The sequence below is a fragment of the Butyricimonas sp. Marseille-P2440 genome (assembly GCF_900091675.1).
Taxonomy (GTDB): Bacteria; Bacteroidota; Bacteroidia; order Bacteroidales; family Marinifilaceae; genus Butyricimonas; species Butyricimonas synergistica.
Map to the genome: position 1 here is coordinate 115,343 of NZ_LT594610.1, position 57,671 is coordinate 173,013.

Genomic DNA, 57,671 nt, shown 5'->3' on the forward strand with positions numbered 1-57,671 from the left:
GGAAGATGTCTGTTGGACATTTCCCGTACCGAGTTGGCACGTGCGTTTTTGGTTGTAAGCCGTCTGGATTCTGTGCGTGAAAACCGGACGTATCAACCGGGGAGTAGGCTGGGGAAAGAGATCGTTGTGTCTTTTAAACAGGAGAGAGCCGGAGAGGTAGGCGTGTTTTTGCCGGATTTCCGGATCGGTGAGAAAGAAACTTCTCCTGAAATGAAGAAACTCGTGGCTCGTAACCAGGTGGAGATGCCCTTTATGATTTGCCCTGTTCAACGGGAGGATCAAAAGAAACTCGTGATTGATATCACGGAACTGATAATGAGAGAAGGGCCGCTTTTTAATGCGCCGGGTAAACGTGTGGTTCGTTTTCATGCGGAAGATGGATTTTTTGCGTGTACTGTGATGAGGGAATTGCCCGTTGTCCGTCGTCAGTGGAAGCGGGCTGATGATGAGTTGACAGAAATGCCGGTGACTACCACGTTTTTCTTGTTGCAGGAGACTCCCCGAGAAGGACGGGTGAGGGATCGAAGAATCGGTTTTTCTTCGGTTTCGTACGATTATTTCAAAGATGAATGTACGGGGATTCGGACTCGCCACGTGATCCGACGGTGGGCGTTGGAACCCAAGGATGTAGAAGCTTATTTGACGGGTAAATTGACGGAACCGCAAGAGCCGATCGTGTTTTATCTTGATCCGAAGATTCCGGAACGGTGGAAACCCTATTTTGTGCGGGCGGTGGAAGATTGGCAGCGGGCTTTCGAGGTTGCCGGTTTCCGGAATGCTATTGTTGCCAGGGATATACCGGAAGAAACGGGGCAGTCTTTGGCGTCGTTGAGAGGATTGATTCTTTACCAAGATTCTTTGCAAAACGAGGAGGTGGACGTGAATGTCGACCCCCGAAGCGGTCAGATCATACAGGCTCGTGTGCATTGGGCTCCCGGAGTGTTGGATTCATTGAAATATGAGTGGATTACGAGAAGCGCTTTGTGGCAGAAGGTATTTGATTTGAAAACCGAGGCAGAAGAGATTGAAGGGCATTTGATTCGTGTAACTTTAGGACAGCGCATCGGGCAGGCTTTGGGATTATTGCCGAATAAATTGGCATCGGCGTGGATACTTGATAAAGAATTGAGGGATAATGATTGGTTGTCGGAAAATGGAATGTCCTCGTCAATCATGGGAGATCATTTTGTGAATACGGTGGCACAGCCGGAGGATCGGGTGGCGACGGAGAATTTGTTCCCCGTTGTGGGTAGTTATGATTGTTGGGCGATCAACTGGGGCTATCGTTATTGGGGAGAAGAGGGGGAAGCTGTTGAAGGATTGCAGGCATTGTTGCGGAGGAATTTAAACAAGCCGGAACACACATGGTATCATTCTTCAGATTCACCCACGGCGATAGAAGCGATGGCTAATCTGGGAACTTTAGGACGTGATCCGGTTGTAGGGGCTTCGTGTGCGCTGGCAAATGTGAAGCAAGTATTTAGAAGGGCTGATTTGATCCGGAATGGACGGGATACGACAGGGTGGGGAATTGGGGTTCGCCGTGCCGGAGGAAAGGATGGGGTTTTATACTCGATCGTGTTACCTGTGCTTCAACAGTTCGGGGGAATTGAGATTTGCCCGGAAGGGGAAAGTTGTATTGCAAAACCTAATCCCGTGGGACGGGAAGAACAGAAAGAGGCTTTGGCGTTTTTGAGTCGGGAGATTTTCACAACTCCGTACTGGCTTGTTCTATCCCCGTTGGTCAAGAAAGCCGGATTGGCTCCCTCGGAGGTGATTGCGGCTTGGCAGAATGCAGTGTTGGAATATTTATTCGAGAAAGGGATGTCCCGGTTCGCATTGAATCAAGTGATGTCCGGAACGACGGCTTTCTACACATTGGATGAATTCCTGGATGATTTATACCGGGCGGTATGGTCAGAGGCGGGAAAGGCGGATGTGTATCGGGAAGCTTTGCAAATGAAGTACTTGGAATGTGTGGAGAAGGCATTGAGAAGGAATCCCGGTCGGGGTGAATCCGTTGCTTTGCAAGTGCATTTGAATAAATTGTATGTAGTGATGGAACAAGCGCTTGGAATGTCCTTGTCGAGGGAGAGAAGGAAGAGTTTGGTTCATTGCAAGAATAAAATAGAGGATGTTATTAAGAATTTGTAGTAAATTAAAAATGAAACGTATGAAATCGATTTTTAGGTTTGTGTTTATTTTGTTATTGTGGATGCCTGTTACGATGGTGGCACAAGAACAAGGAATCCAGTTTGACAAGAGTATGAGCTGGAACGAGGTGGTGGAGAAAGCTACTCGGGAAAACAAGTATATTTACGTGGATGTTATGTCTACCTGGTGTCCGCCTTGTCAGGCAATGGTGAAAAATGTTTTCACGCAGAAGGAAGCGGGTGATTTTTATAACCAGCATTTTATTTGTATCAAATTGCAGACGGATAAGACGGCTAAAGATGATGAGTACGTGAAAGCCTGGTATAAAGAAGTGAACAAGATTTGTACGGAGGCGAAGATTCAGGTACTCCCGACGGCACTTTATTATAACCCGAAAGGAGAGTTGGTGCATATTGTTCCGGGGGGAATTCCGAACGTGAATGAATTTATCGAATGTGGGCGGAAGGCTTTGGATGAGAATCAGCAGATTTTTACTCGCCTGAAAAAGTACGAGGCGGGAGAACGGGACGTGGAGTTTCTGTACGATTTATCGGTTGATTTCCTGATGTTGGGGGATAAGGTCATGGCGAGAAAGGTGGGGAATACTTTCTGGCAGACGATAACTCCCGAAGAACGTTTGTTGGACAAGGGAATCCGTTACGCAAGCGATTTCTTTGGCAGTGTGGATGATGCCATGTTCAGTCTCTTTTATGATTATCCGGAAAAGGTGGATGCCGTGCTTGGAAAAGGAGCGGCAAATCAGAAAGTCATGCGGGCAATCGAGGCGAAGTATATTTTGCCGTTGATGAATGACTCCGTGAATATGCCGGATTGGGACGGGATTTGCCAAGATTTGAGCGTGAAATATCCCCGGAAAGAAGTAGAAATTAAAAAGATGCTTCTGGATCGCAAATTGGTGTATTCCAAGAAGTATCATAATGATGCGCTTTGTGCTTCGGTTTTAAGAGAATTAGTTCCGATGTGCGATGAGGAAGGAAATGATATGTTGGTTCGTAGTTACGCTCACGAGTTAGGATTGAAAGCACGGGATAAAGAGGACCGTAAGGTCGCTTTGGAATGGCTGGAAAAAACGTTGGATGAAAAAGATGCATATCAATTGTTGAATTATGCCGAAGTGCTTTTCTTGAACAAGCAAAAAGGGAAAGGATTGAAATGTGTGAATTCCGCTTTGAAGTTGACTAAAGAAGGAAGTAAAACTTACGAACGGGCGATGGAGATGAAGAAGAAAAATGCCAGAGAAATGAAGTTGTTGAAACAGATTGTCAATGAAATAAATTAAAAGCCGGAGTTATGAATACAATGTATAGAATCGTCATCGTGTTGGTCTTGTTGTTTCCCGTTGGGATAATGGCTCAAGATAATAAAGGAATCCAGTTCGACCAGAGCATGAGCTGGGATGAGGTGGTAAAAAAGGCTACCGGGGAGAATAAGTATATTTTTATGGATGTCATGGCAACTTGGTGCGGACCTTGTCGGAATATGACAGAAGTCGTGTTTCCCAATGAAGAAGTCGGGAAATTTTTTAACGAGCATTTTATCTGTGTGAAATTGCAGATTAATAAAACGGCTCAAGATGATGAGCGTACGAAGGCTTGGTATAAAGAAGTTGATAGGGTGCAAAGGCTTGTTAATATAAGGACAGTACCAGTTTTGCTCTTTTTCAACCCGAAAGGAGAGCTCGTGCATTCGATGCCGGGGGCGACAACTAATACGAAAGTTTTTATTGAGTTGGGGAAGACGGCATTAGATGAGAGGCAACAGTTGTACACTCGTTGGAGGAAGTTTGAAGCTGGGGAACGGGATGTAGATTTCTTGTTTGATTTGTCGGTTGATTTTGCCCGACGACAAGAGAGAGAGTTCGCCATGAAAGTGGCTAACGTGTTCTGGCAGACAATCACCCCGGAAGAACGGGTGTCTGAGAAAGGAATACGATATGCTTCGGATTTCATTTTCAGCACGAATGATGAAACGTTTAAATTTTTTCTGGAGCATCCGGGCGAGGTGAATGCCGTACTCGGTGAAAGGAGTGCAGAACAAAAAGTGTTGAACTTGATTGAACGGGAAATGGTTGTGCCTCACGTGAAAGATACCGTGAATATACCGGATTGGGAAAGAATTTATAGAAATTTGTGCGTGAAGTATCCCCAGTTGAAGGATGAATTTAAATTACTTGTCGCAAATCAGAAGGTACGTTATGCCAAAAGAAATCATAAAGACGAGCTTTATTTGGAGGCTCTTTTGGAACTTGTTCCGCTATATGGAGAGAATGGGAATGCAATGTTAACTAGATCATGTGCGCATAACTTGGGGGTAAATGCTAAAAATCAAGAGCAAAGGGATATCGCCTTGTATTGGTTGAAAAAGATGCAAGATGGAAAGGATGCCGTGGGAATGGCTTATTATGCGGAGATACTTTTCTTGTCCGGGCAAAAGAAAGAAGGAAAGAAATATATAGATTTGTCCATGAAGACGATGGGTGAAGGGGCGTTTGTCTACACGGAGGTGAAAAGAATTAACGAGAAATATGCGAAGTAATTGATGTTAATGGTTCTATAAATAAAAAAATAGTCGCCCGAAAAAGCGACTATTTTTATTATTGAATGGTTGTCTATATTACTTGATAACGCCAAGTTTCTTACCAATCTTGATGAAGGCAGCCAAGGCGCGATCCAGTTGCTCGCGGGTGTGTGCGGCAGACAGTTGGATACGGATACGGGCTTGTCCTTTCGGTACAACCGGGTAGTAGAATCCGGTTACGTAGATGTTTTCTTTCTGTAATTCGGCAGCGAATTGTTGAGAAAGTACTGCATCGTAAAGCATCAAGGCGCAGATGGCAGACTCAGATGGTTTCAGGTCGAATCCGGCTTCCGTCAATTTAGCACGGAAATAGTTGGCATTGTCCATCACGCGGTCTCTCAGTTCGGTGCTCTTTGTCAGCATATCGAACACGGCGATGGAAGCACCGCAGATTGCCGGGGACAAGGAGTTGGAGAACAAGTAAGGTCTTGAACGTTGACGCAACATATCGATCACTTCTTTTTTACCGGTAGTGTAACCTCCCATGGCGCCGCCTAAGGCTTTACCAAGGGTTCCGGTGAAGATGTCGACACGTTCCATGCAGTGGTGGTGTTCTGCTGAACCGCGCCCCGTTTCGCCGATGAACCCGGCAGCGTGGCTGTCGTCAACCATCACCATGGCGTTGTATTTTTCAGCCAAGTCGCAGATCTCGTTCATCTTGGCAATATCCCCGTCCATGGAGAATACGCCGTCGGTAACGATGATGCGATAGCGTTGAGCTTGAGAAATCTTCAATTGTTCTTCGAGGTCAGCCATGTTGGCGTGTTTGTATCTGTAACGTACGGCTTTGCAAAGACGAACACCGTCGATGATGGAAGCGTGGTTCAATTCGTCGGAGATGATGGCATCTTCCTGTCCGAACAACGGTTCGAATACACCACCGTTAGCGTCGAAGCAAGCGGCATAAAGGATGGTATCTTCTGTCCCAAAGAATTGAGAGATTTTAGCTTCCAGTTCTTTGTGAATATCTTGGGTACCGCAGATGAAACGTACAGAAGACATACCGTAACCGTGGCTGTCTAATGCTTTCTTTGCTCCTTCGATAACGGTTGGGTTTGAAGAAAGTCCTAAATAGTTGTTTGCACAAAAGTTCAATACAGTTTCTCCCGTGGCAAGTTTGATTTCTGCATCTTGCGGGGTAACGATGATTCTTTCGCTTTTGTATAAGCCGGCGTCTTTTATTGACTGTAATTCAGCCTTTAAAAAGTCTTGAAATTTTCCGTACATATAGCTAATTTTTTTGTTTGTTTTAATGGGCTCAAAAGTAATGAATTTTTACTTACAACGTATCCGAAAATGATAATATCGTATTTTATTTGAGAAATATGTTTTGAGATATCATTTTTTGATCGGAGTAAAAATCTGTAGCAAAACAGGCTCCACGCGAGAAAAACGTGGAGCCTGTTAAATGGGGTGTAATTTTTAGTTTCTTATCGCGGCAATTTCTTTCACGGCTTCGATGGCTGTATTCACATCTTCTTCCGTGGTGAAAGCCCCGATACTCATGCGGACAGTTCCGTGCATATCGAATGTACCGATTACCTCGTGTACTTTCGGGGCACACTGCAATCCGGTACGAACGGCAATATTGTAATCCACGTCGAGCATGGTGCCCACGTCGGCTGAATCGAATCCGTTGATGTTGAAGCTAAGTACCGGGTTTTTGTTTTCCGGGCTGTTGGCACAATAGGTGGTGACTCCTTCCACGTCTTGCAGAGCCTTGCGCAATTTGTCCCATAATTGTATTTCCCGGTGATGGATATTCATGATGCCTTGTTCTTGAATCCATTTCACCCCGGCGTTCAATCCGGCTACACCCAACAGGTTCAATGTCCCGTACTCCAAACGATAAGGATATTCGTCCAGATGCACGGGATACGCGGAACGGACTCCGGTGCCCCCGGCACGGGTATGTTTGATCTCGATGCCTTCACGCACGTATGAACCCCCGATTCCCGTCGGACCCATGAGGCATTTGTGTCCCGTGAAGCAATACACGTCTATGCCAGAAGCTTGCATATCCAAATCGACGGCTCCGGCTCCCTGACTACCGTCAACCACGAAGATTACGCCTTTTTCTTTACAGACTTTCCCGATTTCAGCCAATGGCTGGATCGTTCCCAATACGTTGGAACAGTGGGTAATAACTATAAATTTGGTGTTCGGGCGGATCGCCTTTTTAATATCGTCGGGATGCACGTAACCGTTCTCGTCAAAGGGCACGTAAGTCACGTCAATAGTACCATTTTGGTGGTGCATATTGAGAGGACGCAACACGGAGTTGTGTTCCAACATCGTGGATACCACGTGAATACCTTTTTCAACCAGACCGTTGATAATCAAGTTTAAAGAGTCTGTGGCGTTGTAGCTGAACGTCAAACGATTGTGATCTGTACCCCCGTTAAAGAGTTTAGTCAACATTTTGCGGGTAGAGTTCACTACTTCCTCGGTTTCAACGGCGGCGTCAAACCCGGAACGTCCCGGGTTTACTCCATGTTTACGATAGAAATCGTTCATGAAATCATAAACTACATCCGGCTTCGGGAAGCTGGTGGCTGAATTGTCTAGGTAGATTAATTTGCTCATAATGCTTGTATTAATTTTTAATTTTCAATTCTGCATTTTCAATTATTAGTGCATCCGCAACCAATTCCGCCACCGTCTTTATGATGATGCCTAATTTGTAAGTATGGTTTATTTGGGTAAGTTGATCCACGCAATTGTGGCATGGAGTAACCACGACCTGTGCCTCGGTAGCCGTGATTTGATCAGCTTTGATTTTACCGATTTTAAGACGGCGTTCGTTGTATTCGCTCATGGCTAAAGTTCCCCCGCCTCCCCCGCAACAGAAATTATCTGTCCCGTGAGGGGTCATTTCGACTACGTTTGCCGCGGCAGCATTAACCACGAAACGGATTTCATTGAGAAGTCCGCCGTTTCGTACTAGATTACAAGGGTCATGGATTGTTACCACTTTATCGTTCAAGTTCTTGTCCAGTTTGATTCTCCCGTTACGGATGTATTCACCGATAAGCTCCACGACGGTCAGCGTGTCAAAGTCATATTTTGTTTTGAGGTAATTGGGACCTTCCCAGCGCATGGCTCGTGAGCCATGGCCGCATTCCCCGAGAATGAGGCGTTTGCAGTTGAGCTTGTGTATCTCGTCATAGAGATTTCGGGCAATCTGTGTAGCCTCCGTGTTATTACCGTTGAAATAACCGTAATTCGTGACATCGTAATATTTGGACGAGAGCGTCCAGTCTTCTCCTGCCGCATAGAATATTTTACCCATGGCAGAGATCGAGAGAGGGAAGAATTTCGGTTCCCGGGGATTTACCGTGTAGAACACGTTCTTGTCGGTTTTGTCCAGAAACAATCCGGCATTCGGGTCTTCCATTTCATCCTGAAGTTCTTCTTCCATCCATTGAATCGTGTCGACGAATTCGTCTGTGGGGATACCCATGTTGTTACCCGTGTTGATGGCTGCATCTACCGTGGCTTGAAGGGTCTTCGGCACCATATCCATAGCCGCGAGCATCTCCCTGCCTTTCTTCACGAGAAAGGGGATGTCTACCCCGATAGAGCAATGTTTCACGCAACGCCCGCACATGGTGCAAGCGCCAAACAGGGAATCCACCATTTCTTCACACGTTTTGTCATCCAGTTCCCGGGCGTGGAATAATTTCGGGAACATGGCGCCTTGCCATGTCTTGTAACGCCTGTATATCGAACTGACCAGATCGACTTTTCTCGCGGGAATGAATTTGGCTTCTTTCATCGTGAGGTAGTACATACAGCTGTCTGCGCATAAGCCACACCGCACGCAAGCGTTCAGATGGGTTTCCAGCTTGCTGTCGCTCGTTTGGCTGATGATGGCAAGGGCTTTGTTTCTTTGTTCTTTCGTGATATTTGTCATACCGTAGCTTTTTTAGGAGGCCATGTTCCACGCCAGCCGTAGAAAAAGCCCAAGTGATACCTCGCAAAGAAAAAATAAAGTACGTGCTTGATCTTGCCGATAGGCATCCATACGAACAGGAGTGCCATCGTGATGTAATATACCGCCCCGAACTGGAACATCCACAGGGAATATGTCGTCACGAAAAGCATGACCGTGCAGAGAAGATTGGAAATATAATCATCCGTGCAGGACAACTCCCGGAGTTCTTTTTTCACGATACGTTTAATAAATAAGGATAGTCCGCAGACACTGGCAACAAACGTGATGGCTGCCAGTATGATGATGACGAGGTTCGTTACACTTTCAATAGGAATCCGGAAGCTGAAGATCGCCGAGAGTGCGATAATCACGTACACAAGGATTGCCAGGAAGTTTCCTATATGAAAAATAATACCTGCCGAATAGGTGGGCAGGTGTAAATAAGCTGATTCTTTTTGCATAGGTGACATAGCTCCAATACAAGAGTAACAGACTGCTTGGGCAATATTTCCCGATTTTTGCGAAAGGTCTTTAGGAGGACCCTTTTTTAAAAGTCGTACAAAATATTTCCCCAGTAGTACTACACAAAAGAGAAGTGCAGCTAACGAGGTCCAAATATACCAAGACATAATCGTGTGTTCTAAACGCAACAGTCCGGTTTCGGTAAACCTGCCACCCGACACGCACCCCGGGCGGGTCCTAACGGAAATAATTCATAAATATCCTTCAATTTCAATCCGGTTTCCTTGCAGATCGTCCGTACCATCGGGGCATTCCCCTTTTCCTCGAAGTTATTACGAATGATTTTTATAACTGCCCAATGATTGTCTGTTAAATTAGCGATTCCGTCCGCCTCGGCAAACAATTTTGCCACGTCTTCGTTCCAGATTGAAGGATCGGTGAGAAAACCGTCACCATCGACTTCAAATGTTTTTCCTTGAATTTCTAGTGTTGTCATAATGTTTTTTGGTTTTAGATTGTCTTGCAATATAATAAATATTTGAAAAACAACAATGATTTTGATGAGAGTTTTCCGCAATATAGGGTTAAATGTGAATTGAAAGATTACAGTATCGGTTGTTTTTCGCCTTTGTTGAATGCTGATAACGAGATTTGTGGTGCGGTAATTATGTTTCGGGATATTACAAGGGAATGGCAACAACAAAAATTTTTGCGGATATCGGTCAAGGTCTTGCAAGCGTACTCCTGGTTTTATGACGTGGAGAATGATTCTTTGATTTTTGGCGAAGGCTTCACGGAAAGCAAGGAGGTAGAAGAAAGTCTGAATACCTTTGAAAAATTCGTAACACATATTCATCCGGATGACCGGGAAAAATTCGTGTCCGTTTTTAAGCAATTATCGAAAGAGGCGATGACGGAATTTGCGTTTGAATGTAGAATTGATTTCTTGGGAACAGGTGTTTTCCGCTGGTGGGAAAGCCGGGGTATTATGGAGATCGTGGAAATGGCAGACGGGAACGTGACGCGGTATTTCTATGGGATGGCAGTAAACATACATCAACATAAGCAGGCGTAGGAGGAATTGGCTCGTGCTTTGCAAAGAGCTGAAGAGTCGGATAAATTGAAATCCGCTTTCGTGGCGAATATTTCGCATGAGATCAGAACCCCATTGAATAGTATAGTTGGTTTCACTAATTTGATGGTCGAAGAAGGATACTCGAACGAGGAGAAAAAAATGTTCAAGGATACCATATCGAATAATAGTCGGGATTTACTGGTTTTGTTGGATGATGTGTTAGATTTGTCGCGTTTGGAGGCAAGTCAGGAAATATTTTACTCGGGAGTGTACGATATGCGTTTTCTGGTACATTCGGTGTTGGATATTGGGCATTTGAATGCCGTGGAAGGAGTTGAATTTATTGAAAGAGGACCACAAAATGAATTACTCGTTATAACGGACGAAGTGAAACTGACGAAGATATTTTTGAATTAATCAGAAATGCCAAAAAGTTTACTACCCGGGGATGCATCATTGTTGGTGCAATTGTATCGGATGATGGAAATTGGATCGAGTGTTTCGTGGAAGATACAGGACTTGGAATGTCTAAAGAATCACGCGGGCGTGTTTTTGACAGGTTCTTTAAAGTAAATGAATTTGTACAGGGAACAGGACTTGGTTTGCCTATATGCAAGGCAATTGTCGAACTGCTGGGCGGAGATATTCGTTTGACTTCGGAATTAAACAAGGGCACGACTGTTTATTTTAGAATACCTTATAGAAAACCGGAATAAGGAGGAATCCCAAATATTTTAGGGTGTATAACCGTGCAAATAAGTCATTATATGCCTTTTATTCTTGTCGCATTTATGCATCGTGGACGCTCGTGAGCGAAGTTGTACCGAAGATGATCCGAAGTTGCAGCAAAGTTGTTCCCTGTTTTCTTCTTTATTTCACCGTGTTTACACCTGCTTTTCCTCAGGAATGAAAAAAGCCAGCATTCTGCTGGCTTCTCTTGCTTGGCTCCTCAGGTAGGACTTGAACCTACGACCTACGGATTAACAGTCCGCCGCTCTAACCAACTGAGCTACTAAGGAATTTTTTCAAAAGCGATGCAAATATAGGGGTTTTGTGCTATTGTGCAAAATAATTTCGATGAAAATTTACCAGAAAATTGAAAATATTTTTGTCCGTTTGGCAGGTGTTTAGAAATCAAAGAAATAGAATTTATAAAAATATGAATACAAATGTATTTTATTTTGATTCTATTAAAAGTGTTAGGTTTTTTATATATTTGTGTGACTTAGAAAGGAACTAATGGTAGATATTGAAACGAGTATACTTCGAGATTTAAATAAAGGGAAAGAGGGTGCGTTAAAAGAAATTTATCGCTTGTTTTTTCATGCTTTATGCGCTTTTGGAAGTCGGTTTGTTAAGGATGATGCTGCCGTTGCCGATATTGTGCAGGAAGTATTTATAAAAGTATGGACTCGGCGGGAAAAGTTCGAGGCGATTTATTCCCTGCGTTCGTTCATGTATCTGTCCGTTCGAAACGCTTGTTTGAATTATAACCGTGACCGTTCCCGGGTGAAGAAGGTTTCCTTGAATGACACGGTATCGGAGACTTTTGTCGAGGAGGAGGAGTGTTTCGTGATTGAGGAAGAGCTTCATCGCCGGATTCGGAATGAGGTGGAGCGATTGCCCGAGGCGATGCGGAAAGTTTTCAACCTTACTTTGTTGGATATGTCGATCACGGAGATAGCCGAGGCTTTGGATGTATCGGAGAACACGGTTCGCAACCAACGCGCCCGTGCCCGTGAAATTCTCCGGGGAAAATTGAAAGACAAGATATTCCTGTTGTTTCTTTTTTATTTTGTCGATGTGAATTCTCCCGATTAATTTGATTTTTTATTGTTTTCCGGTAGATTTATTTATGATCTGATTCATTTTTTCAAAAAAAAATGGGAAGGGAATAGTATGGCACATACTTTTTCGTGTTATAGGGATAAAAAGATCGTAAAAGATGTCGGAAGAGAATTTAAAAATTGCGGATATTATTTTTGCTTATATCGAGGGTTCAATCACGGGAAAGCAACTCGAGGAGTTGAAGGTATGGCTGGCTACCTCCGAGAAACACCGGGTGGTATTTCAACAGTTGACACGAACGGATTCATTTCGGGATAAAGAAGCTGTTTACCGTCGATTTGAGCAATATTATGATTTTGACCAATTGAAAGGACGCCTTCGGGAACAAAGACGAATCGAATGGAGATACGCAGCTGCTGTAGCGGCAGTGGTTATCTTGCCTTTGTTGGTGGCTTTCTTGTTGCTGGAATGGCGGATTGATCCTTCCCTCAGGAAATATCCGAATGAAATGTCTTTATTGCCGGGGAAATCGATGGCAACCCTGACGTTGTCGGACGGGAGTACGAAGCCGTTGAATCAAGAGAACTTTGCTTTGGTGGACGGGAGCAAGCGGATCGTGAACAGTGGGGGAGGTTTAGCTTATAATGTAGAGGATACGATTTTTGTGGCGGAAGAAGTATTCAACACGATTCAGGTTCCCCGCGGAGCGGAGTATAATGTCACCTTGGATGACGGAACAAAAGTGTGGCTGAATTCAGAGAGTTATATCCGTTTCCCGGTTACTTTTTTAGGTGAAGAACGCAGGATACAAGTAGGTGGGGAAGTCTTCATTGATGTGGCCAAAGATTCCAGACGTCCGTTTATCGTGGATGCCGGAAAGCTTGATGTCAAGGCGCTGGGTACAAAATTCAATATCCGGGCATACCGGGAAGAGAATTGTATTATGACTACGCTGGTAGAAGGGCGTGTGCAAGTGGATGATCTTTCTGGGAAAGTTACGGTGTTGAATCCGTCGGAGCAGTTGGTTTACAATAAGGCAAGCGGGAAGAACGACGTGCGGAAGGTGGATGTCGAGTTGTTCGTGTCTTGGAAAGACGGGGTATATTTATTTGAGTCCCAGCGTTTGGAGAATGTCATGAGGCTAATATCCAAGTGGTATGATGTCAAGGTATTTTACCAGAATGAGGGGGTAAAGGATATTATATTCTCCGGAAGATTGAAACGTTACGAGAATGCGGAAACCTTGCTGAACGTGTTTGAGAGTTTGGGTGGGGTGCGGTTTACGGTGCAAGGGAAAATCGTCGTGGTAGAGGCAGAGTAAAGTAAATAAGCGGAAAGAAGGTGCAACTTCTAACCGCTTATGATGAATCCAAACCGGGTGAAACCGGGTGGGTATTGTTTAATCATATAATGGTACAAATGTATGAAAAAAAATCGAGAATGCTATCTCCGTTCGCCGGGGGTACGAAAAATTTTATTAACTATGCGTTTTTTAACTCTTTTCTTTTTTTGTACGGCAATGCATTTATCTGCAGCAGTACATTCGCAACATGTTGTGTTCAGTTTTAACTTGAAGAATGCAACGTTTGAGGATTTAATGAAAGAGATTCGCCAGCACAGCGATTATTATTTTATCTACAAAGACAGCGAAGTGGCGGGTATCAACAAGTTGAACAAACGGTTTAAGGCGGTGGACATCGACGAGATTCTCCGCGAGTGTTTAAAGGGAACAGGGCTGACTTATTCCGTAGAGGACAAATTGATTATTATTCGGAAAGCAAATGAAATGCATTCCCGAGACACGATGGTGGTCAAAGGGGAGGCTCGTTTGATAAAAGGTACGGTGGTAGATGAGAAAAAGAGACCGTTAGCGGGAGTGACGGTAGTGATCAAGGGGACAAGTGTCGGGGTTGCCACTAATGTAGACGGGGTTTTCAGTATAACGTTGCCGGTGGATACGGCTACTTTGATATTTACATTCGTGGGAATGGAAACGGAATACGTGAAAATAGCCGCTTTAAAGAAGGGGGAAACTCGTAAAGATTTGAGAGTTGTGATGAAAGAGGACAAGATTGCACTGCAGGATGTCGTGGTGACGGGCTACGCGAATATTCGGAAATCGAGTTTTACCGGATCGGCGACACAAGTTTCCCGGGAAGAGATATTAAAAGTTTCGAGTCGTAGTTTATTGGATGCTTTGCAGGTGTTTGATCCTTCATTACGTATTATCAAGAATAACGAGTTGGGTTCGGATCCGAACGCATTGCCTGAACTATATATCCGGGGACGTTCGGGACTACCGTCCGTGAAGGAGTTGGATATGATGGAATCTACTGATGTATCGGAATTCGCATTAACTAATAACCCGAATTTGCCCGTGTTTATCCTGGATGGTTTTGAGGTATCTATCGAGAAAATTTTTGACTTTGATGTGCAACGAGTAAAGGATATTACGATACTGAAAGATGCTGCAGCCACGGCTATCTATGGTTCGCGTGCGTCAAACGGTGTGATCGTGGTTGAAACTTTGGCCCCGCAACCCGGGGAATTAAGAATCTCGTACAGCGGAAACCTGGGAATCACAGCCCCGGATTTAAGTAGTTATAATTTGATGCATTCGAAAGAGAAACTGGAAGCGGAAGTGGCTGCCGGGTTATTCGAGCCGTGGAGATTTGAAGGATTGTATTCGGCAGAAGATGAATTGAATTCGTTGATGTGGAATTATCTTCAAAAACGGAATCGCATATTAATTGGCGTGGATAATTATTGGCTTTCCCAGCCCTTGAGAACGGAAATTAATCATCGGCATAGCGTGTATATCGAGGGAGGGGCAGAACATATCCGTTTCGGGATCGAGTTACGCTACGACAATGAGAACGGAGTCATGAAAAAATCTTATCGGGATAGAATGGGTGCCGGAGTAACTTTAGACTATCGATTTAAAGGAGTGCAGATTCGTAATCAGGTTTCATATGATGTCGTGAAAGCTAAAGATTCTCCTTATGGAGATTTTGGAGATTACACTTCCAAACAGCCATATGACTATTGGCGGGATCCGGATACTGGAGAATTGTTGCAAACGACGACACAATGGGGTAATTATGGCGGCTCGTCGGACAATCCGCTATACGAGGCGGTAATCGGTAATTACAGTAAGAATGGGTATTCGGAGTTAACGAATAATTTGGCCTTGAATTGGTATATCAATGATTACCTGTTGATTAAAGGACAATTTGCAGTTAGTTATAAAGATTCGCACACGGATAAATTCACGGACCCGGAATCCGGTACGTACGGTCGGATCGATTTGTTCAAGAAAGGTGATCTGGCGAAGGAACGAAAAGAGGAAATGAATTGGAATATGAATGTGTTCGGGGCGTACAATCGCACGCTGGGACTGCATAATTTTAATTTTTCTGCGGGATTTAACGTTAAAGCGACGAAAGATGATTACACGAAGTCAAAATATCGCGGATTCCCGGATGCGAAAAGAGATTCACCCGCTTATGCTTATGAAATCGTGGAGAAACCGACATTCACGGATAATAAAACGCGTTTGGTCGGGATGTTCTTGATGCTGAATTATAGTTTTAAGGATATCTATTTGTTCGATGCTTCTTACCGGTACGACGGGTCTTCTCAATTCGGTACGGATAAAAAATGGGCTCCTTTCTGGTCGCTCGGTACAGGTATCAACTTGCACAATTACGAGTTTATGAATGGATTCTATTGGATTCCCATGCTTAAGATTAAGGGCAATATCGGAGAGACCGGAAGCGCAAATTTTGAACCTTATATGGCGAGGAATACTTTCGAGATTATGTTGGATGACTGGTATCCCACGGGTATCGGGGTAAAACCGAAGGCGTTGGGTAATCCTAATTTGACTTGGCAAAAGAAGTTTTCGTGGAATATCGGGGCAGAAATAGGAGTAGTAGGGAATAGAGGTGTTATAGAATTTAACGTGTATAATGAAAAGACGAAGTCGTTGATCAACGATGTGTCTATTCCGTCGTCATCAGGATATTCCAAGTATAAGGATAATGTCGGGGAGGTAATGAATCGCGGGTTTGAAATAGCTTTGAAGAGTGTACGCGTGTACAGTGATAAAGATGTTGACGTGATTCTTTTTGGAAATATGTCCCATAATGTCAATAAACTATTGAAAATATCGGAATCATTGAAAGAGTACAATTCTCGTATCGATGAGTTTTATGAAGGGTACAGGGACCAGAGTCTGGTTACCAATCAATTCTTGTTGATTTATGCCGAATCGAATAAAGTGTATGCCACGCCGATTATGAAGTACGAGGAGGGAAATTCTACCAACACGATTTATGGGATGAAATCTTTAGGTATTAATCCGGCGAATGGTAGGGAAGTTTTCCAAAAACGGGATGGAACGATTACCTATACATGGTCTTCGGACGAACAGCAGAAGATCGGGAATGAAGATCCATGGGGAGAGGGTGCGTTCGGTTTGAATTTCCGTTACAAGAACATTTCTTTATACACGACGTTTTTGTATTCTTTCGGAGGAGATAAATATAATAAAACGTTGCTGGATAACGTGGAGAATGCAAACTTGAACAATTATAATGCTGATAAACGAGTGTGGACGGAACGTTGGCAGAATGTAGGTGACGTGACCCCCTTGAAAGCATTGAAGGATAGGTATTATATTACCCGTTCGACTTCCCGGTTCGTGCAGAAAAATAACTACGTGACCTTTAATTCTTTGACTTTGTCATACGATTTCAATCGCGAGTTACTCGATAAGATCGGGTTCACTTCTTTGAGATTGCAATTCAACATGAAGGATGTGGCTACTTTTTCGACGATTAAACGAGAGATGGGCTTGTCCTATCCGTTTGCGCGTACCTTTAATTTTTCACTGAGTGCCGGTTTCTAAAATAATGAAAGGAATATTATGAGAAAGATATGGATTATATTGTTATTGTCAATGGGACTGTTGAGTGCCTGTGATGACTTCTTGGACGTTACCTCCGATAATGTTGTTGTTGAAGACGAGTTGTTCGCGGATTATAAGGGGGTGAGGATGGCTGTGAACGGAGTCTATCGGGAGTTATCCGGTAGCGGATTATATGGGTATAATTTGATGTGGGGATTTGCCAGTGCTTTGGGGCATAATTATCAGACCTCATCAACCAGTTATCTACCTACGGGTTTGTATTATGGCGCCCAGTTTAACTGGGAGAATTCCTCCGTGGAAGAGATTTCCGAGACGATGTGGAAGAAGGCTTTTAACGTGATTTCAACGTGTAATAACATCATTCAACAGGTTGAAGCCAAAGACACGAGTTTTTTTGAGGTCGGGAAGACGGAACGGGATATGATTCTAGGGGAGATGTACGGCGTACGCGCTTTATTGCATTTCGAGATGTTCCGATTCTATTGTCCGGCACCCGTTACGGGATTATCCGGGAAAATGCCTTATGTGGAAATGTACCCGGATTATCAGCCGAAGCATAGGGAGGCAAGTGAAGTCATGTCGCTTATTATTCGGGATATGGAAAAGGCGAAGACGATGCTGGCGGAAGTGGATACTGTTTTTTGCCGTTCCTGGTGTAGTTCTATGACAAGCCGGATTCGGCAAAGCAATTCGTGGTCGTCTGCCCCGCCAAATGAGTTTATGAGTTACCGGGGATGTCGCATGAATTTCTGGGGTGCTACGGCATTATTGGCACGTATGTATATGTATAACGGGGATGAAGATATGGCGTACGAGAATGCCCGGATTATTTATAGTTTCCATACCAGAAATTGGTTTCGGTGGACAAGTGCCTCTTATCAAGGTTCGATTTCAAGTGTGGAATATATTCATACCAAGAGACCGGAAGAGATTCTGTTGTGTTTTTCAAATAACAATAACTATGATCAGTGGGAAGCACGAATCGGAACTAGTAACTATATGTTCAGGATGAAAAATATCGATCATTTATTTGCCGGAGATGAGGATGATTACCGGAAAGTGGGGTGGTATAACCGGTATGGGTTCCAGCGTTACCTGACATGGATCAGACCGGTAGGCTCGAGTTATAATGCGACGAATCTTGCGACGAATCAAGGACCGTTATTGCCGGTGATCAGTTTTCCGGAGATGTATCATATTATGATAGAGTATTTGATCGACAAGAATCGTATTCCGGAAGCGGTGACATTGTTTAACACGTTGCGACGTAATCGCGGGGCTAAAGCCGCACTTCCTGAGACCATCTATCCGGAGGATTTGAAAGAGAAATTGGTCTATGATATTATTCGGGAAACCTTGACTTCCGGTCAGACATTCTTCATGTTCAAACGATTGAATCGGAATATTTACAACGGGAGTTCTAATATCACGATGGAGCCGAAGAATTGGACAATGCCATTGCCACAGAGTGAAACTGATTATCAATTTTAATTAGGACATTATGAAAAAAGTATATTTATTAGCGATTGCTTTATTCCTGATTCTATTGTCATGCCAGCGGGATGATATTATGGTTTATCGGGATGGCAACTACGTACAGTTTGTGAAAAATCTCGTGGATTCTTCTACTTGTTCTTTTCTTGCTTACCCAAATGATAATCAATTGGATTTTCCTGTTTTAGTGGAAGTTATCGGGTTACCTTCACAACAAGATCGTGCATACAAGATCGTTGTGGCAGAGGAATTCACAAATGCGAATGATGATTCGTATATTTTACCGACAAATTTTATTATGAAAGCGGGGACAGTGATTGATACTTGTTGGATCACTTTTATCAAAACACCGGATATTAGTCAACAAGCGAAGAAGCTTACTATACGATTGGCTGAAACCGATGATTTTATGTTGGGGCAATCCAATTGTTTGGGAAATATTATTTATACATCGAACGTGATTGCAAAGCCGGATTGGTGGAATTCAACTGTGACTAGTAGTTATTTGGGAGATTACTCGGATAAGAAATATCGTTTATTTATTCAGGAAACCGGAAAAGCCGATCTTGACCCGAGTGATGCCAATGAACTACGCTATTACACGATTATCTTCAAGAATTATTTGTTGAAGGAGAAAGATAATAAAACTCCGGTACTGGAAGATGATGGGACAGAGATGCAAGTCAAATTAATTGGTGGATAATTAAAAACGTTTGTTATGAAATTGAAAGTAATAATTATTTCATTATGGGCATTTATATGCTTGTTAATGGCCTGCTATGAAGATAAAGGGAATTACGATTTGGTTGATTATAACCAAATAGAAAAGATGGCATTGGTGAGTTCATTGTCCAAATCTTCAATAATCTTGGGAGATACGTTGAAACTTGTTATGGATTTTACGTGGAAATATCCTGATCGGGATACTTCGGATGCAGCTTTTGAATTTGTGTGGAAACAGACTTGGTCGGGAGATACTATTTCCAGGGAAAGAAATTTGATATATGTACCGGACGAATGTGGGACATTCAATTATTATCTTTTTGTTACGGAAAAGGCAACGGGGGTGGTAAGTCGTTATTCTGCTAATGTTACGATAAAATCGCCTTATATGGTCGGTTGGATAATTGGTAGTATGAAAGACGGTAAACCGGCAATTAATTATATCCGGAGAGATTCTTGGAAAGATGATGATAATAAAACACATTATTTCTGGTCGGATTTTCCAGACTTGTATTCGGATTTGCAACCGGGCTCTCCTTTGCCCAATGCCAATTTATTATCCGTTACGGCGTACACGATGGATAATACCGAGGATGAGGTTGTTGTCATACAGGAGGGAGGATATGCTACCGTGTTGAATGGAGATAATTTGGGAAAGGTGCTTGAATTGCGGGATGAATTCCAGGGAGCTGCTTATCCTACCGGGTTTGAACCCATGGCTTTTTGTCGCGGGGGATATTGCGATTTTGCCATAGGATTGAACGGAAATATTTACTGGAGGCGGAATCAGAATTCTTCAGCAATGCATCACGAGGCGTATTTTATGGATATACCGGTGTATTTCCCGGGTGGAGGTTCTAAAATATCAAAGGTTTTTGATGTGAGCACAAATAAATCTAATTGTATTTTGTTGCATGATGAATTGAATAATCGGCTTGTGGGGTGTTATACCAGTTATAGTTCCGGGAATAGTTATTTAGGTGCCAAATTGGATATAATAAACACGAATGATCCGAATACATTCATGGATTTGTTGAATTTGGGAGACAATAAATTGATTTATTGCGGTGACCACACTGATGGCAAGAATTTCGTGACGATAGTCAAAAATGCAAGTACAGGAGAATATATATATCAGTCATTTATATTAAATGGAAATTACGAGACGCGTACTATAATCGATGCTACGCAGGAAGTATTTGCCGGGAACAGTTTAGTTTCTGATAATACCGTGTACTGGAGGCTTCGTTTGTCTGGTTATCTGTATTTTGGAGAAGGTAGTAAATTGTATTTCTACGATGTGAATACGAAAGTTGTGAAAGAATACACGGATTTCGGCAATGGAGCCAGAATTACCCATATTATGCAAGATGCCGATTGTACAAGAGTGGGAGTGGCATTGAATGACGGAAGATTTTATATCTGTGATGCGATTAATCCTGAAATATTAGGAGCTGCACATCCGGGAGAAACGGGAATATTGCATCGGGTACACGGTCTTGGGGATATAAAGAGTGTTAGTTGGAAGTGGGGTGGTTATTATAATCTAGTGTTTGATCGTTATCAATAATTTAGAAATGAGGCTGTCCGAAAAGTATCGTTTGTCATGCTAAGCACTGCGAAGCATCTCTTGTCGCAAGGCTTTGAGCTGGAGATGTTACCGCATTCAGAATGATAAACGAGTTAAAGACGCTTTTCGGGCAACTTTTGTTCTTGACTTGTCATAAAAACAAGTTAAGGGGTGTTGTGTGTTTTAAAATTAATATCACGTGTGAAATTTAAACGAAAGAATTATGAGTAAATCAATTCGGATTTCTTTCTTGCTGGTTGTGTTGTGTGTTCTTGGGGGTGGGAATGATGCGTTAGCAAGAAAAAAGAAAACTGCCGACAAAGGCAAAGAGATAAAGAAGGAAACTCCTTACGAGAAGTTATTTAAAGGGAAATGTGAAACGGTAAAGGGATTGATGACGATTCACAAGACAGACAATAAAGTGTATTTCGAGATTCCTCTCGAATTATTGAACCGGGATATGCTGTTAGGCTCCACGATTTCGGAGACCACGAGCAATTGGTTCGGGAGTGTCGGGGAGAAACCGACCGACCCGTTACACGTGGTATTTACCCGGACGGATTCTATTGTTAGCCTGCGACAGGTAAATATCCCGTACGAAACAGAGGTGGAAAGTCTTCAGCAGCGTATTGCCGAGAGTACCCGCCCTGCCGTGATGCATAATTTCGGTATCCTGGCTTACAATCCCGATAGTACGGCTGTCGTGGTTGACGTGAGCGAATTCTTTTTGGCAGATAATGAACAGATGACACCGTTCTCACCTTATGCCCCGATTTTGGGACAAGGACGCTGGATCGTGAAGGAATTTAAGAAAGATAAGTCCCAGCTAGGAAAAGTCAAGGCTTTTGCGGACAACGTGAGCGTACAATCTTCTTTGAGTTACGAGGTGAACGTGCGTGACGGGAGGTATTATTATATATATAAATTGCCGTTCACGGCAGTGCTGACGCGTAGTTTTGTCCTGTTGCCGGAGAAGCCCATGCGTCCTCGTTTTGCAGATCCCCGTATCGGAATATTTTACAGCAACAGGTCTGCTTTCAGCCACGAGAACAAGGGCGTGGAAACGAGGTATTACGCGAATCGCTGGCGTTTGGAACCTGCCGATGAGGCGGCTTACAGGCAAGGAAAATTGGTTGAGCCGAAACAGCCAATCGTGTTTTACGTGGACAACGCTTTCCCTGAAAGTTGGAGAAAGTATATTAAAGCCGGTGTAGAGGAATGGCAGAAGGCTTTCGAGGCGATTGGGTTCAAGGATGCCATCTTGGCAAGAGATTTTCCTGCGGATGATCCCGAGTTTGATCCCGATAACTTGAAATATTCGTGTGTGCGCTATTCGCCTTCTCCCGTGCAGAATGCCATGGGTCCCTCGTGGACTGATCCCCGGACAGGTGAAATATTAAATGCTTCTGTTTACCTGTACCATAATCTGGTGAAGTTGGTACAGGACTGGCGTTTCTTGCAAACTTCTCCTGCTGACCCCGACGTGCGCAAAGTGATGTTTGACGAGGAAACCTTGGGAAGTTGTATCCGCTACGTGGTAGCTCACGAGGTAGGGCACTGTCTAGCATTGATGCACAATATGTCCGGTTCGGCAGCTATCCCGACGGATTCCTTGCGTTCCCCGTCGTTCACACGAAAATACGGGACGACCTATTCGATCATGGATTATGCCCGAAACAATTACGTGGCACAGCCCGGTGATAAGGAACGGGGCGTAAAGCTGACACCGCCGGATTTGGGCGTGTACGACCTGTACGCTATCAAATGGCTGTATACTCCTTTGTTGGACGCACGAAATGCCAAAGAGGAGGTGCCTACGTTAAATCGATGGATTGCCGAGAAATCGGGTGACCCGGTGTATCGTTACGGGAAACAACAGATATTCTCTCGTTTCGATCCGAGTTCCGTGGAGGAGGATTTGGGCGATGATGCTATCAAGTCGTCTACCTACGGGGTGAAAAATTTGCAGTACGTGCTTGCCAATATGAGTGATTGGGTAGAGAAGGATGACTCGGATTACACTTTCCGCCAGGGGATGTATAATGAAATCGTGTACCAGTACGTGCGTTACGTGAACCACGTGTTGCTGAACATCGGCGGGCTTTATCTCAACGAACGCTATGACGGGGATGCTCTGCCGAGTTACGCCGTCGTGCCGAAAGAGAAACAGCAAAGGGCTCTTCGTTTTTTACTGGGGCAGCTCGGGAATATGGATTGGTTGAATGCTCCCGGAATGCAGGCTCAATGGGGATTGATGAGCAATATATCTACCGAGTTGGAAGATAAAATATTTGGGGCAGTAATGTCCCGCCTGGGATCGGTTGCATTGAGTGCCGTAAAGGACGAGAATGCGGAAACATATACACCTCGGGAGTTTTTGGCTGACGTGCAGGATTTTGTGTTTGCCCCAACCCGGAAAGGAAGGACGTTGACGGTATCCGAGAAGAACTTGCAAATGAAACTATTATCTAACGTGATGTTGTTCTCCGGCGTGGCGAAGAAAGGAATGGCTGGAGATCCGTTCTCCGTGGTGTCCGCTAGCCGGATGATCGAGGTGCCCGAACCCGTGAAAGCTTATAGCCGGGAACGCTATGGCATACTGCCTGCTGAATGGATGGGAGTGTTCTCGAACCGGGAAGCCGTTGCTGTTTGCCGGGAGGCGGTTCCGGTGACAACTTTGCCCGGAAATATCGAACGGCAGGGATTCGGCTACTGGGTGAATGTCAATACTAACATGGTAGTCGAACCTTTGGATCATTTGTATTTCGATATGTTGAGGAAGATACAGTCTTTGATCAAGGGCAAGGTGAACACGGGGTCAGAGGATACTCGCCAACACTATCGCCTGTTACTATACAAATTGGAACAAGCGTTTAAATAATCTGCCATCAGAGAATATTAAAAAAGAATAGTATGAAAAGAATCATATATCTCGTGTGGGTATCCCTTTTCTTGTTCGGTTTTTGCAATCAGTTAATGGCAAGGAAGAAGAAACAGGAACCCCGGAAAGTAGAACAACAAACCCCTTACGACAAGCTCTTCAAGGGCAAGACGATGAAGACCGCCCGGGGGATAATGACTGTGCATAAGTGGAAGGATAAGGTATACGTTGAATTTCCTGTCAACCTGTTAGGAAAGGATATGATGCTTGTTTCTTCTATCGAAGATATTAGCGATAATGGAGAAGGGGTAGTCGGGCAGTTTGCCGGTTATTCTTTACCGCTTCGTTTTACCCGTTTGGATTCGTTTTTGCATGCTCGAATCTCGTTAATCGATAAACCTCTGAACAACAGCACTCGGCGGAATATCGACGAAGCGATTGAACAGGCGAATGCCGGTGGAATTTACGCCATGTTCAAAGTTTTAGCTTTTACACCGGATAGCAGTGCAATCGTCGTAGACATGACCTCTCTATTTATGGAGTATTCCCCGTATACGACTCCCTTTGCTCCTTACGCTGCCAATTCATTCTACGGGTATATAGCCCGTGAGCACAATTTCAAGAAGGAGTGTTCCTTCCTGAAAGACGTGAAAGCCTTTGACAATAACATCGCCGTGCAGTGCGAATTGGGTTTCGTGGAGAACCAATACTTGTTTGGGGCTTTTAAGATTACACCTGGTGACGTGAAAGTGTCGGTAACGGTCAATAAAATTCTTTTGCAATTGCCCGAGAAGCCGATGAAGCCCCGTTTTGCCGATCCCCGTCTAGGGGTTGCTTTTACACGGGTGTCCCATTTCCCGGACGAGAAGAAACCTTTGGAGCAGACCCATTACACGAAACGCTGGCGTCTGGAACCGACAGATGTGGCGGCTTATAACCGGGGAGAATCTGTTGAACCCCGGAAACCGATTGTCTTCTACATGGATTCGTTGATGCCGGGGGCATGGAAAAAGTATGTGAAAGAAGGTGTCGAGGCGTGGAACGAGGCGTTTGAGGCTATCGGTTTCAAGAATGTAGTGCGTGTCGTTGACTTTCCGTCTGATGACCCCGATTTTGACGCCAACAATATAAAGTATTCAACCATTCGCTATGCGCCCCTGTGGTTGGATATGCAGAGTTCCATGCATATAGACCCGAGGACAGGCGAGATACTGAATGCTTCCCTTTATCTCTACGACGGGATGGTGTCTGGTTTGCAAAACGACCGGAAATTAACTACAATGGCTGCAGATCCGGGTGTGAGGCGGGCTTTTTTACCGGAAGAAATGGTAGGCGATCTGATTCGGACTACCGTGATGCGGGAGACGGGGATCAACCTTGGGCTCCTTTATAACGCGGGAGCTTCCGGTGCTTACCCGGTTGATTCTTTACGTTCTCCCGCTTTTACGCGGGAATATGGCTTGAGCCCATCGATCATGGACAACGTGCCTTGCAATTATATTGCCCAGCCAGGAGACCCGGAACGAGGGGTACGCATGACACCCAAGGGGTTGGGAGAGTATGATTATTATGCCATCGGTTGGCTGTATAAGCCGATCTTCCAGGCGAATACCCCGTGGGATGAACTCGTGACGCTGGATAGTTGGATCAAGGCGGGACGGGGTAACCCGAATCTCCGCTACGGGAAAATGCCTTATTATTATTACGATCCCACTTCGTTTGCCGGGGACTTGGGTGACGATCACCTGAAGTCCTTGCAGTATGCCGTCAATAACCTGAAATTATCCCTTCGGTATTTCTTCGAGTGGTATGCCGATGAGGATACGGATACACGGAAGCGTGCACTGATGTATAATGCCTTGGGTTACCAGTTGCGGAAACGGATTAATGATCTTTCTGTTAACCTCGGGGGATTCTACCAGCAGGAGGCTTTCTCTGACGAGAATGTACCCGCTTACGTCGTGGTACCCCGTGCCACTCAGAAAGCGGCGTTGAAATACATGGTGGAATTGGCGAAAGACCTTTCGTGGCTCGATAACAAGGACGTGGAGCGCAAATTGGAAATCCGGAACTCGATGGAAGACCAGATTCGCGGCTTTATCCTGGGTACGTTGACTTTCAGGATAAAGTACGTGGCTCTAGGGGCAGAGAAAGGCGGGGATTATTCCGTGAAGGAATACATGGACGATATTTATAATGCCGTGTGGGAAGGTACGATCAAAAACCGTCCCTTGAAAAAGTACGAGATGGATTTGCAGCGGGATTTCTTGGGAAGCGTGGTCGCCTCGTCAACGATAACCACCACGGCGGGGAATTTTACGCCTCGCAAGGGATTGGTGGAGAGCGAACTCTCGGAATTACCGGGCATCGACCGCCGAGAGGTGGAACGAATGATGCGAAATTCTTACTGGTTCCCGGAGGAAGTGCTGACAGGCGAGAGAAATGGGTTCTCGCCCAATACGCGGGTAATCATGCCGGGTAATTACGTGCCTGTCGACCACTATTTCAATATGCTGTTCCGTGTACGGGATTTGCTGAACACCGCCGTGGCAAAGAGTAGCGGGGATACCCGCCTGCACTACGAGTATCTGCTCTACAAGATCAAGAAGATGCTAGATAACAAATAATGTATTGTATGAATAATTAAATTACGTATGGAAGAACCAATTATTAGAGTGGAAAACTTATCCCATCGTTACAGCATCCAGTGGGCGATACGGGATATAAACTTCGAGATCACCAGGAATGGTATTTACGGCCTGCTCGGCTCTAACGGCGCCGGGAAATCGACCACGATGAATATTATTTGCGGGGTGTTGAAGCAAACGCAAGGAGATGTTTGGATCAAGGGAATCAATTTGCGGGAGAACCCGGTGGAAGCGAAAAAGCACCTTGGGTTTCTCCCCCAAAAGCCACCTTTGCATACCGACTTAACCGTTGAGGAGTACCTTATCCATTGCGCGAATATGCGCTTGATGCCGGGGAAAGAGATTCCCAGGGCAGTTCGGGATGTTATGGTGCGTTGCGGAATATTGCATTTTAGCCATCGCCTGATACGTAATCTTTCCGGGGGATACCAACAGCGGCTGGGTATCGCGCAAGCGATTATCCATAACCCCGATTTTGTCGTGCTGGATGAACCGACGAACGGGCTCGACCCGAACCAGATCGTGGAAATTCGCCACTTGATCAAGGAGATCGCGGAAGAACGTACGGTGATCTTGTCTACACATATCCTGTCTGAGGTACAGGTCACGTGCGACTATATCCGGATGATTGAGGAAGGGCAACTCGTGTTTGCCGGAACGGTGGATGACTTCGATAACTATATAGTGCCTGACACTCTTATCGTTTCCCTTGTCAATGCACCGGCGCCGGAAGAATTGAAAGCGTTGGATGGGGTACTGGGCGTCGAGGAGCTGGGCGGCAAGAATTATCGGGTGCGTTTTGCTGATGCTACCGAGGTTACGGAACGTATCGTGGAAACCAGCGTGGCGCGGGGGTGGAGGTTGACGGGTATCCAGGTAGAGAAGAGTTCGATGGACACTGTTTTTGCCGAGTTATCAAAGAAGTAAATCACTTAATAAACAGACAAGAAAATGAAGACAATATATAAAATAGCCCGCACGGAATTGCAAACCCTGTTCTATTCACCCGTGGCGTGGCTTATCCTGGTGATTTTTACTTTCCAGGCGAGCATGGCGTTTACTGATATGCTCGGGAGTTACGTCCGTAGCCAGTCACTTGGCTACCGCTTGTGGAGCGTGACGGAGGGTACGTTCGGCGGTATGCGGGGATTGTTCACTCAGATGCAACAATATCTCTACCTTTACATACCCCTGTTGACGATGAGTTTAATGAGCCGGGAGTTGAGCAGTGGCTCCATCAAGCTGCTGTACTCCTCGCCGGTGACGAACGTGCAGATTATCCTTGGGAAATATCTTTCTATGATGATTTACGGGCTCGTGCTGGCAGGGATATTGTTTATATACATGATTTTTGCCGCCTGTGCGGTGGAGAATGCCGATTTCCCGGCGATGCTTTCGGGACTCCTGGGGCTTTACTTGTTATTGTGTGCTTACGCCGCTATCGGGTTGTTTATGTCGAGTGTCACTTCTTATCAAGTCGTGGCGGCGATGGGCACTCTGGCAATGCTTGCCGTGTTGAACTACGTGAAAGGGATGTGGCAGGATATCGAGTTCGTCCGGGATATTACCTACTGGTTGGCGATCGGTGGGCGTGCGGACGAATTTATCCGGGGATTGATATGTAGTGAAGATGTCTTGTATTTTTTAATTGTAATCGTGCTTTTTCTGATGCTTTCCATCATCCGCCTGCAAGGACGGCGTCAGAGAACTTCCTGGGCGGTGACGTGGGGAAAATATGCCGGAGTCGTTATGGCGGCGATGCTCATGGGGTACATCACGTCCCGTCCTCATTTTATGTCATTTTACGATGCTACCCACACGAAGATGCGCACGCTGACGCCTAATAGCCAGGATATCGTGGCTCGGATGGACGGAAAGCTGACGATCACCACGTTCGTGAATATTCTGGAGGAAAATTACTGGGCGGGGTTACCGCGGAACGTGAATGACGATCTTCGGCGTTTCAGAATGTACACCCGTTTCAAGCCGGAGATCACGATGAAGTATATTTATTATTACGATAAGGCGAAAAACCCTGAATTGGATCGGGCTTACCCGAATCTGTCCGACCGGGAGCGGATGTTGAAACGTGCCCAAATATGGGATTTGGATTCTAACCTGTTCATGCGACCGGAGGACGTGAAGAAAATCGTTGACCTTGAGCCCGAGGGTAATCGTTTCGTGCGTCTGCTCGAACGGGAAAACGGGGAGAAAACTTTCTTGCGTATATTTGATGATATACAGCGTTTCCCTTTCGAGACGGAGATTTCGGCAGCATTCAAGCGATTGGTGATGGAGTTACCCTTGGTTGGGTTCGTGAAAGGGCACGGCGAACGGGATTGTATTCGGGAGGGCGACCGGGATTACAATCGTTTCGCACAGGATAAGCCTTACCGCTACTCGTTGATAAATCAGGGTTTCGACTTCATGGAGTTGACCCTCGACAAGCCCGTGCCTGAGAACGTGAATATCATGGTGATTGCCGATATGCGCTATGCGTTGACTACACGGGAAAAGGAGAATCTGGATGCTTATATTGCCCGTGGAGGTAATTTAGTCATTGCCGGAGAACCTCGTCGCCAAGAGGTCATGAACCCGATTGTCGAGTCGTTTGGGGTGAAATTCTTACCGGGACGTTTGGTGAAAACGAGCGAGAATTTCGATCCGGATTTCATCATTGCCCGCCCTACAAAGGAGGCGAAGGACATTGCTTATGTTTTCGAAACGCTTTATCGAAGGGAATACGTGGTAACTATGCCTGGAAGTACGGCTTTGGAATACACGGAGGATAAAGGATTCCAGGTAACTCCGCTTTTCGTGAGTGACACTATTGGCAGTTGGAACGAAGTGGAAACGACCGACTTTCTGGATGATACTGTCCGCATGAATCCTGCCGTGGGAGAAGTGGAACGTTCCTATCCCACGGTGTTGGCATTGTCCCGTCAGGTTGGGGATAAAGAACAACGTATCCTTATCCTCGGTGATGCTGATTGTTTGAGCAACGGGGAGATCAGTATAGGTCGGAAAGATGTTCCGGCAGCCAATTACTCTCTCATCTCCGGTTCATTCTTTTGGCTTTCGGAGGAGGAAGTGCCGATCGATGTTCGTCGTCCCACGCCTCCCGATAATGCTGTACGCCTCGGAATGGATGGTATGTACTATTGGAAAATCGTGTTGATGGGTATCCTGCCGGGTATTCTGGCATTCTTCGCTATCTTTATCTGGGTACGCCGGAGAGGAAGATGATAAATAATTGAAAATGCAGAATTGAAAATGAAAAAGAATTTCGATTCTGCATTTTGCACGTTTAAAATTTGTATTATGAAAAAGTATAGTTTATTATTTGTAGTGTTATTGTGCTATGTGGTAACAGAAGTAAACGCTCAATCGAAGGATACTACTTCCCGAAAAAAAGTAATTCAAGAAGTAACTTCTACGAAAGAAACATGGATGTCTAAGATAATCTTTCTGAATGGGGGTAAGATGATGAAAATTAAAGAGTCTATAATTCAAAAAGGAACCCCGCTTACCGTTGAGGTGGCTTGGAACCCGGAATTAGTAGAAAAAATTGTTTTTGATACTTTGGTCTACAAAGTCACGCCTCGAGATATCAAAAACTGGAAATACACGTTCGTGGTTAAACCGGAAAAAACGACGATATATAACATTAAGTACTATTATCGAAACGGTAAAGAAGAATTAGCTTCTCGTAAAATTACGGTGACAGATAAAAATGGAGTCGAAATAAAAGAAGAAGTGAAGAGCAAGCAACAAGGAAAAAATAAGTGACGTTTATCTTTAACCATCAAAATAAGTATTATGAAAATTAAAATATTAATGGTAGTCATGTGCTTTTTTATCATGACTTTTGGGGGAATAAATACTTCTATAGCACAGAGTATTACGCCTCTCTTTTAATTACTATAAATACAATAATATCATGGATTTGAAAAACGTAAAAGTGGTCGCATCATACGAAGCCAGGTTGGTGTGTCGTTCGTTTAACTTTTGGATATTGTTTTTACTTGCCGTGGGAGGAATTTCTTTATGGCAATGGCTGATACAAGGGAAAGTGACCCTATCGAGTTGGAGTTGGTTGATGCACCACCAAACGTTTTCTTTTCCGCTAGTTAATGCTTATCTTTACAATATTGTACAGGCTTTTTTTGTCATCTTCCTGGTGACTAACCTATTTTTTCGGGAACGGCGGGGAGAAACGATCGCGTCGTTACATGCCCGTCCGGTGAGCAACGGGGAGTATCTTCTCGGCAAGACGGTTGGGATCATTTTTGTTCTTCTTTCAGTAGGCTTTTTTTCCCTACTTGTGTGTTGCGGGATGAATATTTGGGGTAGTCAGGCACCTTTTAATCCATTGTATTATTTGTATTATTTCTTGACGTTGACAATACCGTCGCTGGTGTTTTTCACGGGATTTGCCTTATGGATAACGTGGTTGACCCGTTCTCGGGCATTGTCGATGTTACTATTATTAGTGTTTCTCTATTGTTCGGTCGCAATTTTACCGGGTGTATTCCACGGGCTGTTTGATTTTTCCGGGAGTACTTTGTCAAATGTTTTCTCTGTGGCGACCGGACACGTGGAAGGTTGGAATTATTTGCTTCACCGATTGGCTTATTTATTAGCAGGAATCGGCTTGATCTGTTGGACAATTCGTTTGCAGGAGCGATTGCCTAATGAGCGACGAATAGTAATTCGATTTAGTTACAGTGGTATCATCTTGTTGTTTATTGGGATATTATTGGGAGGTATTTACGCTAGTGGCTTCGTGCGGGAAAAATCTGCACGTGCCGAATATCGTGCTGCTTTTGTTCGTCATGACGTAGAAGAGTCCTGTCGGGTGTCGCAGCATAGTATCACGTTCCGTCAAGCCGGTGATCGAATCATATCTGCCAGTGAATTGACGTTACGCAACCCAAACAATAAACCGATATCTCGTTTGGTGTTGTACTTGAATCCGGGATTAGAGGTGGAGTGTTTGGAAGAGCGGGGTAAATCGCTTGCCTTTACTCGTGACGCCCAGGTGGTCGTGGTCGAACGTACCCTGGCAGCGGGGGATAGTGTTCATTTGTTCATGCGTTATTCCGGTGTGCCGGATGGACGGATAGCTTATCTGGACTTAGAGGATGCGGCGTATTATGACACGAAACGTGGTAATAACTTCTTCCACCTGGGGCGTCGCCATGTATTGGTGAGTGACGCCTCTTTGGTACTGGTGCCGGAAGTGATGTGGTATCCAGTGACCGTCCCGCCCGTCAATCCTTCCTTTCCGTTTTTATCGGGTAGTGATTACACGTTTTATCGCCTCCAGGTGGTGGCTCCCGTTCAACCGGTAGTGTTGTCTCAGGGGGAGCGTCGTCGACAAGGCGACACTTTACAGTTTTTGCCGCCTCGCCCCTTGGAAGGCATCTCTCTTTGTGCCGGGAATTACGAGCACAAGACGATAAATTTACAAGATATACTGGTAGATTGGTATTATTTTAAAGGACATGATTTTGTAACACCTATCGTTAAACAATTTGATGAGAAAGAGTTATTAGGGCAAATAGGAAAGGATGTTCTAATGAATTTAGGAAAGATTGCCTCTTTTTCTATTTATGACTCGGGGAAAGTAGATAGTATTTCAGATTTCATGGTACGTCGGGATTGGTACTCGGGGGAAGGGAGTCGCTTGCAGTTGGTGGAGACTCCACTCCCGTTTGTTTCTCATGCTCGGGTTTGGAAAGGGCGGAGCGAATATATTCAACCGGGAATGGTGTTGTTAGGTGAGCGGGGAGTGGGAATGGATATGAGTGCTTATACTTACTTTTTGAAGAAAGATGAGAAACAAGCAGAAGAGTCGATACGTCTGATAATGGGTGCCCGTTTTGTAACGATTCCTTTTTTAAGCCAGACAAGTGCCAAAAATATGAGTAATCCGTTTTGGGAAAGGCTTAATCCCAAGGCTTACACGAGTCGTTCTGCGATAATATACCCGTATTGTTGCCTGCCTCTTTTTTTAGAACCGTCGGTGACAATCACCTCTTCCCGTTACTGGACGATTGACCGGATATTAAAACAATTCATTGCCAAGGGAAAAGATTATAGCACAAAATCTTATTCAAGAATTAAAAGAGAAATAATAACCGATAATAGCGATTTAGCTGCTCACTTTTATTTACAGGATCACACGTTGGAGGAAGCGGCACAAGATCCGAGTGTATCGCCTTACGTTTTGCAGAAAATGGTGGATTTGAAAATGGTGACTTTGTTGGATCAGGTGGCAGTTTATGTTTCACAAGGGAAGTTTTATCATTTTTTGCGCTCTTTTTATACCACGCATTGCGGGGAAGTTCCCCTTGACACGTTGTGCTATGCGATACAATCGAGCTTGGGATTTGATTTCAATCAAGTATTACAAACATGGGGATCGCAAGCCGCAACTAGTTTTCGGGTTCAAGATTTAAAAGTTGAACGGGTCGAACTAGGATATGGTCGCGGGTCGATGGCTCATTTCCAAATTTGGAATGCGGGAAAGTACCCTGGTTTTATTGTTTATTCTTTTTACCCGAGAGAATTCAATTATCTTTTACTTCAGCCAGGTGAATGCAAAGAAGTTCATTTACTAGGGTATTCCAACACATTTACACTGGATCTTGGCATCTCTTGTAATCTCCCATCGGTAATGCGTGTCACGGAAGCCGGAACAACCCGGGACACGATGGAACGGATACAGGATATATCCCCATCGGTATTTGAACCAAAGCTTGGAGAAATCGTGGTCGACAACGAAGACCCCGGCTTCCGATTAATCCTTCCCAAAGCTAAATGGTTTGATTTATTCTTTAAAAAGAAATCATATAGCAGAAATGATGGAGGAATGATCTTGACGGGACCCTGGCGTAAAGAGTTTGCAGGAAAATACTACGGGAATGAGTACAGGAGTGTTTATCAGAAGAGAGCCGAGAACGGATCATCTCAAGCGGAATGGTCGGCTGATATTCCGGAAGATGGAATTTATGAGATTTTCGTGATGTGCCCCGATATAATAGTGTTTTATATTCCCGAGGTACAATACTATACGGTAAGTGGCGAGGGATTGGAAGCCAAGGAAATCGTGCTTCCTTGGGAAAAAGGGGAATGGGCTTCTTTAGGTCAATTTGAATTGAAACAAGGGAAATCATTCGTCGTGTTGAATGATAGATCCCCGAAAGAGGAAGAGAAAGAAATGGATAAACCTCACTTTCCTTCTCAGACAATGACTGTGGCCGATGCCGTAAAGTGGGTGAAGGTCAAGACAGACATATAAGGAGTCACGTGGAATTTAAATGGATAATAAAGGATTATAAGTTCTCACTTTCATATTACTATCTTTTCAAACTCTTTTCAAAAACCTTCCCGAAGGTCTTTGAAAGGACTTTGAAAGGAGTTTAAAAGGACTTTGTTCCCTATCTTCACCGGAATTACACCCTGTCTTCTCTAGAAGTTTATCGGGTATCTCCAATCTCTCGTGTCGTATTTTTTATTTTCATCATCTTTCATTTTTTTATCAATGCGACAAAGATATATTCCCCGTTCCTCATCACCAATGAAATGACACAGACGGCCAAATAACTTTATAGACACCCTGAAATATGACACAAACGCTCTAAGACATAAATTTTTTTCAATGGTTCATCATGTAAAAGATGTTTAGCATATTTTTCATGCCCGCATTGCTTTCTTGAAAAAGTCCTGTATATTTGTCTGGAAGAAGTGGTATGTTCATGTATGAAGAAACGCAGGGAAGAATGGGAAAGATGTTTTGGGAAGATATCGAGGGCTATGTTAAAAATTCTCCTATTTTTTATGCGGATAAAATACAAACTCCTTGTTGATATTTCATTGCGATGGGGATGATGCCGTACCTTATTCCGAGGGGTTGAACTTGTTTTTGGCGATGAGGCGTTTGCATAAACCGGCTTGGCTGCTTAATTACAAGGGAGAGAGGCATTTCTTGTATAACGATGCTGCACGGCGGAATTAGACGATTCGGCTAAAACAGTTTTTTGATTATTATTTGAGGGATTCTTTCCTCCCTCGCTGGATGAAAGAAGGAATACTTTTGGATGAACGGGGAATAGATCAAAAATATGATTTGATAGAATGAAATTTCCCTTGTCGGTTACCATTTGCGGAAACAATATTTGTAAAAATAACCGGACGAACGTGATTAAATACTATATTTACAACCGTTAAATTGTAAATGTGTTTATTATGTTATTGCGCGGATGTTTAATTATTATTTTGTTGGGTGTGCAGTTTGCTTTTGGGCAGCAGAAGCCCGATCCAGATTGGGTAAGTCAGAAGTTTTCAATGTTCATTCACTGGGGTTTGTACTCGGAACTGGGGGGAGTGTGGAAAGGAGAGCCGGTACGGGCGGGGTATAGTGAGCAGATTCAGTCGTTCGGGAGAATCCCGAAAGCGGAGTACGAGGCTGTGGCGAAGCGGTTCAACCCTGAGAAATGGAATGCCGACGAAGTGGTAGCTTTGGCGAAGGCGGCGGGGATGAAGTCTATTGTGTTCACGTCAAAACACCATGACGGTTTTTGTATGTATCATTCCAAATACACGAAGTATAATATCGTGGATGCCACCCCCTTCAAGCGGGACGTGATGAAAGAGTTGTCGGATGCCTGTTTGCGGCAGGGTGTGAAGTTTGCGGTGTATTATTCTTTGATCGACTGGAATTTCCCGGGAAACGGGATTACTCCGCATAATGCGGATGCTATTTCACCGAAGCATCATGAATTTAGCATGAAGCAGGTGGAAGAGATCATGACTAATTACGGTCCGGTATCCGAGATTTGGTTTGATATGGGTTCTTTAACTGCGGAGCAGAGTAAGGAGTTGTATAACCTGGTCACCCGTTTGCAACCGCAATGTATGGTGAGCGGACGTTTGGGGAATGACCGGGGCGACTTTGCCGTGATGGGAGATAATAAAATGCCTGACCACAAAATCGGGGTGCCTTGGCAGACAGCGGCTTCTTTTTTTGACGAGACATGGGGCTATCGTTCCTGGCAGAACCGGGGTGATCTGGATGCAAAAATCAACGAGAAAATAGGTAGTTTGGTTAAGGTTGTAAGCCGGGGCGGAAACTATTTGTTGAATATTGGTCCCCGGGGAGACGGGTCTGTCGTGGAATTCGAACGGGATGCCCTTTTGGCTATGGGAAAATGGTTGAAGAGTTACGGGGAAGCGATTTATTGCACGACGTCGAACCCGTTTGACGGTGCCCCGGAATGGGGTGATATTACCTGTAAAGGAAATAATCTTTATTTGTTTGTTGAAAAGATGCCGGAAAACCGGGTCGTGGAGTTGAAAGGCGTAATCGGAAAGGTGAAAAATGCCGTGTTGTTAGTCAATGAACAAATCTTGAATGTGAAACAAAACGGGCAGACCGTATCGGTGAATATCCCGCAGGCAGTGCAAGCGGATCGAGGTATTGTCGTGATAAAACTTGTGTTTGAGGATGGATTTCGGGCGATACCCGATCAGGTGTTGAGAACTAAGGTGCTGACAACGGCTAATGCTATCCCCGTGTATGCCCACTCGAGTATGGATTACTATTCCAGTTATCGTAGCACGGTCGGTTTTGCATGGCATTTCGAGAAGAAAGGAATGACGGTAACCCCGACTATCGTTTATACTGAAGGAGATCAGGATAAAGTGCTTCGCCTCACGATAGACGGACAAGTTCATGATATAACTTTAACGGGCGGCAATCCCGTATCGCTGAACGTGAATCCGAATTCCTTGAACTGGGGAAACGTGTATATGTTCAATAGCAAGGGAGGGGCTTTTGCGGGTAGTGCCACTGGACTGAGAAAAACTTTTGATCCGATTGGTGACGGTTGGAAACTTCAACCTAATTTAAAGCCGGGTGAGAGCGTGAAAATTCTGGTGGAAGCGAAAGAGTCCGTGGAAATATTACACGAGTTCACGAGCGACCGTGAACAGGATGTTCTTGTGGAAATAGCTGTTGCCGATGGTACACAATTGATACTGAACGGCGAACGAGTATTATTGCGCTCGTTCGTGGGTGGCGTGCCCCGTGACAATCAGGTCGTGAAGTTGCACGTGCGGAAAGGGAAAAACTTGTTGGTCGTGCAATTGTATAACCGCTTCGGGAAGGAAGTGACTTACCTGATGAACCCGAACGTGAAACAAGAAGAGTATAAACTTCGTTTGAATCCAATAAAGCTTTATCCCGGAAACATCCACGATTGCACGCTGGAACAGGCACATCCTGCCAATAAAAACAGCGACATGGGATCGCGGGATATACGGGTAGAGCTCGAATAATTAATACTAGAGCGTATGAAAAAGAGATTGCGGAAAAAATTGCACAAGGGAGAATTTAAAGAACTCGGCTTCTCGTTTGATGCCAAGTTTAAAACGGATACCGATCTGAAAATCGTGGAAGAATGGTTGCAGGAATTGGCAGTGTTGTTGCACGAGCGGGGATTGGAAATGGGCGGTGGATGGAATTCCGACGTTTGTGGGGGATTCATCACCCGTGAGCGGGGAAGCGTGACTCTCGAGGAACGGGACGTTTTGAAGAAATGGTTCGGCGAGCATGATCAACATTTGGATAACGTGAACGTTGGCGAGTTGAAGGATGCTTGGTACGGCTGGTAAAAATAGCCCGATCGGTTTTCTTTTTCTCCTAAAATATTATACTTTTGTCAGCCATTACCCGGGAAGCCTGTTCCCGGGTATGTGCTTGAACGAGAGAGAAGACTAGAAAACTGATAATATGAGAAAAACAATTTATTTACCTTTTATTGCATTGGCATTGATGGCTACAAGTTGCAATACCAAAAAGGAAACCGTCCAAAAGGGGGGGATCCAGATGGCGAACCTTGACACGACGGCAAACCCGAGAGCTGATTTTTATCAATACGCTTGCGGCGGTTGGATGAAAGCGAACCCGCTGACGGACGAGTATTCCCGTTTCGGTTCTTTCGACCAGCTGGCAGAGAACAATCGTTCCCAAATTAAAAGTTTGATCGAGGAATTGGCAAAGAAGCAATCCCAACCGGGCAGTGTAGCCCAAAAAGTGGGGGATTTGTACAATATTGCCATGGATAGTGCGAAGTTGAATGCCGAGGGTGTTGCCCCGATCAAGGCAGAGTTGGAAAAAATAGCCGCTATTTCCGACCGGAAAGTATTGTCGGCGTTCATCGCGGAAATGCACCGGGATGGGTTCGGACCTTTCTTCGGGATGTACGTGGGAGCCGATGATATGAACAGTTCCATGAATATTGCCCAACTTTATCAAGGCGGTTTGAGCTTGGGGCAACGGGATTATTACGTGGAGAACGATGACCGCACGAAAGAAATCCGCGCTAAATTCGAGGAGCACGTGGCAAAGATGTTCCAGTTGGCAGGTTTCACTGCCGAAGAAGCTCAAAAGGCTGCCGCTGACGTGATGAAAGTGGAAACCCGTTTGGCTGAAGGTTCAAAGTCTATGGTTGAACTGCGCGACCCGCACGCGAACTACAATAAAATCACGGTAGCCCAATTGCAGAAAGAAGTTCCGGGCATTGACTGGAATACTTATTTCACTTTGGCAGGCTTGAAAGACTTGCAGGAAGTGAATGCCGGACAAATCGGACAACTCAAGACGGTTGCCGATTTATTGAACAAGGAAGACCTCAACGTGTTGAAATCATACCTGGAATGGAACGTGATTAATACGGCTTCTAGTTACCTGAGTGATGATTTTGTAGCCCAGAATTTCGAGTTCTACGGGAAAGTTCTTTCCGGAAGAAAAGAGATGCAACCCCGCTGGAAACGTGCGGTAAGTTCCGTGAACGGCGTGCTGGGAGAGGCTGTCGGTCAGATGTACACGGAGAAATATTTCCCCGCTGCTGCCAAAGAACGTATGGTGAAATTAGTGTCTAATCTGCAAAAAGCATTAGGCGAACGCATCCAAGGGTTGGAATGGATGAGCGAGGAAACAAAAGCAAAAGCACAGGAGAAATTGGCTGCATTCCACGTGAAGATCGGGTATCCCGACAAGTGGAAAGATTATTCCAGCCTGGAAATTATGAATGATTCTTACTGGAATAATATCGTGCGTTCCAATCATTTCGACTATAACGAGATGATTGCGAAAGCCGGCAAGCCGGTGGATAAGGACGAGTGGTTGATGACTCCTCAAACCGTGAATGCGTATTACAACCCGACCACGAACGAAATCTGCTTCCCAGCCGGGATTTTGCAATACCCGTTCTTCGACATGAACGCCGACGATGCTTGCAATTACGGGGCTATCGGCGTGGTGATCGGGCACGAAATGACTCACGGGTTTGACGATCAAGGTCGCCAATACGACAAGGACGGTAACTTGAAAGACTGGTGGACGGCTGCTGATGCCGAGAATTTCAAACAACGTGCCCAAGTATTGGTCGATTATTTCAACAATATCAAGGTATTACCCGATCTGAACGCGAACGGGGAATTGACCTTAGGCGAGAATATCGCAGACCACGGCGGTTTGCAAGTGGCTTACGTGGCTTTGCAAAAAGCGATGGCTGAAAACCCGCTCGGGAATGACGAGAACGGCTTTACCCCGGCACAACGTTTCTTCTTGTCATACGCTAACGTGTGGGCAGGTAATGTGCGGGACGAGCAAATTCGCTTGCAAACGAAATCCGATCCTCACTCGTTGGGACGCTGGCGTGTAAACGGAGCCCTTCCGCATATCGGAAGCTGGTATGAGGCTTTCGGGGTGCAAGAAGGTGATCCATTGTATTTGCCCGTGGAGCAAAGAGCTTCTATCTGGTAGTAAGGTAGCCTTATTGCTTATCCTTGCTTCCTACTTGCCTTACCCTTGCTCTATGACATAAGGCAAATATTCTCAAAGTATAAACGTAGCATGAACGCAAACCGACGTTCATGCTACGTTTGTGATTGGTCCATGCTTGGTCCATGTGGTAGGGAAGCCATGGACCAAGGATAGCTCGGTGGTTTCGAGGGGACGGAAATCCGATTATGGTCAATTTTAGCGTGCAGGGCTTGTTTTTAACAAACAAATATTATATATTTGTTTGATACTAAAAATTGTGGGTCATGGACATAGTTAAACGAGATCGTTTTATTGCACTTTGGAAAAAATATTTCAATGATGCAGAACTTCCTGTCGCTTTTTATTACTCGAAAGAGAATAATAACGCGACTATCGTGAAAAAAGCCGTGGGACATACTTGCCTTATCGCTCAACTCGGGCGGGTGAGAAGAGGTGAATCGCTTTGTTTCCTGCCGGATTCGGTCGGTTGTGGCGGGGGAAAGTATTATTTGGGTTATAGCGAGGGGATGCGTGAAGGGTTCGAGTATTTCTTGTCGCACGGGGAGAATGAGCCTCGTTGCGAGCGGTATAAACGTACCCCGGAACAGGTGAATGCTTTGTTGAAGACGTTGCCGAATTTGCCGAGAAAGGGTGATTGTCTGGTATTTAAACGTTGGGATCTCCTGACTGAACAAGACGAACCGGAAGCGGTATTCTTTTTTACGACCCCGGACGTGTTGTCCGGTCTTTTCACTCTGGCAGGCTTCGATAGTGCCAAGCAAGAAGCCGTGATCGCTCCTTTCGGGGCAGGATGTACCTCCATTATTTATTATCCCTACCGGGAACAGCTGGAGGGGACTCAACGTGCCGTGATCGGAATGTTCGACCCGTCGGCTAGGATGTGCCTCCCGGATAATCTGTTGTCTTTTGCCGTGCCGATCACGAAGTTCATGGAGATGATCGACCAGATGGAGGAAAGTTTCCTGATAACCGGCACGTGGAAAGTGATACAGAAACGGATCTAATTCAAGATAAGAGCCTAAGCAAGTAGGAGCGCGAGTAACCATTGTATGTTGCGTAGGCGTTTGCGTAGTATGCGATAGGCTTTTAATTTTGTCGATTTTACGGTATTGACCGTGATATTTAGTTTTTGGGCGATTTCTAGGTTGGAATCGCCATCCATGGTCATAATTACAATTTTTTGGGCTTGCGGGGGTAAGGTGCTGATGGCATTGTAGATTAATGAATCGACTTCTTCTTCCAGTATGGCTTCTTGTTCCGTTTCGGGTGACATGAAGGTTAAGATGTTTGCGGCGTTTTTTTGTTTTACGCGCTCGTGTTTTAGATGGTCCAGGCAAGCGTTACGGGTACTGATATATAGAAAACTTTTTATTTCCGCAAGGAGATTGAAGGAGGTGCGTCTTTCCCATACTTGTAAGAAAGCGTCTTGCACGATGTCTTCTGCGATATCGTTATCTTTCACGAAGCGCCACGCGAACGACCTGACGGGAAGATAGAATTGTTTGAATATCTTCTTGAATACCGTTTCGTCACCGGCATGAAGTTTTGATATGGAGTTGTTGTCAAACAAAATGTAATCGTGTCAATAAGGTTATACACCAATTGAAGTCCAAAGGTATTATTTTCCGGACTTAATGCAAATTTTTTAACTTTTTAAATCACACCCGGGAGGGGAGATGTCGTTTTTATGATGTGTTATTGAAATTGAATTTTTAAATTTGAAATTATGAGAAGTATTGTAATTTGTATCGTTTTTATGTCGGTTGTTTTTGTGGGGAGAGCTCAAGAAGGTGTTAAGTTTGAAGATTTGACGTTTGAACAAGCGTTGAAAAAATCCAAAGAGGAGAAGAAATTAGTGTTTATGGATTGTTACACGCAATGGTGTGGTGCGTGTAAAGTGATGTTGAATACCGTCTTTCGGGAAAAGGAGGCCGGAGATTTTTTTAATTCTCGCTTTATTTGCTTGAAGTGTGATATGGAAGTAGGTGAGGGTGTTGAATTGGCAAAAAGGTTTGGTGTTAAGGGTTTTCCGACTTTTCTTTTGATTCGTCCCGATGGTACGGAGCAGCACCGGATTCTAGGGGGAAGTTCTAGTTTGAAAGATTTTATCGCGTGGGTGGAGATGGGGGCAAGAAAAGAAACGTCGCTCGATTATTTGACAAAATTGTATGCCGCGGGAAAGATGAAAAAGAAACAATTGCGTGATTATCATTGGGCGTTGTATCATGCCGGTTTTAGAGAAAAAGACAAGGAGATAATGACAAAGTTGGCAGAAAAACTCTCGAATAAGGATTGGCTACGAGAGGATTTTAGTTTTTTGTTGGGTGAAATAAAGTATGGAGATGATAGATTTAAATATATGATAGAAAACCTTTCTTCCTTGCGTAAGAATTATAAAGAGCAAGAGTCTATTAATTCTTGGTTGTATTCAATTTATGGCGTTAGGCTTAAAGATTGTTTGTACTGGGAAGAATTCAGAACTAAAGAAGGATTGGAAAAGTTGGGGAAAATCTGTCAAGAAGTAGAAATGGTGGGAATGCAGGATGACGAACGATTAAAATCTGCTTATATGTTAGCTAACGATTGTATGAAAAAAGATGCGGAGAAAATAGTGTTAATGTTGGAAGATACAACGTTTTGCGAAAAAAAAGGTTATGTGCGTTTGGTTTTGTCTTTGTTGGACTATATGTCAGATAAAGTGGATGGTGTTCAGGCTCGGAAAGTGGTGGAGTCCGGAGAAAGAATTATGAAACAATTAGATATGCAAGATTTGAAGGAGGTTATCGAGAAGTATAAACGGTAATTTAACTTTTTTTAAATCACACTTGGGAGAGGGAATGTCGTTCTAGATATAAAGTAAAGGTATCATGGAACAAAGTAATATAGAAAGGTTGATTTTCCGCTATCTCCAAGGGAAGATGACGGAAGAGGAGCGGATGGCATTGGAGGAATGGTTGGTGAAGGGGAGGAACGAGGAGATTTTTGCCAGATTGGTCGATAAGCGTAGGATTATGGAGAAGATGGAACGCTTGGGTGAGTATGATTGGCAAAAGAGTTGGGGTGGGTTGGAAAGAAAGTTACACGGTCGTAGAAGATGGTCGTGGGGGCGAATGGCTATTGCCGCTTCTTTTTTCGGGGTGATTGTTCTTGGTATCTGGATGCTCGCGGAGAGCCGGAAGGAGGGAATTCCGGTAGTCGTGGCAGAGAAAATAAAACCCGGCAGACCATATGCAGAGCTCGTGTTGCCGGACGGGAATGTGGTGGATTTGCAGAAAGATAGTATTAGCGTGTTTTTGACTGCGGTCCGAGATACGGTGGAGAAGGAGCGGGTTGCGGTTTATAATGAAGTACGGACACCGAGGGGAAGCGAGTATCAGGTGGTGTTGCCGGATGGGTCTGTCGTGTGGCTGAATTCCGAATCGAAGTTGCGTTTCCCGACGGTATTTTCCGGTGGAGAACGGCGGGTGCGGGTGAGCGGAGAGCTTTATTTTCAAGTGGTAAAGGATTCTACAGCACCTTTCAGGGTAGAGGTGGAAGGTATGTACGAGGTGGAGGTGTTGGGAACGGAGTTTAACGTGCGGTCTTACGAAAATTTGCCTTCTGCTACAACTCTCGTGACTGGGACTGTGGTTATACATGACAAAGGTACTGATGTTAAGTTAACACCGGGCGAACAGGCACGGAGAAGGAATGACGGGCGGGGGATGTCGGTGGAGAAGGTGGACGTGACGTCTTTCGTGGCATGGAAAAACGGGTATTTCCTTTTCGAGGATGAACGCTTGGAGGATATATTGAATGAATTGGCACGTTGGTATAATGTAAATATATTTTTTGAAAACCAGGCTGTGCGGGAGGAGCGTTTTTCCGTGGATATGCGGCGCCACGAGGATTTTGAGGAGGTGCTCCGTTTGATCGAGCGTACCGGAAGTGTGCGGATGACGATAAAGGAAAATAATGTCTTTGTGAAATAAAAGAGTGTCGAACGTCGCTACACGTTCGACACGAAGTAAGTGCTTTGTAAGCACATGGTGTAATTATAATGAATACAAAAGTATGAAAAAAAAGAACGAGAAAGGACTGTTTAAACAAGTCCGGCAAAAAATTTTACTGATTATGAAGTTGACAACAGTTTTTTTGTTGATGTCGTTTTTGTCAGTTTCTGCTATTACTTCTGCCCAGCAGACGACGATAAAGGTGACGGATGCAAGTTTGAAATCCGTGTTTAAGGAGATTAAACAAAAGATGGGGTACACGTTTATTTTTAACGAACAGGTCGTAAATAAAGCAGGGAAGGTTACGATAGACGTGACGTCCGACGATGTGCGGCAGATTTTGGACAAGTGTTTGGAACATACGTTGTTGGGGTATTATATCCAAAAAGATGTCGTGGTTATATTGACTCGTGCCGAGCAGATTATGCGGGAAGCGGAGAAAGAGGCGTTCCGGATAACGGGGAAAGTGACAGACAAGAAGAAAGAGGTGTTGCCGGGGGTAACGGTCTTAATCAAGGGAACGAAGATTGGGACTGCGACGGATGCCAATGGTGTATTTGCGATGGAAGTTCCCAAGATGGATAGCGTGGTGTTGGTGTTCTCTTTTGTCGGAATGAGAGATAAGGAGATCGTGTTGAAAGAGTTGAAGAAGGATATGAAGCCGTTGGTGGTGGTGATGGAGGAGAATGAGGAGGAATTGTCGGAGGTAGTGGTGACCGGTATGTTTAATCGTAGGAAAGAAGGTTTCACGGGGTCGGCGCTTTCAGTAAAAGGTGAAGATTTGAAGAAGATTAGCACGACGAATATAGCCAAGGCGTTGGCGGCGATAGATCCTAGTTTCCGGATTATGGAGGATGTGTTGAACGGTTCGAACCCGAATCGTCTTCCCGATTTGAGAATGCGAGGGCAAGCCACGTTGCCGGGCGGAAGTAATGCGGGGGCTTCGGCAGAGATGGTGACTTTACAAGGGGAGTATGACACGTATCCTAATAAACCGCTGTTGATCATGGATGGGTTTGAGATTGATTTGCAGACGATGGTGGATTTGGATCCGGATCGGGTGGAATCAATTACTTTGTTGAAGGATGCAGCCGCAACGGCTATTTATGGTTCCCGTGCCGCGAACGGGGTGATTGTTATCGAGTCCAAAACACCTAAAGAGGGGCGTTTGTGGGTGACTTACGGGGGGAATGTCCGGATAGAGGCTCCTGATTTGTCGGATTATAATTTGATGAACGCGGAGGAAAAGTTAAAAGCTGAAGTGTTGGCAGGTATGTATGAAGGGAATGGCGGTATAGAGATACTTCAAAATTATCAAGATAAATTGAGAGAAGTAAAACGTGGCGTGAACACGTATTGGTTGGATAAACCTTTGCGGACTTCCGTGCAGCAACGGCATACGGTGACGTTGGAGGGAGGAGATCGGGCGTTGCGTTATCGTTTGTATGTCGGGTATAACCATACGCCGGGTGTCATGAAAGGAAGTAAAAGAGATGTGACGACCGGAGCGTTGGATTTACAGTATCGTTTTAATAAAGTGTTGTTGAAAAATAAGGTCACGGTGGAAAATACCGTGGGAGATGAGTCGCCTTGGGGAAGTTTTAGCGAGTACACGAAACTGAATCCTTATTTGCGTCCTTACGGGGAAAATGGTGAAATCTTGAAACGTTTGGATAATTTCGTGATATTTACTTACACGGGGGGAAGAACGACGGATTATGCCAATCCGATGTATAATGCAACTTTGAACACGAAAAACCGGACAACTAATTTTAGTGTTAGGAATCTGTTTAGCGTGGAGTATAATCCTAATGATGATATCCGGTTAATAGGCGCCTTTTCTCTTTCCAAGGGGAATGGTAAAACCGATGTTTTCAGACCGGCTCAACATACGGCTTTTGACGGAATAACGGATCCGACCCAGCGGGGGGATTTTAGACGCACGCAGCGGGAAAGTTTCTCGTATTCATTGGATTTAACGGCAAGTTATAACAAGTTGTTGAAAGAGGTGCATTACCTGACGGCTAATGCCCGTATGTCAGTTCAGGAAACTAAGAATGAAAATTATGGAGCGTATGTAACAGGTTTCCCGAATGAGAATATGGATGGCATATTGTTCGGTAAGCAATATAACGAGAAAATGTCCGGCTCGGAAAATACTTCCCGGTTGATCGGTTGGACGGGAAGTTTCGGATATTCTTATGCTTATAAATATTCTGTCGATTTTAGCGTGCGGTTGGATGGTTCCTCTCAGTTCGGTAAAGATAATCGATTCGCTCCTTTTTGGGCTACCGGGCTACGTTGGGATGTGAAAAAGGAAAATTTTATGTCCCGGTTTGATTTTATTTCAGAATTCGTGTTAAGGGGATCTTATGGGGTTACGGGAACTCAAGGTTTTGCACCTTATCAATCAAGGGAACTTTATAGTTATAGTAACCTGCTTTACCCGTATTTGGCTTCAGATGGCACGGGGGCAGAGATTGTTGCCATGCCGAACGAGAAATTGAAATGGCAGCAGACCGATACTTGGAATATTGGCGTGGAATTGGGTGCATTGAACGGTCGGATTACTGCCCGTGCCGAGTATTTCCTGAAGTTGACAAAAAATTCATTGACACAAGTTACTTTAGCTCCTTCTTTGGGTTTTGATTCTTATCCCGAGAATTTAGGTACCTTGGAAAATAAAGGAGTGGAATTGAATTTTGCCTTTATTCCTTATCAGGATACGGGAAATTCTGCTTATTGGACGATTACACTTAATGGTTCCCATAACAAGGATAAATTGAAAAAAATTTCAGAGGCATTACGCCACATGAATGAGGAAAATTATAATGAACAGGAGGATAGCCCGCTTCCGCATTATGAGGAAGGAGAATCCATTAACCGGATTTGGGTTGTGAAATCTTTGGGAATTGACCCGATGACGGGAGAGGAGATTCTGGTGAAAAGAAATGGAAAGATGACGGGAACGTATGATGTGGTGGATTTGGTTCCGATAGGCACAACAGAACCGAAATGGCAAGGGAATATTAATTCTTCTTTTGCTTATAAAGGATTTGGGATAGATGTAAGTATGGCTTATAAGTTCGGGGGACAAACATATAACCAGACTTTGGTAGATAAGGTTGAAAATGCTAATTTGATGTATAATGCCGACAAACGGGTTTTGGATTTACGCTGGCAGGATGTCGGTGACCAGGCAAAATTCAAGCGTATAAATACCGGGATTCGCGGTTCCGGGACGAAGGCGACTTCTCGTTTTGTTATGGATGAGAATACATTCCAGATGGCTTCACTCTCTTTGAGTTACCGGATGGATAAGACAAACGCAAAGTTTATCGAACGTTGGGGATTGAGTTCCGTGAAGTTGGCTTTTAACATGGAGGATTTATTTTATTTGTCATCGGTAAAGCGGGAACGTGGAACGGATTATCCTTTTGCCCGCCAGTTTTCGTTTTCTTTAAATGTTGCATTTTAATTAAAATACTGGGATATGAAGAAGAGATTATATATATTGCTACTGGGACTTGTGGTAGGAGTTGCCTCTTGTTCCGATTGGTTGGATGTCCAGCCTAAAACAGCTATTCCGGCGGATAAATTATTCGAGAGCGAAGCGGGATTTAAGGATGTGTTGACAGGTTTTTACTTGAAAATGGGAAAAACGGAATTGTACGCCAAGAATCTGACATACGGGTATTTGGATGCTATTTCCGGTAATTATGATGAATTTCCGGGAGTGTCTCAATGGAAAGATGTGTATGATTACGATAATGTATGGTTGAAAGTGAAGGATGATATTTATTCGAATATGTATAACGTTATCGCGAATATCAATAATTTCCTGAAATATATAGAAAAGAATAAATCCGTTGTTAAGACCGAGAAGTATTACGAATTGATGAAAGGAGAGGCTTTGGGGCTAAGGGCTTTTTTACATTTTGATTTGCTAAGGTTGTTTGGTCCCGTGTATAGTGTCAATCCCACGGGGAAAGCCATTTCGTATAGAATTAGTTTTGACCAGGAGGCTGCCCCGGTTTTGCCGGCAGAGCAGGTGATCAATCACGTGTTGGCGGATTTGCATGAAGCCGATTCATTGTTGGAGATTGCCGACCCGAAGAATTTTGAATATAACAGGAGTATTAACGCTTTTGAAAATTCCCGGCAAATGCGGATGAACACTTATGCCGTAAAGGCTATGTTAGCCCGGGCGTATTGTTATAAGGGTGATGCCGAGAGCAAACAGAAGGCGTTGGCTTATGCGAGGGAGGTTGTAAACAGTAATTATTTTACTTTGCATGAAGATAATTCTAATCCGGTTTTGTTTGCTGAACATATTTTTGGTTTAAATGTTTATGAGTTGGATAAGTTGTTGGAAGAACAGGGTAATTATAAGATAGAGATACCTCAAGGACAGCTTTCTGATGGGGTTTATATTATGCGTAAGAGAGCTAATTTTAACGAACAGTTTGAAACTGGAAGCAGGGGAACTTTGGATCGTCGGGCGAATGCTTCCGCTTTTAAAGATGTTTCAGGAAGAACCGGTCAAGAATATAAGATTTGTTTGAAATATGACCAGTCGGCTTATACTTCTGCCGTGTCGAGATACGAGGGAAAAAATGTTTTGCCTTTAATCCGTTTACCCGAGATGTACTATATTATTGCAGAATGTGAAACAGATAAGGAGAAAAGTGTCGAGGCGTTGAATACGGTGATGTGGGCTCGCGGGATCGCTTACGAGGACGGGCTTGTTGCCGATGATGCTTATGACCGTTTGGACACGAGGGTAGATTATGACCAAAATCATACGAAGCGGATCAATGAATTGATGAGAGAGTATAGAAAAGAGTTTTTCTCTGAGGGGCAACTGTTTTACTTTTACAAACGGCATAACTATAAAACTTTTTCTTATTGTGTAAAAGAAGACATGTCTGCATTCTATCAATGGCCGTTACCGGATAACGAGAAGACTTTTGGTAATAACAATTAAAATGGATTAGAATGAAAAAATATAGATTTCTTTTATTGGCATTGGTATCGTTTTTCTTGTACGTGGGATGTGAAGAGAATGATATCGCTTTGTATAATGAGACTCCCCGTCTGAATTTTGTTTATAGCAATACAGAGGTTCATTTTGTGGATAGTGATTACGTGAAAGGGCACACGGAGAAGGAGTTGGAGCTGATAGTCGGTTTGCAGGGGGATAGTTTGCGAGAGGAGAGAACCTTTTGTTTGAAGGTACAACCGGATGAAGATTATACCTTAAAGGCTGATGTGTCTTGTGCCGAGAGGTATGTGTTTCCTGCAAACGTGTCAAGTCAGATCGTAACGGTAAAAGTGCGCCGTCCCGAGAAATTAACCGGGGGATCGTCTTGCCAGACAGATGTTTTCTTTGATTTGGATAATCCTTTGTTCCAGTTTGACCCGGGGCGTGAAGATAAAGCGAGTTTACCGATAAGAGTTTATTACACGATAAAGCGCAATGATTGGTATAGTTATTATTGGGGAGATTATTCGGATGCAAAATATTTCTTTATGATGGATTATTTTAAGGCGACGTATGATGACATACCATCGACGAAGGAGGATCGAAATAAGCTTTATGATGCTTACGAGGAGTATAAAAAGAATAATCCTCCTTTATTGGATGAGAATGGAGAAGAGATCGTGTTTAAACATTTTTAAGTGATTGGACTAAAAAATGAAGATTATGAAAAAGAATGTGAATATTGTCAGTTTCTTTTTAGGTGGTTTGCTTTTATTATCGGGGTGTTATGATGATAAAGGTTCTTATGACTATCATGATATAAACGAAATAAGTATAGAATTGCCGGCTTCGGTGAGTGTTCGTTTGAGTAAAGAAAAGCCTGTTGTCGCCGTGATAGAACCGAAGTTGTCTCAGACATTGGCAGAGGAGGAATCTAATTTGACTTACAGGTGGGAAGAGAAGTTAAAAAAAACGGGAGCTTTGGATGAATGGGTTGAATGTGGGCAGGAGAAAACGTGTGAATTGGTGTTTCAACCCACGGATGTTAATACCCGTACCGTGCGTTTAGTTGTTACGGACCACCGGAAAGATGGTACTGAATGGTATCAAGAAATGACTGTGAAACCGATAGTCCCTTATAGTCGTAGCTGGTTTGTGCTTCAACAGGTTGACGGGAGATCTGTCCTGGGTGTGGTTGATGGTGAAGGAAGTGGCGGGGTTGTTATTCGGGATGCTTACAAAAGTGATATGAAACAGGATTTGCCTGTAGAGGGGACTCCTAAATTTTTGTTGACGGATTGGGCTTACGGTACATGGGATAATTATTATTGTAGGCAGCAACCCATGATTTTTGTCGGGACGGATCGGGAGGTACATTTGATGGGTGCCGTTTCTTTCGAACAACTTTACACGTATCGGGAAATGCTTCATATTAAAGAGGTGACGGGAGATAACAATTTCTCTCCAGATTGGTTGATTTCGTTCACGAGTTCACGTTTAGGAGAAGTTGTGTCTGATAACGGGAAATTGTATGCCGCCGCCGCCGATGGTCTTTCCGTGTATTATCCGCTTGTATGGGAGGATGGTCACGAAGAATCGTGTAATGCAACAAAGATAGCATACATGGCGACTTACGGTTTTATTTTCTATGATGAACAAAATCATCGTTTTTTGAGATGTAAGCAATATTATAATGAGAATGATAGTGACTATAATTACTATTTTAGAAAGGGGCGTGAACAGTATTTTTCCCCGTCTAAGGTGATAAAGAACATTGTAGAGATCGGGGAGAATCCCAATGCGGGAAATGTATTTGATCCGAATGACATCGGAAGTGATAAAATTATGATAGATATGAACGGGGTTTACACGAATGTGTTGGCAACGCTTTTCAGTACCTCAGACCATAAGCTTCATGTTTATGATTTTGATAGAAATGGATTTAGTGTCGGCTCGACGGTTGCCAGATGTGTTGGAGAATACACATTCGATGTGCCGGGAGGTATTAGTGTTGACGAGATGAGTATTGCGGCTTCTTATGCTTTTGGTAAGATGTTGTTTGTTGCCGGGGGCAATAAAATTTATAAAGTAGATTTTAACCGTACGGTGCCGAGGGTGACGCTACTTTATGAACATGAAAATGTTTCTGTAAAGATTACCGGGTTGAAATTTAGAAATCCAAATACAGATTGGGGGTATGATAATGATGAGGGAAATTGGGAATGGCTTGGCGCTCCTTATCGTTTGGGTATTTCTTTGGATTATGGTGGAAATGAAGGGGGAATACTTGAATTGAAATTAGCTTCTACGGGAGAGGTTGAGCGTGATAGTGAGGTGTTCGAGTATAAAGGATTCGGGAAGATTATTGATTTCGGGTATAGCGTAAAATTGTAAAGTACACGTCTTGTGACAATCTTTCTTGTTTGCAAGAGATATGGCGAAGTTCGGGAGAACGGTTTACCCGGACTTCGTTGTATTGTTTGTCGAGACGGATTGGGAGGCGAGAAGTTTGAAATAGGATTATGTGGAAAAAGGTCGTGTTTGTTTTGTTGTTTACCGGAGGCGTGTTTTTGCATTCTGCGGCACAACGAGAGATCGGTGTTTTTTTTGATTCCCGGCAGCCGGGGGATTCGTTGCATGTTGTTGGCGGAATGTTCACGACGTATTGCCAGGGAAAACAAATATTTTGGGAAATTCCGGATTCGTTGTTCGGGCGAGATATGTTGGTGACGACGACGATATTGGAAGCGGCAGCCGTGAAGCAAAGAACGGAAAGCGGTCGATACGGGTATTCGGGTGATCTTTTGGGGGCGGCTATCGTGTGTTTCCGGAAAGAGGGGGATAAGGTTTTGTTGGAAATGCCGTTGTGTGACCGGTTTGGAGTGGAGCGGGGCAAGGATGGAATACATCGTGTAGCTCAGCAGCGGGGAGATGCCATGCTTTGCAAGGTATTGCCGGTTTCTGTGAAAACTTCGGGGTCGGTATTGGTTGAGGTGACGGACTTGCTGATGAATAATTCATTGTTCAATTTGGATTCTTATAGTTTGGAATTGACCATGGGCATGAGCGAAAGCGAGAAGAATCGTGTAGAGGAGATAAAAGGATTTCCGGAGAATATACTGATTCGCTCCAAAAGAAGTTTTGCCGTGGAAGATAGGAGCCGGGAATCTGGTTCCGGTTTAGGGGAACGTTATACAACAAGTTGGGAAATCGGGGTTTGTTTGGCACTTTTGCCTCGCCAGCCGTTAGAAATACGTTTGAGAAATCGAAAGGTGGGATATTTTAGTTTTTCGCAAGCTAATTTGGACAAGAATCCGTATGCGGAATCTGTCGTGCCCATCGTGAAGCGGTGGAGATTGGAACCGAAGGATGCGGAGGCATACGCTCGTGGCGAATTAGTTGAGCCGATAAAGCCGATTGTATTTTATATAGACCGGGCAACGCCTTCCCGTTGGGTGCCTTATTTTATTGAGGCAGTGAATGTGTGGCAGGAGGCGTTTGAGCGGATTGGATTTAAAAATGCAATCCGGGGTGAGTTAGCCCCGACTCCGGATGAGAATCCTGAGTTTTCGGAGTATGATTCCCGCTATTCGTTTATCTCATGGAAAGCGTCACCCGTGCGGAATGCTTACGGACCGTCTACGATAGATCCCCGGTCGGGGGAAATTATCACGAGCCACGTGGGGGTGTATAGCAGTGTGTTGGATGTGGTGCAGCAATGGTATTTCGCGCAGTGCGGGGCGGTTGATAGTCTTGGGCGAAAAATGGAAATCCCCGATGAATTGTTGGGCGAATTGGTGAAAATGGTGATTACCCATGAGGTCGGGCATACGTTGGGATTGGAACATAATTTTTTCGGTAGCAGTCTTTATTCGGTGGAGCAACTTCGGGATGACGCGTTTTTGGAAAAAAACGGTATGGGGTCTTCCATTATGGATTATATGCGTTTTAATTATGTGGCGGAAGCCGGGGATAAGATTAGTTTGAGAAATCGTGTTGCCCGAATCGGGGAGTATGATCGTTTCGCGATAGAGTGGGGGTATCGTTATGCGCCGGGTAGGACGGATAAGGAGTTGAATGAATGGGTTGACGAGGAACAGCGTACCCCTGCTAAGCGTTTTGTTGACGCAATGGATTGCAGGGCGCAATCGGAAGATTTGGGGAATGATCATGTGGATTTTAATGCCCGCGGTATAGAACATTTGAAGCGGTTGATGAATATGCACGAGGTGTGGCAGGTGGGCGACCGTCGGTCGTACCAGATTGTGAAATCCCGATTCTTTGGAGTGGTACAGCAGTATTCGTTGTTCGTGGGGCATGTTCTTGGGGATATTGGCGGAAGGTTGAGCATGGAGGGAAATTCAACGGGGATGTATGATTTCGTGGATGTCGGGTATATGGGAAAGGTAATGGATTTTCTTGATCGTTACGTGTTGACGCCTTGCGATTGGTTGTACCGGGATTCTTTGGCAACTCTTGTCGATGAAGATGCCGGGGCGTTGATGAAGAGGTTTTATGAATCGATTATTGAAATTTTGGTTAGAAAGAGTGTGACGATTGCTCAAATTGAAGAAGAGGCTCCCGGTGAGAAATTTGCTTTAGAGGAGTATATAAACGGGTTGCACCGGATGATCTTCCGTGAGTGGGAAGGGAACGTGGAGGTTTCGAGTGCCCGGTACATGATTCAGTCTATTTACGTGGCAGAGTTGAAATCTTTACTGGTTAGAAAGGAATATATTCCTTCGCAGGTACTTGTGGCGTGTCAGGAAGAGATGGAGCGGATCACGAGGGAAGGCAAGGAGTATATGGTCGGTTTGGATGGAAAAGAGAGGATGCGGGTGGCGTTGTTGTTAGCAAGTATGGAGTCTTTACAAAATAATGATTGAGTATGAAAAGAGGGAATAGATTGCTGGTTTGTTTGTTATTCTTTTGCTTGATTGTGGTGAGAGGGTATGGACAAAAACCAATGGTTTTTGATGAGTTTTTTCATGGGACGATGAAAAAACAAGAGGGAATTTTATCTGTGTATCAAGATTCGGCAAGGGTGTATCTTGAGATTCCGGGGAAGTTGCTGGGACGGGAAATTGAAATCAGGGCTCAAATAAACAAGGGGTTTGATATGGTGGCACGTCCGCTGGAGAGTTTGGGGGTGGTGTATATACAAAAGGTGGAGAATGATGTTGTTTATTTGCAACGGCGAATTTTTTCGGAACGTGTTTCAAACGAGAAAGACGAGTTGTATAAGGCGTTGAAGAAATCGAATATGCAACCTGTCGATATCATGTATCCGGTAAAGGCGTATCCGGCGGATGGGAATGGGTACATTATTGATATTACCGAAATATTGAGGACCAAGGATGAATGGTTTAAAGTATCCGGCAGGGGGATAAGGGAGCAGAATGCGTCTTTGGCGAAGGTCTTTGGCGTGCATACGTTTCCTGAAGGCGTGAGTTTCACGATACATCGGATGTATGGATTTGCACCGGAACAGGTTGTGGCGGGAATGTTAGCCCCAAGAGGCTTTTTACCATTGGAGATCGGTTGTGTTATCACGGTGTTGCCGGAACAGGGGATGAGAGAACGTTTCGCGGATAAACGAGTCGGGTATAAGGTGGTTAGCTTTTGGGATTATTCTCAAAATCCTTATCGTGCGGTAAGGGATTCTATTATTCAAAAATGGAATCTTGGAATAGCCGAAAAGGATCGGAAAAAGTACCGGCGCGGAGAACTGGTGGAGCCGTTGAATCCGATTGTTTTTTGCGTGGATACTTGCTTCCCGGGTGCATTTGTGCCTTATATAAAAGAGGGAATTCTGGCGTGGAATACAGCATTCGAGAGGGCGGGGTTCAAGCATGTTTTGCAGGTGAAGATGGCAGATGCAAAAACATGTTTAGTTGAACAGCGTGCTGTGATAGCGTATGATTTGGGAGAGGTCGGGATTAAGGCAGGGCATACTTTTCACCCGAAAACGGGGGAGATTTTGTCTTGTCGTATTAACCTGGGACATGGTTTCCTTGTGAAGGAATTGTCCCGTTATTTGTTGCAATACGGAATGGCGGATGCGAGAATCCGGAAAGACCGTTTCCACCCTGGGGTGGCGGGTGAAATATTGCGGGACAAGGTGATGGAAGCGGTGGGGAGCGTGTTGGGGTTGAAAGAAACGAGTAACCGGTTTCCTATGCGGGAGTTCGTCCCGCGAGTCGGTGATTATGATTGTTGGGCGATAGAATGGGGCTATCGGGAGTCTTTACAGGGGAAGGAGCAACCGGAGTATTCGTTCGTGACAAGCGTGAATTTGAGCGCTTTAAAGTACAGATTGGAGAATATGCGTTCTCTTTATGAATTATTGGATAGTATCGTGTATCCGGATAAAAAGTATGATTCCGGCAAGAGTATTGCGGAGGTGAATGCGGAGGGCATGAAGTTGTACGAGGAGTATTTAATGCAGGTGGTGGCGCATATAGGCAATGGGGGTACAGCCGATGAGCAACATGAGGCTATGGAGGTGTTGAATGAATATCTTTTCAAAGGTGAAAATTATTTCTGTTCGAGATTAATGAAAGAAAATCTGTTGGGAAGGCATCGGGAAGTGTTTATGCAACAGGCAAAGAAGATTTTTCAGAAGCTATTGGCTCCGGAGGTTATAAAAGGAGCCGCTGATGCGGAAAGATTATTAGAGGAACTGGTTTCGATGCTGTTTGGCGATATTGACATGGAGCATACTGTTTCTCGTGGGCAAATGGATATGCAAGTTTTGTGCGTGGATGTTTTGCTGGAATTGATGGAAAAGATGGAAACCGGGAAAGATTTGTACGTTTTTGTCGTGAAACAGGCATTGCAGGAGCTTGGTGAAAGATTGAATGAATTGAAAAATAAGCATAGGGATAAATCGGTAAGAGTGATAAGTAAGTTACTGCTTTCTCGCATGGAAAAGAAATTCGTACTTTGAGATAAACAAATTGTCTGATGTTTTGTTCGCGTGAGAATATTTACTATTTTTGCGTCAAAGAAATGTTTCTTCGGGGCAGGGTGCAACTCCCTACCGGCGGTAATAGTCCGCGACTCCCTTTCGAGGGACTGATTCAGTGAAATTCTGAAACCGACGGTTAAAGTCCGGATGATAGAAGAGATGTTTAGTTGTAATTGATATTATATTAATACAATATAAATAGGTGCCCCGAATGTGTATGCATTCGGGGCATTTTGTTTTTTAGAAAGGAGAACACGTATGGTGAAACAGGAAGATTTGGAGTACATGAGGCGGGCAATAGCACTTGCCGAGCGAGGAGCGGGATTCGTGAATCCGAACCCGATGGTGGGTGCCGTGATCGTGAAGGGGGGAAAGGTGATTGGTGAAGGATGGCACGAGCGTTATGGGGAGTGGCACGCGGAACGGAATGCGTTTAAGAATTGTACGGGAGATGCCCAGGGCGCCACGATGTATGTGACCTTGGAACCTTGTTGCCATCATGGTAAGACTCCGCCTTGCACGGATGCGATCATCGAGCACGGGATAGCCCGGGTGTTTGTCGGGATGCGTGACCCGAATCCTTTGGTGGCAGGTAAGGGTATTGCTTTGTTGAGAGAAGCGGGGATCGAGGTTTGCGTGGGAATGGAAGACGAGGCGATTCGGGAACAGAATAAGGTATTTTTGAAATATATATCAACCCGGCGACCGTGGGTGGCATTGAAGACAGCGATGACGCTGGACGGGAAAATTGCCACGTGGTCGGGTGATTCGAAATGGATCACGGGAACGGAAGCCCGGGCGTATGTCCACGAGTTGCGCCATCGCCTGATGGCAGTGATGGTGGGTATCGGTACAGCCGTGGCGGATGATCCTTTATTGAATTGCCGGATTGAAGGACGGGGAGTGCGCCAGCCGATACGGGTTATCGTGGATAGTAATGCCCGGTTAGGGTTGGAAAGCCAGCTGGTAAAAACGGCAAGAGAGTATCGGACGATCGTGGCTCATACGCGTTTTGCCGTGGAAGAGAAATTGGAGGCTTTACGGAAAGCCGGAGTGGAAACTTTGTATTGCGAGGAGAAGGAGGGACTGGTTGACGTAGACAATTTGCTCGTGTTGCTCGGGCAGATGGGGGTTGATTCCATTTTGTTGGAAGGCGGGGGAAGTTTGAATTATTCTTTCCTGTCGGGAGGCTTCACGGATGAAGTTTATGCTTTCATCGCCCCGAAAATCGTGGGTGGCGAGAAAGCCAAAACCCCGGTTGAAGGTATCGGTATCGACAAAATGGCTGATGCGATTACTCTGGAGCGAACGGACGTGTTATGTCTGGGACAAGACCTGCTAGTGAAGTTTCGAGTTTAAAATTTAAAGTTTAGAATGAAAGGTATTCAATTTCCAATTTTCAATTGTATATCATGTTTACAGGAATAATAGAAGAAATAGGAACAATAAAAGGAATTAAGCGAGGCAACCGGAGCGTGGTGCTGGAGGTGAAGGCGAAGAAGGTGTTGGAGGATTTGAAGGTGGGGGATAGTATTGCCACGAACGGGGTTTGTCTGACTGTGACTTCCTTCAGCGGTGGTAGCTTTTGCGCGGACGTGATGCCGGAAACGATGCAACGCAGTAATTTGGGCGGGTTACATGCGGGCGATCCGGTGAACCTGGAAAGAGCGTTGAGTTTGAACGGAAGGTTGGGAGGTCATATCGTGTCGGGACACGTCGATGGTATGGGAAAGATCGTGGGGAGAGAGAAGGACGAGAACGCTATATGGGTGACGATAGCTACTTCTGCCGATTTGTTGCGGTATATCGTGGAGAAAGGGTCGATCACGATCGACGGAATTAGTTTGACGGTGGTGGCGGTGACGGATAGCGGTTTTACCGTGTCGATCATCCCGCACACGCAAGATGAAACGACCTTGGTGAAGAAGCAGGTTGGTGACGATGTGAATCTGGAGAATGATGTGATTGCCAAGTACGTGGAGAAGTTGATGCGTCCGGCGGCACCCGCGGAGCCTAAAGGCGGGTTGACGTTGGATTTTTTGTTGGCAAATGGTTTTTGAAAATTTAAAATAAAAAATAAAGATATGGAAGATTTCAAGTTTAGTACGATTGAAGAAGCGGTTGCGGATTTGAGAGCGGGAAAGATGATTATCGCGGTGGACGATCCGGACCGGGAGAACGAGGGGGATTTGATTTGTGCGGCGGAGTTTGCCACGTTGGAGAACGTGAATTTTATGGCGTCTTACGCTAAGGGTTTGATTTGTATGCCGATGAGTAAGGCTTTGACGACGAAGTTGGGATTGGAGCAGATGGTGGCGACGAACACGGATAACCATTGCACGGCTTTCACGGTGTCTATTGACCACGTGGATACGACGACTGGTATTTCGGCTCTGGAGCGTTCTGTTACGGCTATGAAAGCAGTGGAGGATGATGCCAAACCGTCTGATTTCCGTCGCCCGGGGCATATGTTCCCGTTGGAGGCAAAGCCGGGAGGCGTACTGGAACGTATGGGACACACGGAGGCTACCGTGGATTTGATGCGGATTGCCAAGTTGAAGGAATGCGGGTTGTGCTGCGAGATCATGCGGGAGGACGGGACGATG

Annotated in this window: 39 protein-coding genes, 1 tRNA gene, 1 pseudogene and 1 riboswitch (2 of these 42 running past the window's edge); of the genes and pseudogenes, 34 read left to right on the top strand and 7 right to left on the bottom strand. The window is 44.7% G+C overall.

From position 1 onward, the window contains the following. The 3 genes in view from BN8899_RS11555 to BN8899_RS11565 are tightly spaced (at most 19 nt apart) and all read left to right on the top strand, a layout consistent with a single transcriptional unit that may run on beyond the window. Positions 1-2,154, top strand: the 3' portion of a protein-coding gene (locus BN8899_RS11555) for a zinc-dependent metalloprotease (protein ID WP_187376877.1). 93 nt of this gene lie to the left of the window's left edge; the window shows 2,154 of its 2,247 coding nt (coding positions 94-2,247); its start codon lies beyond the left edge, outside the window; the stop codon is at positions 2,152-2,154. A 19-nt stretch (positions 2,155-2,173) separates the two neighbouring features. After that, the gene (locus tag BN8899_RS11560) at positions 2,174-3,454 is read left to right on the top strand and encodes a thioredoxin family protein (protein ID WP_082987150.1); all 1,281 of its coding nucleotides are present in this window, start codon (positions 2,174-2,176) and stop codon (positions 3,452-3,454) included. Between the two features lie 11 nt (positions 3,455-3,465). Beyond that, on the top strand, positions 3,466-4,710 hold the full coding sequence (locus tag BN8899_RS11565; protein ID WP_065219550.1) for a thioredoxin family protein: 1,245 nt from the start codon (positions 3,466-3,468) through the stop codon (positions 4,708-4,710). A 78-nt stretch (positions 4,711-4,788) separates the two neighbouring features. Here the strand turns inward: BN8899_RS11565 and kbl are convergent, their stop codons facing one another. The 5 genes from kbl to BN8899_RS11590 all read right to left on the bottom strand — a co-directional run bounded on the left by kbl (position 4,789) and on the right by BN8899_RS11590 (position 9,647). Further along, entirely contained in the window at positions 4,789-5,979 is a 1,191-nt protein-coding gene (kbl, locus tag BN8899_RS11570) for a glycine C-acetyltransferase (RefSeq protein ID WP_018337365.1), read from the bottom strand. Between the two features lie 195 nt (positions 5,980-6,174). Then, on the bottom strand, positions 6,175-7,338 hold the full coding sequence (locus BN8899_RS11575; protein ID WP_018337364.1) for an aminotransferase class V-fold PLP-dependent enzyme: 1,164 nt from the start codon (positions 7,336-7,338) through the stop codon (positions 6,175-6,177). 10 nt (positions 7,339-7,348) lie between these two features. Continuing rightward, positions 7,349-8,668 (bottom strand): (Fe-S)-binding protein, encoded by a 1,320-nt coding sequence (locus tag BN8899_RS11580; protein ID WP_065219551.1) that lies wholly within the window; start codon positions 8,666-8,668, stop codon positions 7,349-7,351. After that, positions 8,665-9,150: a hypothetical protein gene (locus tag BN8899_RS11585; RefSeq protein ID WP_018337362.1), complete on the bottom strand. Its 486-nt coding sequence runs from the start codon at positions 9,148-9,150 to the stop codon at positions 8,665-8,667. The genes BN8899_RS11580 and BN8899_RS11585 overlap by 4 nt, the downstream gene beginning before the upstream one ends. A gap of 179 nt (positions 9,151-9,329) precedes the next feature. After that, entirely contained in the window at positions 9,330-9,647 is a 318-nt protein-coding gene (locus tag BN8899_RS11590) for a TusE/DsrC/DsvC family sulfur relay protein (protein WP_065219552.1), read from the bottom strand. Between the two features lie 42 nt (positions 9,648-9,689). Here BN8899_RS11590 and BN8899_RS11595 point away from each other — a divergent pair, with 42 nt between their 5' ends. Genes BN8899_RS11595 through BN8899_RS20410 form a run of 3 tightly spaced genes read left to right on the top strand, consistent with a single transcriptional unit; the run spans position 9,690 to position 10,942 of the window. Further along, entirely contained in the window at positions 9,690-10,226 is a 537-nt protein-coding gene (locus BN8899_RS11595) for a PAS domain-containing protein (RefSeq protein WP_148375400.1), read from the top strand. A gap of 18 nt (positions 10,227-10,244) precedes the next feature. Then, positions 10,245-10,643 carry a histidine kinase dimerization/phospho-acceptor domain-containing protein gene (locus BN8899_RS11600; RefSeq protein ID WP_187376879.1) on the top strand — a complete coding sequence of 133 codons (399 nt, stop codon included), beginning with the start codon at positions 10,245-10,247 and terminating at the stop codon, positions 10,641-10,643. A gap of 38 nt (positions 10,644-10,681) precedes the next feature. Next, positions 10,682-10,942, top strand: a complete 261-nt coding sequence (locus BN8899_RS20410) for a sensor histidine kinase (protein WP_231932452.1) — start codon at positions 10,682-10,684, stop codon at positions 10,940-10,942. 226 nt (positions 10,943-11,168) lie between these two features. Here the strand turns inward: BN8899_RS20410 and BN8899_RS11605 are convergent. Beyond that, positions 11,169-11,245, bottom strand: a tRNA-Asn gene (locus tag BN8899_RS11605). A gap of 220 nt (positions 11,246-11,465) precedes the next feature. On the opposite strand from BN8899_RS11605, the gene BN8899_RS11610 reads away from it, so the two are divergent. The 17 genes and pseudogenes from BN8899_RS11610 (at position 11,466) to BN8899_RS11685 (ending at position 40,123) form a co-directional block, all read left to right on the top strand. After that, on the top strand, positions 11,466-12,047 hold the full coding sequence (locus BN8899_RS11610) for an RNA polymerase sigma factor (RefSeq protein ID WP_018337358.1): 582 nt from the start codon (positions 11,466-11,468) through the stop codon (positions 12,045-12,047). A gap of 124 nt (positions 12,048-12,171) precedes the next feature. Next, on the top strand, positions 12,172-13,335 hold the full coding sequence (locus BN8899_RS11615) for a FecR family protein (RefSeq protein ID WP_065219555.1): 1,164 nt from the start codon (positions 12,172-12,174) through the stop codon (positions 13,333-13,335). A gap of 162 nt (positions 13,336-13,497) precedes the next feature. Continuing rightward, positions 13,498-16,926, top strand: a complete 3,429-nt coding sequence (locus tag BN8899_RS11620) for a SusC/RagA family TonB-linked outer membrane protein (protein ID WP_065219556.1) — start codon at positions 13,498-13,500, stop codon at positions 16,924-16,926. A gap of 18 nt (positions 16,927-16,944) precedes the next feature. Beyond that, positions 16,945-18,438, top strand: a complete 1,494-nt coding sequence (locus tag BN8899_RS11625) for a RagB/SusD family nutrient uptake outer membrane protein (RefSeq protein WP_065219557.1) — start codon at positions 16,945-16,947, stop codon at positions 18,436-18,438. 10 nt (positions 18,439-18,448) lie between these two features. Continuing rightward, positions 18,449-19,144 carry a DUF4843 domain-containing protein gene (locus tag BN8899_RS11630; RefSeq protein ID WP_018337353.1) on the top strand — a complete coding sequence of 232 codons (696 nt, stop codon included), beginning with the start codon at positions 18,449-18,451 and terminating at the stop codon, positions 19,142-19,144. Positions 19,145-19,159: 15 nt separating this feature from the next. Beyond that, the gene (locus tag BN8899_RS11635; RefSeq protein WP_065219558.1) at positions 19,160-20,734 is read left to right on the top strand and encodes a PKD-like family lipoprotein; all 1,575 of its coding nucleotides are present in this window, start codon (positions 19,160-19,162) and stop codon (positions 20,732-20,734) included. A 223-nt stretch (positions 20,735-20,957) separates the two neighbouring features. Beyond that, positions 20,958-23,615, top strand: a complete 2,658-nt coding sequence (locus BN8899_RS11640; protein WP_065219559.1) for a zinc-dependent metalloprotease — start codon at positions 20,958-20,960, stop codon at positions 23,613-23,615. A 32-nt stretch (positions 23,616-23,647) separates the two neighbouring features. Beyond that, on the top strand, positions 23,648-26,242 hold the full coding sequence (locus tag BN8899_RS11645; RefSeq protein WP_065219560.1) for a zinc-dependent metalloprotease: 2,595 nt from the start codon (positions 23,648-23,650) through the stop codon (positions 26,240-26,242). 27 nt (positions 26,243-26,269) lie between these two features. Then, a complete protein-coding gene (locus BN8899_RS11650) occupies positions 26,270-27,190 on the top strand; it encodes an ABC transporter ATP-binding protein (RefSeq protein WP_065219561.1) in 921 nt (306 codons plus the stop codon). A 24-nt stretch (positions 27,191-27,214) separates the two neighbouring features. Then, positions 27,215-29,509, top strand: a complete 2,295-nt coding sequence (locus BN8899_RS11655; RefSeq protein ID WP_065219562.1) for a Gldg family protein — start codon at positions 27,215-27,217, stop codon at positions 29,507-29,509. A 75-nt stretch (positions 29,510-29,584) separates the two neighbouring features. Further along, positions 29,585-30,052, top strand: a complete 468-nt coding sequence (locus BN8899_RS11660; RefSeq protein WP_148375404.1) for a hypothetical protein — start codon at positions 29,585-29,587, stop codon at positions 30,050-30,052. A 151-nt stretch (positions 30,053-30,203) separates the two neighbouring features. After that, entirely contained in the window at positions 30,204-33,569 is a 3,366-nt protein-coding gene (locus BN8899_RS11665) for a golvesin C-terminal-like domain-containing protein (RefSeq protein ID WP_065219564.1), read from the top strand. Positions 33,570-34,005: 436 nt separating this feature from the next. After that, positions 34,006-34,409 (top strand): annotated as a pseudogene (locus tag BN8899_RS20760) (alpha/beta hydrolase family protein); the annotation flags it as partial. Positions 34,410-34,516: 107 nt separating this feature from the next. Continuing rightward, complete coding sequence (locus tag BN8899_RS11670) at positions 34,517-36,607, top strand: alpha-L-fucosidase (protein ID WP_082987032.1); 2,091 nt, start codon at positions 34,517-34,519, stop codon at positions 36,605-36,607. A 15-nt stretch (positions 36,608-36,622) separates the two neighbouring features. Next, a complete protein-coding gene (locus BN8899_RS11675; protein WP_065219565.1) occupies positions 36,623-36,943 on the top strand; it encodes a 50S ribosome-binding protein YggL in 321 nt (106 codons plus the stop codon). Between the two features lie 118 nt (positions 36,944-37,061). Beyond that, positions 37,062-39,098: a M13 family metallopeptidase gene (locus tag BN8899_RS11680; protein WP_065219566.1), complete on the top strand. Its 2,037-nt coding sequence runs from the start codon at positions 37,062-37,064 to the stop codon at positions 39,096-39,098. 284 nt (positions 39,099-39,382) lie between these two features. Continuing rightward, complete coding sequence (locus BN8899_RS11685; RefSeq protein WP_018337333.1) at positions 39,383-40,123, top strand: DUF169 domain-containing protein; 741 nt, start codon at positions 39,383-39,385, stop codon at positions 40,121-40,123. 14 nt (positions 40,124-40,137) lie between these two features. Here the strand turns inward: BN8899_RS11685 and BN8899_RS11690 are convergent, their stop codons facing one another. Then, positions 40,138-40,689 (bottom strand): RNA polymerase sigma-70 factor, encoded by a 552-nt coding sequence (locus tag BN8899_RS11690; protein ID WP_065219567.1) that lies wholly within the window; start codon positions 40,687-40,689, stop codon positions 40,138-40,140. Positions 40,690-40,845: 156 nt separating this feature from the next. On the opposite strand from BN8899_RS11690, the gene BN8899_RS11695 reads away from it, so the two are divergent. The 11 genes from BN8899_RS11695 to BN8899_RS11745 all read left to right on the top strand — a co-directional run. Then, the gene (locus BN8899_RS11695; protein ID WP_082987034.1) at positions 40,846-41,922 is read left to right on the top strand and encodes a thioredoxin domain-containing protein; all 1,077 of its coding nucleotides are present in this window, start codon (positions 40,846-40,848) and stop codon (positions 41,920-41,922) included. A gap of 64 nt (positions 41,923-41,986) precedes the next feature. Further along, a complete protein-coding gene (locus BN8899_RS11700) occupies positions 41,987-43,090 on the top strand; it encodes a FecR family protein (RefSeq protein WP_065219569.1) in 1,104 nt (367 codons plus the stop codon). Between the two features lie 271 nt (positions 43,091-43,361). Further along, positions 43,362-46,589, top strand: a complete 3,228-nt coding sequence (locus tag BN8899_RS11705; RefSeq protein ID WP_369800428.1) for a SusC/RagA family TonB-linked outer membrane protein — start codon at positions 43,362-43,364, stop codon at positions 46,587-46,589. Positions 46,590-46,604: 15 nt separating this feature from the next. Next, positions 46,605-48,098, top strand: coding sequence for a RagB/SusD family nutrient uptake outer membrane protein (locus BN8899_RS11710; protein WP_065219570.1), 1,494 nt, complete (start codon positions 46,605-46,607; stop codon positions 48,096-48,098). An 11-nt stretch (positions 48,099-48,109) separates the two neighbouring features. Further along, the gene (locus tag BN8899_RS11715; protein WP_065219571.1) at positions 48,110-48,793 is read left to right on the top strand and encodes a DUF4843 domain-containing protein; all 684 of its coding nucleotides are present in this window, start codon (positions 48,110-48,112) and stop codon (positions 48,791-48,793) included. 25 nt (positions 48,794-48,818) lie between these two features. After that, positions 48,819-50,489, top strand: a complete 1,671-nt coding sequence (locus tag BN8899_RS11720) for a PKD-like family lipoprotein (protein ID WP_187376881.1) — start codon at positions 48,819-48,821, stop codon at positions 50,487-50,489. 128 nt (positions 50,490-50,617) lie between these two features. Continuing rightward, positions 50,618-52,981 carry a zinc-dependent metalloprotease gene (locus tag BN8899_RS11725; protein WP_065219573.1) on the top strand — a complete coding sequence of 788 codons (2,364 nt, stop codon included), beginning with the start codon at positions 50,618-50,620 and terminating at the stop codon, positions 52,979-52,981. Between the two features lie 2 nt (positions 52,982-52,983). Then, positions 52,984-55,044, top strand: a complete 2,061-nt coding sequence (locus BN8899_RS11730; protein WP_065219574.1) for a DUF5117 and DUF5118 domain-containing protein — start codon at positions 52,984-52,986, stop codon at positions 55,042-55,044. 62 nt (positions 55,045-55,106) lie between these two features. After that, positions 55,107-55,228, top strand: a riboswitch (FMN riboswitch). 95 nt (positions 55,229-55,323) lie between these two features. Then, positions 55,324-56,424 (top strand): bifunctional diaminohydroxyphosphoribosylaminopyrimidine deaminase/5-amino-6-(5-phosphoribosylamino)uracil reductase RibD, encoded by a 1,101-nt coding sequence (gene ribD / locus BN8899_RS11735; protein WP_065219575.1) that lies wholly within the window; start codon positions 55,324-55,326, stop codon positions 56,422-56,424. A 53-nt stretch (positions 56,425-56,477) separates the two neighbouring features. After that, the gene (locus BN8899_RS11740) at positions 56,478-57,125 is read left to right on the top strand and encodes a riboflavin synthase (RefSeq protein WP_065219576.1); all 648 of its coding nucleotides are present in this window, start codon (positions 56,478-56,480) and stop codon (positions 57,123-57,125) included. A 24-nt stretch (positions 57,126-57,149) separates the two neighbouring features. Continuing rightward, positions 57,150-57,671 carry the 5' portion of a bifunctional 3,4-dihydroxy-2-butanone-4-phosphate synthase/GTP cyclohydrolase II gene (locus BN8899_RS11745; RefSeq protein WP_018337316.1) on the top strand. The gene runs 735 nt beyond the window's last position, so 522 of the gene's 1,257 nt are visible here — the first part of the coding sequence; the start codon lies at positions 57,150-57,152; its stop codon lies beyond the right edge, outside the window.

Bases quoted from the DNA above. Each gene is read 5' to 3' on its own strand.
- BN8899_RS11560 (WP_082987150.1), top strand. From the start codon at position 2,174: ATGAAATCGATTTTTAGGTTTGTGTTTATTTTGTTATTGTGGATGCCT.
- BN8899_RS11565 (WP_065219550.1), top strand. From the start codon at position 3,466: ATGAATACAATGTATAGAATCGTCATCGTGTTGGTCTTGTTGTTTCCC.
- kbl (WP_018337365.1), bottom strand. From the start codon at position 5,979: ATGTACGGAAAATTTCAAGACTTTTTAAAGGCTGAATTACAGTCAATA.
- BN8899_RS11575 (WP_018337364.1), bottom strand. From the start codon at position 7,338: ATGAGCAAATTAATCTACCTAGACAATTCAGCCACCAGCTTCCCGAAG.
- BN8899_RS11580 (WP_065219551.1), bottom strand. From the start codon at position 8,668: ATGACAAATATCACGAAAGAACAAAGAAACAAAGCCCTTGCCATCATC.
- BN8899_RS11585 (WP_018337362.1), bottom strand. From the start codon at position 9,150: ATGCAAAAAGAATCAGCTTATTTACACCTGCCCACCTATTCGGCAGGT.
- BN8899_RS11590 (WP_065219552.1), bottom strand. From the start codon at position 9,647: ATGACAACACTAGAAATTCAAGGAAAAACATTTGAAGTCGATGGTGAC.
- BN8899_RS11610 (WP_018337358.1), top strand. From the start codon at position 11,466: ATGGTAGATATTGAAACGAGTATACTTCGAGATTTAAATAAAGGGAAA.
- BN8899_RS11615 (WP_065219555.1), top strand. From the start codon at position 12,172: ATGTCGGAAGAGAATTTAAAAATTGCGGATATTATTTTTGCTTATATC.
- BN8899_RS11620 (WP_065219556.1), top strand. From the start codon at position 13,498: ATGCGTTTTTTAACTCTTTTCTTTTTTTGTACGGCAATGCATTTATCT.
- BN8899_RS11625 (WP_065219557.1), top strand. From the start codon at position 16,945: ATGAGAAAGATATGGATTATATTGTTATTGTCAATGGGACTGTTGAGT.
- BN8899_RS11630 (WP_018337353.1), top strand. From the start codon at position 18,449: ATGAAAAAAGTATATTTATTAGCGATTGCTTTATTCCTGATTCTATTG.
- BN8899_RS11635 (WP_065219558.1), top strand. From the start codon at position 19,160: ATGAAATTGAAAGTAATAATTATTTCATTATGGGCATTTATATGCTTG.
- BN8899_RS11640 (WP_065219559.1), top strand. From the start codon at position 20,958: ATGAGTAAATCAATTCGGATTTCTTTCTTGCTGGTTGTGTTGTGTGTT.
- BN8899_RS11645 (WP_065219560.1), top strand. From the start codon at position 23,648: ATGAAAAGAATCATATATCTCGTGTGGGTATCCCTTTTCTTGTTCGGT.
- BN8899_RS11650 (WP_065219561.1), top strand. From the start codon at position 26,270: ATGGAAGAACCAATTATTAGAGTGGAAAACTTATCCCATCGTTACAGC.
- BN8899_RS11655 (WP_065219562.1), top strand. From the start codon at position 27,215: ATGAAGACAATATATAAAATAGCCCGCACGGAATTGCAAACCCTGTTC.
- BN8899_RS11660 (WP_148375404.1), top strand. From the start codon at position 29,585: ATGAAAAAGTATAGTTTATTATTTGTAGTGTTATTGTGCTATGTGGTA.
- BN8899_RS11665 (WP_065219564.1), top strand. From the start codon at position 30,204: ATGGATTTGAAAAACGTAAAAGTGGTCGCATCATACGAAGCCAGGTTG.
- BN8899_RS11670 (WP_082987032.1), top strand. From the start codon at position 34,517: ATGTTATTGCGCGGATGTTTAATTATTATTTTGTTGGGTGTGCAGTTT.
- BN8899_RS11675 (WP_065219565.1), top strand. From the start codon at position 36,623: ATGAAAAAGAGATTGCGGAAAAAATTGCACAAGGGAGAATTTAAAGAA.
- BN8899_RS11680 (WP_065219566.1), top strand. From the start codon at position 37,062: ATGAGAAAAACAATTTATTTACCTTTTATTGCATTGGCATTGATGGCT.
- BN8899_RS11685 (WP_018337333.1), top strand. From the start codon at position 39,383: ATGGACATAGTTAAACGAGATCGTTTTATTGCACTTTGGAAAAAATAT.
- BN8899_RS11695 (WP_082987034.1), top strand. From the start codon at position 40,846: ATGAGAAGTATTGTAATTTGTATCGTTTTTATGTCGGTTGTTTTTGTG.
- BN8899_RS11700 (WP_065219569.1), top strand. From the start codon at position 41,987: ATGGAACAAAGTAATATAGAAAGGTTGATTTTCCGCTATCTCCAAGGG.
- BN8899_RS11705 (WP_369800428.1), top strand. From the start codon at position 43,362: ATGGGGTACACGTTTATTTTTAACGAACAGGTCGTAAATAAAGCAGGG.
- BN8899_RS11710 (WP_065219570.1), top strand. From the start codon at position 46,605: ATGAAGAAGAGATTATATATATTGCTACTGGGACTTGTGGTAGGAGTT.
- BN8899_RS11715 (WP_065219571.1), top strand. From the start codon at position 48,110: ATGAAAAAATATAGATTTCTTTTATTGGCATTGGTATCGTTTTTCTTG.
- BN8899_RS11720 (WP_187376881.1), top strand. From the start codon at position 48,819: ATGAAAAAGAATGTGAATATTGTCAGTTTCTTTTTAGGTGGTTTGCTT.
- BN8899_RS11725 (WP_065219573.1), top strand. From the start codon at position 50,618: ATGTGGAAAAAGGTCGTGTTTGTTTTGTTGTTTACCGGAGGCGTGTTT.
- BN8899_RS11730 (WP_065219574.1), top strand. From the start codon at position 52,984: ATGAAAAGAGGGAATAGATTGCTGGTTTGTTTGTTATTCTTTTGCTTG.
- ribD (WP_065219575.1), top strand. From the start codon at position 55,324: ATGGTGAAACAGGAAGATTTGGAGTACATGAGGCGGGCAATAGCACTT.
- BN8899_RS11740 (WP_065219576.1), top strand. From the start codon at position 56,478: ATGTTTACAGGAATAATAGAAGAAATAGGAACAATAAAAGGAATTAAG.